The organism is Pseudomonas viridiflava, assembly GCF_900602065.1.
Lineage (GTDB): Bacteria > Pseudomonadota > Gammaproteobacteria > Pseudomonadales > Pseudomonadaceae > Aquipseudomonas.
The window spans coordinates 343,524-401,194 of sequence record NZ_UWFN01000095.1 but is presented as its reverse complement, the minus strand read 5'-3'; the positions used below and the strand labels follow the sequence as shown (position 1 = coordinate 401,194).

Annotated in this window: 45 protein-coding genes, 2 tRNA genes and 1 pseudogene (1 of these 48 only partly in view); 35 read left to right on the top strand and 13 right to left on the bottom strand. The window is 57.5% G+C overall.

Annotated features, from left to right (window positions below; translation table 11 throughout):
* The 4 genes from EE949_RS04455 to EE949_RS04440 form a co-directional block, all read right to left on the bottom strand.
* Nucleotides 1-382, bottom strand: partial view of a molecular chaperone gene (locus EE949_RS04455; protein ID WP_122663158.1) — the start only. 1,403 nt of this gene lie to the left of the window's left edge; 382 of the gene's 1,785 nt are visible here — the first part of the coding sequence; it begins with the start codon at nucleotides 380-382; its stop codon lies beyond the left edge, outside the window.
* 222 nt (nucleotides 383-604) lie between these two features.
* Nucleotides 605-1,474: an archaetidylserine decarboxylase gene (asd, locus tag EE949_RS04450; protein WP_162874471.1), complete on the bottom strand. Its 870-nt coding sequence runs from the start codon at nucleotides 1,472-1,474 to the stop codon at nucleotides 605-607.
* A 32-nt stretch (nucleotides 1,475-1,506) separates the two neighbouring features.
* Complete coding sequence (gene rhdA, locus EE949_RS04445) at nucleotides 1,507-2,322, bottom strand: thiosulfate sulfurtransferase (protein ID WP_122663156.1); 816 nt, start codon at nucleotides 2,320-2,322, stop codon at nucleotides 1,507-1,509.
* A 45-nt stretch (nucleotides 2,323-2,367) separates the two neighbouring features.
* A complete protein-coding gene (locus EE949_RS04440; RefSeq protein WP_122663155.1) occupies nucleotides 2,368-3,903 on the bottom strand; it encodes an HDOD domain-containing protein in 1,536 nt (511 codons plus the stop codon).
* A 209-nt stretch (nucleotides 3,904-4,112) separates the two neighbouring features.
* Here EE949_RS04440 and motA point away from each other — a divergent pair, with 209 nt between their 5' ends.
* Complete coding sequence (gene motA / locus EE949_RS04435) at nucleotides 4,113-4,964, top strand: flagellar motor stator protein MotA (RefSeq protein WP_122663154.1); 852 nt, start codon at nucleotides 4,113-4,115, stop codon at nucleotides 4,962-4,964.
* Nucleotides 4,965-4,967: 3 nt separating this feature from the next.
* On the top strand, nucleotides 4,968-5,996 hold the full coding sequence (gene motB, locus EE949_RS04430; protein ID WP_122663153.1) for a flagellar motor protein MotB: 1,029 nt from the start codon (nucleotides 4,968-4,970) through the stop codon (nucleotides 5,994-5,996).
* Nucleotides 5,997-6,423: 427 nt separating this feature from the next.
* Here the strand turns inward: motB and rsgA are convergent, their stop codons facing one another.
* Nucleotides 6,424-7,455, bottom strand: a complete 1,032-nt coding sequence (gene rsgA, locus EE949_RS04425; protein ID WP_122663152.1) for a small ribosomal subunit biogenesis GTPase RsgA — start codon at nucleotides 7,453-7,455, stop codon at nucleotides 6,424-6,426.
* Nucleotides 7,456-7,551: 96 nt separating this feature from the next.
* Between rsgA and orn the strand changes: the two genes are divergently transcribed.
* Both orn and EE949_RS04415 read left to right on the top strand, forming a co-directional pair.
* Complete coding sequence (gene orn / locus EE949_RS04420) at nucleotides 7,552-8,088, top strand: oligoribonuclease (RefSeq protein WP_122663151.1); 537 nt, start codon at nucleotides 7,552-7,554, stop codon at nucleotides 8,086-8,088.
* Nucleotides 8,089-8,284: 196 nt separating this feature from the next.
* Nucleotides 8,285-8,899 (top strand): trimeric intracellular cation channel family protein, encoded by a 615-nt coding sequence (locus tag EE949_RS04415; protein ID WP_122663150.1) that lies wholly within the window; start codon nucleotides 8,285-8,287, stop codon nucleotides 8,897-8,899.
* A gap of 81 nt (nucleotides 8,900-8,980) precedes the next feature.
* On the opposite strand, the gene queG is transcribed toward EE949_RS04415, so the two are convergent.
* Nucleotides 8,981-10,066 (bottom strand): tRNA epoxyqueuosine(34) reductase QueG, encoded by a 1,086-nt coding sequence (queG, locus tag EE949_RS04410; RefSeq protein WP_122663149.1) that lies wholly within the window; start codon nucleotides 10,064-10,066, stop codon nucleotides 8,981-8,983.
* Nucleotides 10,067-10,128: 62 nt separating this feature from the next.
* Here queG and EE949_RS04405 point away from each other — a divergent pair, with 62 nt between their 5' ends.
* The 13 genes and pseudogenes from EE949_RS04405 to EE949_RS30095 all read left to right on the top strand — a co-directional run bounded on the left by EE949_RS04405 (nucleotide 10,129) and on the right by EE949_RS30095 (nucleotide 25,141).
* Nucleotides 10,129-11,625 carry an NAD(P)H-hydrate dehydratase gene (locus EE949_RS04405; RefSeq protein ID WP_122663204.1) on the top strand — a complete coding sequence of 499 codons (1,497 nt, stop codon included), beginning with the start codon at nucleotides 10,129-10,131 and terminating at the stop codon, nucleotides 11,623-11,625.
* Nucleotides 11,613-12,083, top strand: coding sequence for a tRNA (adenosine(37)-N6)-threonylcarbamoyltransferase complex ATPase subunit type 1 TsaE (gene tsaE / locus EE949_RS04400; protein WP_162874426.1), 471 nt, complete (start codon nucleotides 11,613-11,615; stop codon nucleotides 12,081-12,083). The genes EE949_RS04405 and tsaE overlap by 13 nt, the downstream gene beginning before the upstream one ends.
* A 14-nt stretch (nucleotides 12,084-12,097) precedes the next feature.
* Nucleotides 12,098-13,516, top strand: coding sequence for an N-acetylmuramoyl-L-alanine amidase (locus EE949_RS04395; RefSeq protein WP_122663203.1), 1,419 nt, complete (start codon nucleotides 12,098-12,100; stop codon nucleotides 13,514-13,516).
* Nucleotides 13,513-15,468: a DNA mismatch repair endonuclease MutL gene (gene mutL / locus EE949_RS04390; protein ID WP_122663148.1), complete on the top strand. Its 1,956-nt coding sequence runs from the start codon at nucleotides 13,513-13,515 to the stop codon at nucleotides 15,466-15,468. Before EE949_RS04395 ends, mutL begins: the two co-directional genes overlap by 4 nt.
* Nucleotides 15,469-16,440, top strand: coding sequence for a tRNA (adenosine(37)-N6)-dimethylallyltransferase MiaA (gene miaA, locus EE949_RS04385; protein ID WP_122663147.1), 972 nt, complete (start codon nucleotides 15,469-15,471; stop codon nucleotides 16,438-16,440).
* An 87-nt stretch (nucleotides 16,441-16,527) separates the two neighbouring features.
* Nucleotides 16,528-16,788, top strand: coding sequence for an RNA chaperone Hfq (gene hfq / locus EE949_RS04380; RefSeq protein ID WP_032631228.1), 261 nt, complete (start codon nucleotides 16,528-16,530; stop codon nucleotides 16,786-16,788).
* Between the two features lie 12 nt (nucleotides 16,789-16,800).
* Nucleotides 16,801-18,102 carry a ribosome rescue GTPase HflX gene (hflX, locus tag EE949_RS04375; protein WP_027900443.1) on the top strand — a complete coding sequence of 434 codons (1,302 nt, stop codon included), beginning with the start codon at nucleotides 16,801-16,803 and terminating at the stop codon, nucleotides 18,100-18,102.
* Nucleotides 18,103-18,198: 96 nt separating this feature from the next.
* Entirely contained in the window at nucleotides 18,199-19,371 is a 1,173-nt protein-coding gene (gene hflK / locus EE949_RS04370) for an FtsH protease activity modulator HflK (RefSeq protein WP_122663146.1), read from the top strand.
* Nucleotides 19,371-20,240 carry a protease modulator HflC gene (hflC, locus tag EE949_RS04365; protein ID WP_087269871.1) on the top strand — a complete coding sequence of 290 codons (870 nt, stop codon included), beginning with the start codon at nucleotides 19,371-19,373 and terminating at the stop codon, nucleotides 20,238-20,240. The genes hflK and hflC overlap by 1 nt, the downstream gene beginning before the upstream one ends.
* A 281-nt stretch (nucleotides 20,241-20,521) precedes the next feature.
* Nucleotides 20,522-21,709, top strand: a complete 1,188-nt coding sequence (locus EE949_RS04360; RefSeq protein ID WP_122663145.1) for an ATP phosphoribosyltransferase regulatory subunit — start codon at nucleotides 20,522-20,524, stop codon at nucleotides 21,707-21,709.
* Between the two features lie 54 nt (nucleotides 21,710-21,763).
* A complete protein-coding gene (locus EE949_RS04355) occupies nucleotides 21,764-23,056 on the top strand; it encodes an adenylosuccinate synthase (protein WP_122663144.1) in 1,293 nt (430 codons plus the stop codon).
* Nucleotides 23,057-23,179: 123 nt separating this feature from the next.
* A pseudogene (locus tag EE949_RS30100) lies at nucleotides 23,180-24,235 on the top strand (methyl-accepting chemotaxis protein); the annotation flags it as partial.
* Nucleotides 24,236-24,256: 21 nt separating this feature from the next.
* Entirely contained in the window at nucleotides 24,257-25,141 is an 885-nt protein-coding gene (locus EE949_RS30095; protein ID WP_431194210.1) for a methyl-accepting chemotaxis protein, read from the top strand.
* A gap of 192 nt (nucleotides 25,142-25,333) precedes the next feature.
* Here the strand turns inward: EE949_RS30095 and EE949_RS04345 are convergent.
* Together EE949_RS04345 and EE949_RS04340 are read right to left on the bottom strand one after the other, a co-directional pair.
* Nucleotides 25,334-25,420 (bottom strand) — tRNA-Leu (locus EE949_RS04345).
* A gap of 209 nt (nucleotides 25,421-25,629) precedes the next feature.
* Nucleotides 25,630-25,716 (bottom strand) — tRNA-Leu (locus EE949_RS04340).
* Between the two features lie 225 nt (nucleotides 25,717-25,941).
* Here EE949_RS04340 and rnr point away from each other — a divergent pair.
* The 11 genes from rnr to EE949_RS04285 all read left to right on the top strand — a co-directional run bounded on the left by rnr (nucleotide 25,942) and on the right by EE949_RS04285 (nucleotide 42,828).
* On the top strand, nucleotides 25,942-28,572 hold the full coding sequence (rnr, locus tag EE949_RS04335; protein WP_122663143.1) for a ribonuclease R: 2,631 nt from the start codon (nucleotides 25,942-25,944) through the stop codon (nucleotides 28,570-28,572).
* On the top strand, nucleotides 28,569-29,330 hold the full coding sequence (rlmB, locus tag EE949_RS04330) for a 23S rRNA (guanosine(2251)-2'-O)-methyltransferase RlmB (protein ID WP_122663142.1): 762 nt from the start codon (nucleotides 28,569-28,571) through the stop codon (nucleotides 29,328-29,330). The genes rnr and rlmB overlap by 4 nt, the downstream gene beginning before the upstream one ends.
* A 276-nt stretch (nucleotides 29,331-29,606) precedes the next feature.
* Entirely contained in the window at nucleotides 29,607-30,032 is a 426-nt protein-coding gene (rpsF, locus tag EE949_RS04325; protein ID WP_027900435.1) for a 30S ribosomal protein S6, read from the top strand.
* 28 nt (nucleotides 30,033-30,060) lie between these two features.
* Nucleotides 30,061-30,291 (top strand): 30S ribosomal protein S18, encoded by a 231-nt coding sequence (gene rpsR, locus EE949_RS04320; RefSeq protein WP_002551829.1) that lies wholly within the window; start codon nucleotides 30,061-30,063, stop codon nucleotides 30,289-30,291.
* A 37-nt stretch (nucleotides 30,292-30,328) separates the two neighbouring features.
* The gene (locus tag EE949_RS04315; RefSeq protein ID WP_122663141.1) at nucleotides 30,329-31,219 is read left to right on the top strand and encodes a hypothetical protein; all 891 of its coding nucleotides are present in this window, start codon (nucleotides 30,329-30,331) and stop codon (nucleotides 31,217-31,219) included.
* Between the two features lie 19 nt (nucleotides 31,220-31,238).
* Complete coding sequence (gene rplI, locus EE949_RS04310) at nucleotides 31,239-31,685, top strand: 50S ribosomal protein L9 (RefSeq protein WP_020293665.1); 447 nt, start codon at nucleotides 31,239-31,241, stop codon at nucleotides 31,683-31,685.
* Between the two features lie 124 nt (nucleotides 31,686-31,809).
* The gene (gene dnaB, locus EE949_RS04305; RefSeq protein WP_122663140.1) at nucleotides 31,810-33,204 is read left to right on the top strand and encodes a replicative DNA helicase; all 1,395 of its coding nucleotides are present in this window, start codon (nucleotides 31,810-31,812) and stop codon (nucleotides 33,202-33,204) included.
* A gap of 156 nt (nucleotides 33,205-33,360) precedes the next feature.
* On the top strand, nucleotides 33,361-35,661 hold the full coding sequence (locus EE949_RS04300) for a YgiQ family radical SAM protein (RefSeq protein ID WP_122663139.1): 2,301 nt from the start codon (nucleotides 33,361-33,363) through the stop codon (nucleotides 35,659-35,661).
* 273 nt (nucleotides 35,662-35,934) lie between these two features.
* Nucleotides 35,935-39,228 (top strand): DUF2126 domain-containing protein, encoded by a 3,294-nt coding sequence (locus EE949_RS04295; protein ID WP_122663138.1) that lies wholly within the window; start codon nucleotides 35,935-35,937, stop codon nucleotides 39,226-39,228.
* Between the two features lie 211 nt (nucleotides 39,229-39,439).
* On the top strand, nucleotides 39,440-41,935 hold the full coding sequence (locus EE949_RS04290) for a circularly permuted type 2 ATP-grasp protein (RefSeq protein WP_122663137.1): 2,496 nt from the start codon (nucleotides 39,440-39,442) through the stop codon (nucleotides 41,933-41,935).
* Nucleotides 41,935-42,828, top strand: a complete 894-nt coding sequence (locus tag EE949_RS04285; protein ID WP_122663136.1) for a transglutaminase family protein — start codon at nucleotides 41,935-41,937, stop codon at nucleotides 42,826-42,828. The genes EE949_RS04290 and EE949_RS04285 overlap by 1 nt, the downstream gene beginning before the upstream one ends.
* A 182-nt stretch (nucleotides 42,829-43,010) precedes the next feature.
* Here EE949_RS04285 and EE949_RS04280 read toward each other — a convergent pair whose 3' ends face one another.
* Nucleotides 43,011-43,205 carry a hypothetical protein gene (locus tag EE949_RS04280; protein WP_122663135.1) on the bottom strand — a complete coding sequence of 65 codons (195 nt, stop codon included), beginning with the start codon at nucleotides 43,203-43,205 and terminating at the stop codon, nucleotides 43,011-43,013.
* A 406-nt stretch (nucleotides 43,206-43,611) separates the two neighbouring features.
* Between EE949_RS04280 and azu the strand changes: the two genes are divergently transcribed.
* Nucleotides 43,612-44,058 (top strand): azurin, encoded by a 447-nt coding sequence (gene azu, locus EE949_RS04275; protein ID WP_122663134.1) that lies wholly within the window; start codon nucleotides 43,612-43,614, stop codon nucleotides 44,056-44,058.
* A gap of 253 nt (nucleotides 44,059-44,311) precedes the next feature.
* On the opposite strand, the gene nadE is transcribed toward azu, so the two are convergent.
* The 4 genes from nadE to EE949_RS04255 all read right to left on the bottom strand — a co-directional run bounded on the left by nadE (nucleotide 44,312) and on the right by EE949_RS04255 (nucleotide 49,572).
* The gene (gene nadE / locus EE949_RS04270; protein WP_122663133.1) at nucleotides 44,312-45,139 is read right to left on the bottom strand and encodes an ammonia-dependent NAD(+) synthetase; all 828 of its coding nucleotides are present in this window, start codon (nucleotides 45,137-45,139) and stop codon (nucleotides 44,312-44,314) included.
* Nucleotides 45,140-45,185: 46 nt separating this feature from the next.
* Nucleotides 45,186-46,385, bottom strand: coding sequence for a nicotinate phosphoribosyltransferase (pncB, locus tag EE949_RS04265; protein ID WP_122663132.1), 1,200 nt, complete (start codon nucleotides 46,383-46,385; stop codon nucleotides 45,186-45,188).
* A gap of 383 nt (nucleotides 46,386-46,768) precedes the next feature.
* A complete protein-coding gene (locus tag EE949_RS04260; RefSeq protein ID WP_122663131.1) occupies nucleotides 46,769-48,286 on the bottom strand; it encodes a hypothetical protein in 1,518 nt (505 codons plus the stop codon).
* A gap of 389 nt (nucleotides 48,287-48,675) precedes the next feature.
* Entirely contained in the window at nucleotides 48,676-49,572 is an 897-nt protein-coding gene (locus tag EE949_RS04255; RefSeq protein WP_122663130.1) for a LysR family transcriptional regulator, read from the bottom strand.
* A gap of 162 nt (nucleotides 49,573-49,734) precedes the next feature.
* Between EE949_RS04255 and amaB the strand changes: the two genes are divergently transcribed.
* The 6 genes from amaB (at nucleotide 49,735) to EE949_RS04225 (ending at nucleotide 56,953) form a co-directional block, all read left to right on the top strand.
* Complete coding sequence (gene amaB, locus EE949_RS04250; RefSeq protein ID WP_122663129.1) at nucleotides 49,735-51,225, top strand: L-piperidine-6-carboxylate dehydrogenase; 1,491 nt, start codon at nucleotides 49,735-49,737, stop codon at nucleotides 51,223-51,225.
* Nucleotides 51,226-51,865: 640 nt separating this feature from the next.
* Nucleotides 51,866-52,999: a branched-chain amino acid ABC transporter substrate-binding protein gene (locus tag EE949_RS04245; RefSeq protein ID WP_122663128.1), complete on the top strand. Its 1,134-nt coding sequence runs from the start codon at nucleotides 51,866-51,868 to the stop codon at nucleotides 52,997-52,999.
* A 170-nt stretch (nucleotides 53,000-53,169) separates the two neighbouring features.
* On the top strand, nucleotides 53,170-54,084 hold the full coding sequence (locus EE949_RS04240; RefSeq protein WP_122663127.1) for an ABC transporter permease subunit: 915 nt from the start codon (nucleotides 53,170-53,172) through the stop codon (nucleotides 54,082-54,084).
* A 3-nt stretch (nucleotides 54,085-54,087) separates the two neighbouring features.
* Nucleotides 54,088-55,368, top strand: coding sequence for a high-affinity branched-chain amino acid ABC transporter permease LivM (livM, locus tag EE949_RS04235; RefSeq protein WP_122663126.1), 1,281 nt, complete (start codon nucleotides 54,088-54,090; stop codon nucleotides 55,366-55,368).
* Nucleotides 55,365-56,240, top strand: a complete 876-nt coding sequence (locus EE949_RS04230; RefSeq protein ID WP_122663125.1) for an ABC transporter ATP-binding protein — start codon at nucleotides 55,365-55,367, stop codon at nucleotides 56,238-56,240. Before livM ends, EE949_RS04230 begins: the two co-directional genes overlap by 4 nt.
* Nucleotides 56,237-56,953 (top strand): ABC transporter ATP-binding protein, encoded by a 717-nt coding sequence (locus EE949_RS04225; protein ID WP_122663124.1) that lies wholly within the window; start codon nucleotides 56,237-56,239, stop codon nucleotides 56,951-56,953. The genes EE949_RS04230 and EE949_RS04225 overlap by 4 nt, the downstream gene beginning before the upstream one ends.
* The last annotated feature ends 718 nt before the right edge of the window (nucleotides 56,954-57,671 follow it).

The following is a 57,671-nucleotide window of genomic DNA, read 5'->3' as shown; positions in this document are numbered from 1 at the left end:
GTCGTGAGCTGACACGCTCGATGATCAGTTTATAGCCGACCGCTAAATGGTTTTGCAGTGCCTGGCAAAGGTTGGCAACCTTGCGTGGACGTTCGTCGAGCACAACAGCTTGATTGAGAAAGTGGCGTTCCAGGTGCTTGCAGACGAAATGCACTTCGGGGCGCAGCAGCTCAAGCAGTTGCAGGCGATTGTCGCTGGGCGTGAGCAGTTGATTGAGCTCGGCAAGCGCCTGGTAGAGCTGACGGGCGGTTTCACCGAGGTTTGCTTTAGGCAGCGTGGAGATCCAACGCTTGAGATCCTTGGGCGTCGCTTCACAGAATGTCAGGCTCGACTGCGTTGGCGCAGGCACGCGCAACAACACAGGAAGGCTCAAATTACTCATGTGACAGGCTAACTCCAACTACCCACTCTGGCCCGAACGGCGGCTTTTGATCAATGCATCAATACCAGCTAACCCACAGGGAGCCGAAATCTACATCAATAAAATGCGAAGTTTCCTACAGCGCCGGTGCTAGAACTCTAGCAGCATCGGCCTACCGTCGCAGCACCGAAATCCTCCGGTACTGACAGCAATAGTGGCACATAGTGCCACTATTTGCTTTTTTCAGGCCTCGACAGGGGCTGCCAAAGCCTGACCCATGCGCACCGGCGTCATGGCAGTGAGTTGCTCGGCCCACTTCACCTGGTCCGGGCCAAACAGCACAATGGCGGTAGAGCCCAGTTTGAAGCGACCCATTTCTGCACCTTTCTCCAGATGGATCGGTGCACGTGCGGCTTCGTCGTAGCGGAAAGTCTTCAGTTCGCGCTTAGGTGGTGTTACCAACCCGGCCCAGACCGTTTCGACGGAAGCAACGATCATCGCGCCAACCAGCACCACGGCCATCGGGCCGCGCTCGGTATCGAAAATGCAGACGACTCGCTCGTTACGGGCGAACAGCTCAGGAACGTTTTCGGCTGTGGTCTGGTTCACGGAGAAGATCCGGCCAGGCACGTACACCATTTCACGCAACGTACCGGCGAGCGGCATGTGCACGCGGTGGTAGTCCTTGGGCGACAGGTAAACGGTCGCAAACTCGCCACCCATGAACGGGGCCGACAGGGCAGGGTCACCGCCAAGCAATTCCAGTACGCTGAAGCTATGGCCTTTGGCCTGGAAAATACGGCCCTGTTCGATGCGGCCAAGCTGGCTGATTGCGCCGTCTGCCGGGCTCAATATGGCGCCGGGTGTTTCATCAAGCGGGCGTGCGCCGGGTTTCAGGGCGCGGGTGAAGAAGGCGTTGAAGTGTTCATAGGCGCTCAAGTCCTCGACCTGCGCTTCCGCCATGTTCACCTGATAGCGACGGGCGAACCATGCCGTGAAGGCATTCTTGAACCAGCGTACGCGGCACTCGGCAACGCAGCCAGCCAGACGCGACAGCAAGTGGTGCGGAAGCAGATACTGGCTGAGGATAAACAGACGCTCTTTCATCAAAATTCCTGAATGTAATGCTTAAAGTGGGCAGGTTTTTAGCGTTCAACCGGCGTCTCGGGATGGTTGCCCCATTCGCCCCAAGAACCGGCATAGCCTTTTACACGAGGGTAACCCAGTGCTTTGGCCACCAGATACGTGAAGCCTGAGCGGTGGTGTGTCTGGCAGTGGGTAATGATCTCTTTGTCTGCGGTAATCCCCAGGCTGTCGAGGATTTCTGCGATGTCTTCACGGATGCGCAGGTCGCGTGACTTGTCCATGCCTGCGGTCCATTCGAAATTGATCGCGCCGGGGATGTGTCCACCTTTGGCCGCAACAACCTTTTCGCCGGAATATTCAAGCGGTCCGCGAGCGTCCCAGATTGCCAGATCAGCAGAGCCCAGGCGACTTTGCAGATACTCGCGGGTGGCGGTGGGCTCATCGTGCAGCTGCAACTCAACAGGCGCACCGGCCGAAGCTGGAATATCCGTGGATAAAGGCAGCCCTTCGGCTTGCCAGGCCAGCAGGCCACCGTCGACGTAGTGGTATTGGCTGTGACCAATCACATCCAGTAACCAAATAAACCGGCCGGCCCAGCCGCCGCCTTCGTCATCGTAGACCACATACACCGCATTGGCGTTGTGCCCCAACTCGCCAAACAACGCTTGCAGATCGGTTTTGGCGGGGAGCAGACCGGGTGCTGGAGGCTGGCCCAACTGAGTGCGTTTCGGGTCAACGAAGCGCGCGCCGGGTATATGCCCTGCGTCATAGCGGGCACTGCTGGTCAGGTCCACCAGGATCAGTTCCGGGGCATCCAGACGATCCTTCAGATCGCTTGGCTCAATGACCAGCGGCAAGTCAGAGAAGACGGACATGTGCAGCCTCCAATTCGAAAAAAGAGGCGAATTGTAGCCCAGCTGTCAGGCTTTGCGACCACTAAAGCTCGTCAGCGCCCGTTCAATGCACTGGCAGGTTTTGCCGAAAGCCTGCACCGAGGTTTCCGAAAACTGCCCACCTCCCTGATCGGCTACGACCAGCATCAACACCTTGTTGTTACTGCTCAGGGATCGAATCAGCCAGTGTTTACCGGGGAACAGAGCCCGCAGGTTGCCCGGCAATAGCGCCGAGAACTGCTCGATGTTGGCGGGGGTCATGCGTAATTGGGTCGGTTGTGCGAGCAAACGCTGCAACACGGTGCTTTCCTTTATAGAGAGCGCGAGAGACGCCGCCTCATTTCGCAGCCCTGCAATCTGGTGAACTCGCAGCAAGGTGCCGGTCTTGTCTGCCATCAGCAGCATCACTCGCTCCATCCCGCAGGAAACCAGCGCGTCCCTTGCCGTTGTGGTCAAGTGCATGGCGTTGCTGAAGGGGCTCGGTGTGGCAAGCAGCTCGGCACATTGCTTGCGCCAGTTTTGCAGGGCATCGGGGGAGGGTGGTGGGGCCGCCTGCAGTTTGCTGTGAATCCGGCGGGTCGCCCACGGCCAGATAAGGGCTTCGGCCGGGTGCCACAGGGCAGGGTCGTTATGGTGGCGGGCGCTGCTGGCGGCATTCTGGTGTGCTTGCTGCTGCACACTGTCCATATTCTGTTGCAGATACAGGCTGCACAGTAACTCCCAGCGCAGGCAGTGCGGGCTGTCCCATGCCTGTTGAGCCGAGAGTGCCAGGCCATTGCCCAGCAGAACCGTATTGGCTGGCTGGTTGAACCAGCGGCGCAGGTTCGGATCGGCGTCCATCAATTGCTGCTGTTGCAACGGGTCGTCATTCGCCCGTGCCACATGCAGCGCTTTGACCAGTTGGCGTCGTTCGCTGATCAGTAATTTGTAACCTTGAGTGACCCACAAAGGCAGGCGCCACGAGGTTGCCAGCTCCATGCACAGTTCCAGCAGGCTGACTCCAAACAGCGCTTTCTCCACTGTGCGTGATGATTCGCCTTTGTGGATAACTCGCAGCTCCCATTCATCGAGTAGTTTGGGATGAGCCAGGGCCATTGGCCACAGAGGTGCCAGAAACAAAAGGCTACCCAGGTGAATGTCCTGCCACAGGCGAGCGAGACGGCTGGCAAACAGGCCGTTGGCTTGCTGCGTGGCGTGCTGGCTGATCAGCAGCAATTGCCGAAAGGTCGCCGGGATTTTTTCGTTCTCAAGCGCGGGCAGTCGATTAAGCAATACTTCGGTGCGCGCCAGGCCCAGGCGGGTGATTGCCACTTCCAGGCTTTCAGCCGGTTCGGTCAGGCCGGTGCCATGGTTATTGGCTTCGCGCATCACGCTCAAGACCAGCGCCGGGCTGTCCTGCATCATGTCGGCGATGTCGCGCAACGAGCGGCGACTATCGTTCAGTGCGCTACGGACCTTGCTGTGGCTGGCAAGAGGGACCGGCAACGCAATGCTGTCCAACTGTTTGAGCCACGCATCAAGCGTGTTCGGAACGGGAAGCTGTGACGACGTTTCTGGAGGCATGCATCAAGGCCCGTGCGACTGAAAATTTAGGCAGTGGACACTGCGAAATCAATGGGTAAGACCCTTGTGCCTGGGCCCCCGTTCACCGGTCAACTGGCTTTTCGATTTATCTGGCTATAGTCTGGCTCACATATGCCGATAAGTAGAAGAAGAGTTTCAAGAACTTCCGCACATGTCCCTGAACCCGACTCAGTAAGTACTTTCTACCTATGGCTAAAATTATCGGCATCATCGTCGTTTTCGCGAGCGTGCTTGCGGGTTACGTCCTTTCACACGGCAAAATTGCCGCGCTGATCCAGCCTTTCGAGGTGTTGATCATCGGTGGTGCGGCATTTGGCGCGTTTTTGCAGGCCAACCCTGGCTACATGACCATGCACGTGATGAAGAAGTCGCTGAAGATGTTCGGCACTCGCTTCACTCACGCGTTCTATCTTGAGGTGCTGGGTCTGGTGTACGAAATCCTCAACAAGAGCCGTCGTGAAGGCATGATGGCGATTGAAGGGGATATCGAAGATGCGGCGGCCAGCCCGATTTTTGCCAAGTACCCCGGCGTGCTCAAAGACGAGCGCATGACGGCTTACATCTGTGACTACCTGCGCATCATGTCGTCGGGCAACATGGCTCCGCACGAGCTGGAAGGCCTGTTCGACATGGAGCTGCAAAGCATCAAGGAAGAACTGGGTCATCCTTCCCACGCCATTACCGGTATTGCTGACGGTATGCCCGGTTTCGGTATCGTGGCGGCGGTACTGGGTATCGTTGTGACCATGGCTTCGTTGGGCGATGGCGACAAGGCTGCGATCGGTAACCACGTAGGTGCGGCACTGGTGGGTACCTTCTTCGGTATTCTGGCGGCTTATGGCTTCTTCGGCCCGCTGGCGACTTCCCTGGCTCACGACGCCAAGGAAGAGCTGAACGTTTACGAGTCCATCAAGGCTTCGTTGGTCGCTTCGGCTTCCGGCATGCCGCCTTCGCTGGCCGTCGAGTTCGGCCGCAAGGTTCTCTATCCAGCGCATCGGCCCAGCTTCAGTGAGCTGGAACAAGCGGTTCGCGGTCGCTGAGTCATGGAAAATAATCAGCCGATAATCATCAAGCGCGTCAAGCGCTATGAGGGCGGGCACCACGGCGGCGCATGGAAAATTGCGTTCGCCGACTTTGCCACGGCCATGATGGCTTTCTTTCTGGTGTTGTGGCTGATGTCTTCGGCGACCCCGGAGCAGTTGGTCGCTATTGCCGGTTACTTCAAGGACCCGGTCGGGTTCTCGGAAAGTGGTTCGCCCTATGTAATTGATCTGGGCGGCTCGCCGGAAATGTCCCCGGACCAGACCCTGAACCCGGAAATCAAGAACACGCCGACGCCGGACACTGTGCCAATCGAAGCCGAAACAGCTGAAGCCAAAGCTGAAGAGGTAGAGCAAGAGCGCCTGGAACTGCTGCTCCAAGAGCTGCAGAACAAGGTTAATGAGAACCCCGAGCTGCAGAAATTCAAGGATCAGATCCATTTCGAGATTACTCAGGATGGTTTGCGGATCCAGATCACCGACGCGGATAACCGTCCGATGTTCGATCTGGGCAGTGCGCGACTGAAGCCGTATTTCGAAGACATCCTGCTGGCCATGGCTGACACCATCAAAGCGGTGCCGAACAAGATCAGTGTGAGCGGTCACACCGACGCCAAGCCGTATGCAGGCAATGGCGAGTTCGGTAACTGGGAGCTTTCGGCCAACCGCGCCAACGCCGCACGCCGTGCTCTGGTGGCGGGTACTTACCCTGAAGGTCAGGTGGCTCGTGTGGTGGGGTATGCGTCATCGCTGCTGTACGACCGCAACCTGCCGCTCAATCCGGTCAACCGCCGCATCGACATCGTGGTCATGACCAAGAAAGCGTTGCAGCGGATGGAAGGCAGCCAGAATAGCGGGGCGGGTGATTCAACACCTAAAGCGCCGGCACCGGCACCTGCTCCGGGCACAGCGCCTGGGGCGTCGAACGGACAGCCAGCTGACCCGCAGGCATATGCGCAGCCACGGGAGTTGCGTCAGAAGCTGAACCTGTTCGAAGACGGCACGTTGAAGCTGGATGAGACGAAGAACTAAGGTTCTAGCGGCAAGCTGCAAGCCTCAAGCTGTAAGTAAAAAGCCCGGATCTCGAAAGAGAATCCGGGCTTTTTTGTACGCCGCAAAACCTGTGGGACCGAATTCATTCGGGAAGACGGCATTCCTGACGATGAAGATGCCGTGAATGTACCAGCCTCTTCGCGAATGAATTCGCTCCCACCAGGTTTAAGGTAACGCGGGACCGGATTCATCCGGGAAGACGGCATTCCTGGCGAAAAGATACCGTGAATGTACCGGCCTCTTCGCGAATGAATTCGCCCCCACCAGGTTTAAGGTAACGCTGACCTTGTGGGACCGAATTCATTCGGGAAGACGGCATTCCCTGACGATGAAGATGCCGTGAATGTACCAGCCTCTTCGCGAATGAATTCGCACAGGGTGTGCGCCCTGTTAAAGGGCGAGGAACTTAATAACTGCTTTCCGGCAAACTGGCGATGATTGACCGGTAGCTGTTCATGCGTTGTTGCTGCACGCGGCCTTCTTCCAGGGCGATCAGCAGCGCGCAGCCAGGTTCACGGTCGTGCTTGCAGTCGCGGAAACGGCAGGTGCCGATTAGCTCGTTGAACTCGATGAAACCAGCCTCAACATCCGCACGACTGACATGGCCCAGACCGAATTCACGGATACCCGGTGAGTCGATCAGGTCGCCACCACGAGGGAAGTGAAACAGACGAGCGGTGGTCGTAGTGTGCGTACCTTGCCCGGACAACTCGGACAGCGGACCCACACGGGTTTCGACCTCAGGCAGCAAGCTGTTGACCAGCGATGACTTGCCCACGCCGGACTGACCGACGAATACGCTGATATGCCCGTCCAACTGAGCCTGCAATTGCTGCATGCCGTCGCCGTGGTGCGCAGAAACTTCCAGCACCGGATAACCCAGCGTCCGATACACCTCAAGCAGCGCGTTGAGCGCCGGGGCGTTCTGTTCGTTGATCAGGTCGAATTTGTTCAACAGCAACAGCGGACGAATACCGGCGTGCTCGGCGGCGACCAGATAACGGTCAATCAGGTTGGCATGAGGCTCGGGCATCGGCGCGAACACGATCACGATCAGATCGACGTTGGCAGCCACCGGCTTGAGTTGCCCACGGCTGTCAGGACGGCACAGCTCAGTGGTGCGCGGCAGTTGCGCGACGATAACGCCGATACCCTGATTACCCGCGCGCCAGACGACGCGATCGCCGGTCACCAGTGCAGGAAGGTTGGCGCGCAGGTGGCAGCGGAAAACCTCACCCGCCTGGTCACCTTCCTTCGCTTCGACTTCGACTTGTACGCCGAAGTGGGCGATCACCAAACCGGTCTGCTCGGGGCCAAGATCGCCACCCTCCAGCGTTTCCAGGGTCTGTGACTCGCGTTTGGCTGCGCGGGCAGCGCGCTCGCCTTGAATTTTTTCGATGCGCCAGTTCTGACGACGATTGAGTTGGCGTTTGGCCATGGGTGTTCCGATTGATAAAGCAGCTGATAAGTAAACGCGGGGGAGTCTAGCACGCCGGGGTGAGCTAAACTGCGCGCCTACGCTGAGGAGCCAAATATGCAGAACAAGCAGAACCTGATCTGGATCGACCTGGAAATGACCGGCCTGGACCCGGACACTGACGTCATCATTGAAATGGCAACGATCATTACTGACAGCCAACTCAATACTCTGGCTGAAGGTCCGGTCATCGCCATTCACCAGAGTGATGAAACCCTGGCCAAAATGGACGAGTGGAACACTCGTCAGCACGGCGGCTCGGGCCTGACCCAGCGGGTTCGCGAGAGCACTATCAGCATGGCTGAAGCAGAAGCTCAGACCCTTGAGTTCATCAAGCAATGGGTGCCGGAGCGCAGTTCGCCGATCTGCGGCAACAGCATTTGCCAGGACCGTCGCTTCCTTTATCGGCACATGCCGACGCTGGAGCACTACTTCCACTACCGCAACCTCGACGTCTCCACCCTCAAGGAACTGGCTGCCCGTTGGTCGCCTGAGCTGAAATTCCAGAAGGGCAGCACCCACCTGGCATTGGATGACATCCGTGAATCGATCGCCGAGTTGCGGTTCTATCGCGAGCATTTCATCAAGGCTTGAGTCTTCGGTTGAAGACCTGTGGGAGCGAATTCATTCGCGAAAGCGGTGTGTCAGGCGCAGATATTTTTCCAGTCTGGCCCCTTCGCGAATGAATTCGCTCCCACGGGGGACACTGGTACTGGACGACGTCATTACCGCTTTGCCCTCTTTTGGTGCTTGCCCTACACTGCGCGGCTTCGTCGCAGGGACTGCCGCCATGTTGTTGATGCTTTATCTGATTGCTATTACCGCTGAAGCCATGACGGGTGCATTGTCAGCGGGGCGGCGTGGCATGGACTGGTTCGGCGTGGTGCTGATCGCGTGCGTGACGGCCCTTGGCGGCGGTTCGGTGCGGGATGTTCTACTGGGGCATTACCCGCTGACGTGGGTCAAACACCCCGAATACTTGATCCTGACCAGTGTCGCGGCCCTGTTGACCATCTTCATCGCACCGTTGATGCGTCATCTTCGCTCGCTGTTTCTGGTCCTCGATGCGCTGGGTCTGGTGGCCTTTACCCTGATCGGCACGATGACCGCGCTGGAAGTCGGGACCGGCTTGCTGGTGGCCTCTGTCTGCGGCGTGATCACGGGCGTATTTGGCGGCATTTTGCGGGATATCTTCTGCAACGACATTCCCTTGGTGTTCCGCCGCGAGTTGTACGCCAGCGTGTCATTTCTGGCTGCGTGGTGCTTCCTGCTGTGTCAGCACCTGCAATTGCCAGAGGAGCAGAGCATCCTGATTACCCTGTTTGGCGGTCTGCTCCTGCGGCTGCTGGCTATCCGCTTCAACTGGAACATGCCGAAGTTTGTTTATAAAGGTGATGAACACTGATGTTTTTTTGTAGGAGCTGCCGAAGCTGCGAGGGGGTTGTATCTGACACCACCATTCGCAGCCTTCGGCAGCTCCTACGGATCAGCGTTTCTGCTCATGCTGCCGCAACGCCCACTCCACATGTTCCCTCACCAATTCCGACGGATAATCCCGTCTTGCCTCAAGCGCCTCCAGCACGGGGATCGTCGATGGCGCATTCCCCAGCCCTACTGCCAGATTGCGCAGCCAGCGCTCATAGCCCGCACGGCGCAGGGGGGAGCCTTCGGTACTGCTGAGGAATCTATCCTCATCCCACATGAACAGCTCAGCCAGCCCTGCATTATCCAGATTGTGCCGTGGCTGAAAGTCGCTCTGATCGGTCGGCCGGGCGAAGCGATTCCACGGGCAGACAATCTGGCAGTCATCACAACCAAATACCCGATTGCCGATCAGCGGACGTAGCTCTTCGGGGATAGCAGTTTTCAGTTCAATGGTCAGGTAAGAAATACAACGTCGGGCGTCCAGTACATATGGCCCGACGAAGGCGGCCGTAGGGCAAATGTCCAGACACGCGGTGCAGCGGCCGCAGTGTTCGGTGGCGTGAGGTGGATCCACGGGCAATGGCAGGTCGACGAACAGCTCGCTCAGGAAAAAGAAACTGCCCGCCTTGCGATTGAGCACCAGTGTGTTCTTGCCGATCCAGCCCAACCCGGCCTGTTCCGCAATGGCCTTTTCCAGCACCGGTGCACTATCAACGAAGGCTCGATAGCCAAACGGTCCAATGGCCTGTTGAATGCGCTCGGCCAGTTGCTGCACACGCTTGCGGATCAGCTTGTGATAGTCGCGTCCCAATGCGTAGCGGGAAACATAGGCTTTTTCGGGTTGTGTCAGGCGCTGAGCCATTTCGGTATCGCCGGGCAGGTAATCCATGCGCAACGAGACTATCCGCAAGGTACCGGGCACCAGTTCTTCGGGGTGCGAACGTTTGCTGCCATGCGCTGCCATATAGTCCATCTCGCCGTGATAGCCCGCTTCGAGCCAACGCTCAAGGTGCTGCTCGTGTTCGGCGAGATCGAGCCCGGCAATCCCGACTTGCTGAAAGCCCAGCTCGCGGCCCCACTCCTTGATCGACTGAGCAAGGGTGGCGAGGTCAACAGTATTGGGCGAATCAACAGTAATAACGGGCATGCGCAAGGAGAAACCGGGTGGAGGTGCGTATAATTCTGCCAGACATCGGAGCCAAGAGACGCATGGTCGACACGAATCCCCAATTACCCGACGCACTGTACAGCGCCGCGCAGGTCCGCGAACTGGACGCACAGCTCATTGCTGCGGGAACGTGCGGCAGTGAATTGATGCAACGGGCCGCCCATGCAACGTGGCGCGCGCTGCGTCGACGCTGGCCCGAGGCGCGGGAATTGAGCGTACTGGCCGGGCGCGGAAACAACGCTGGCGACGGGTATCTGATTGCGACGCTGGCGCAAAAGGCCGGCTGGAATGTTTATGTGTTCAGCGTGGCCGATCCCGCCACACTGGCTGGCGATGCTGCTGACGCTTATGGCGCGGCAATCGCTGCGGGTCTCGATGTTCAACCGCGGGCCGATCAACCTTTGCGCGGCATCGTGCTGGATGCGCTGCTGGGAACTGGCTTGAGCGGTGACGTTCGCCAGCCCTACGCGGCGGCAATCGAGTCGATTAATGCCAGTGGCTTGCCAGTCGTGGCGGTGGATATTCCCTCCGGACTAAGCGCCGATACCGGACGTATCCTTGGCGTCGCGGTGCGAGCCGATCTGACGGTGACTTATATAGGCTTGAAGCTCGGCCTCCTGACCGGTGATGCGGCAGACCTGGTCGGCGAGTTGGTGTTTGACGACTTGCAGGCTGATCCGGCCGTTGTCGCCAAGACCACTCGCAGCGCGACTCGTCTTGATACATTTAATCTGCCGCGTCTGGCTGCACGCCCTCGCACTGCTCATAAAGGCCTGTATGGCCGAGTGCTAGTCATTGGCGGCGATCATGGTTTCGGCGGAGCCTGTCTGCTGAGCGCTGAAAGTGTCTTGCGCAGTGGCGCAGGCATGGTCACGTTGGCGACACGTCCTGAACACATTCCTGCTGCGCTGGCTCGCATGCCCGAAGTGATGAGCGCGGCGATCCGTTCTGCCAACCAGTTAATGGCATTGATTGAGCCCGCCAGTGTTCTGGTGGTAGGCCCCGGGCTGGGGCAAGGCTCCTGGGGGCGCAGCTTGCTGTCAGCCGCCGCTAACGCCAAGCGTCCACAGGTGTGGGACGCCGATGCTCTTAACCAGTTGGCACAGGGTTTTGTCTCGCTTCCCGAGGGCAGCGTCATTACCCCGCATCCCGGCGAAGCTGCGCGCTTGCTGGGGATGACGACTAAACAAATCCAGGCTGACCGCCCTGCTGCTGCGCGAGCGCTGGCCGATAAGTACCAGGCGGTTTGTGTATTGAAGGGCAGCGGTAGCCTGATCGCTGGCGTCGACGGCCAGTTGATGCTCTGTGATCGCGGCCATCCGGCCATGGCGACCGCTGGTTTGGGCGACGTGCTCGCCGGGCTGATCGGCGCATTGATGGCGCAAAAAATGAAGCCGTTCGACGCGGCGTGTCTGGCGGTGTGGCTGCATGCCTGCGCCGGGCAGCAAGTCGGCGAGTCGGGCCGTGGGCTGGCGGCCAGTGATTTGATTCCAGCCATTCGTCAGTTATTGGAGGAGCAGCAACCGTGTCTGAGTTAACGCTGCATTTGGCCGGTGAAGAGGCCATGACCCGCTTTGGTGAGCGCATTGCCCAAGTGACTCAAGGGGTTGGCGTGATTTTTCTCGAAGGCGATCTGGGTGCGGGTAAAACCACGCTTTCGCGGGGCATCATCCGAGGGCTCGGGCATGAGGGCGCGGTCAAGAGCCCGACGTTTACCCTGGTGGAGCCCTATGAAATAGGCTCCATCCGCGTATTTCACTTTGACCTCTATCGGTTGGTTGACCCCGAAGAACTGGAGTACATGGGCATCCGTGATTATCTGGAAGGCGATGCCCTTTGTTTGATCGAGTGGCCCCAGCTCGGTGCAGGCTTTTTGCCAAAGCCTGACCTGACCATTACCATTAGCCCGCATGCGCAAGGTCGAGCACTGACTTTGAGCCCATTGGGCTCGCGTGGCGAAACCTGGTGTGCCGCTTTGGCGCAGGAATTCAAATAGATATGGGGTTAGGTATGCGCATGCGCGCGCTGGTTACTGTAGTGGGTCTGCTTTTGACAGCCCTGGCTGTTGATGCGCTGGCCGCAACACAGGTAAAAAGTGTCCGCTTATGGCGTGCACCGGATAACACACGACTGGTTTTTGACCTCTCCGGACCCGTCCAGCACAGCGTGTTCACCCTGACTTCTCCTGATCGACTGGTGATCGACATCAACGGTGCCACCTTGGGCGGCCCGTTGAATGTCCCTATGGCCAATACGCCGATTACCAGCATGCGCTCGGCACAGCGCACGGCGACGGATTTGCGTGTGGTGATCGACCTGAAAAAATCCGTGACGCCTAAAAGCTTCACCCTGGCTCCGAATCAGCAATACGGTAACCGCCTTGTTGTTGACCTTTTCGACGAGCCGGGTGATGCCAATCCAAGCCCGACGATTCCGGATACGGCCGCTAATACAGCACCTGCTGTACCGGTCAGCCCTGCCAAGCCCGAGATAAAGCTCACGCCTGTGCCTAACGGCAAGCGCGACATTGTGATTGTGATCGACGCAGGTCACGGTGGTGAAGACCCGGGTGCTTCGGGCAGCAGCGGGCAGAAAGAGAAAAATCTCGTTCTGGCTATCGCCAAAGAGCTGCAGCGGCAGATCAATGCCGAGAAAGGCTATCGCGCCGAGTTGACCCGTACCGGCGACTACTTCATCCCATTGCGTAAACGCACGGAGATCGCCAGGGCCAAGGGCGCTGACCTGTTTGTGTCGATTCACGCGGATGCCGCGCCTTCAAGGGCGGCTTTCGGCGCCTCGGTGTTTGCGTTGTCCGAGCGTGGTGCAACATCGGAAACCGCACGCTGGCTGGCGGACAGTGAGAACCGGTCTGACTTGATTGGTGGTGCTGGCGCCGTGAGCCTGGATGACAAGGACCGGATGCTGGCTGGCGTGTTGCTGGACTTGTCCATGACTGCCTCGCTGTCTTCAAGCCTCAATGTCGGTCAGAAAGTCCTCACTAACATCGGTCGCGTGACGTCGCTGCACAAGTCACGGGTCGAGCAGGCGGGCTTCATGGTGCTCAAGTCGCCTGATATTCCGTCGATCCTGGTTGAAACCGGGTTCATCTCCAACAATGCCGAAGCCGCGAAGCTCAGCGCGGCCTCGCACCAGCAGGCATTGGCGCGCTCGATCAATTCCGGCGTGAAGCAGTTCTTCCAGCAGAATCCGCCACAAGGCACCTACATTGCCTGGCTGCGTGATAACGGCAAGCTCGCTCAGGGGCCGCGCAACCACGTAGTCCGCTCGGGCGAAAGCCTTTCGATGCTGGCTGCTCGCTATGATATGAGCCCTGCCGCGTTGCGCAGCGCCAATAACCTGAAGACGGATGAACTGCGTATCGGGCAGGACCTGAAAATCCCTAGTTCCGAGGTGGCAGCTCAACCATGACCGATCTACTACTCGACAGTGTTGAGCCTGACGTACAGGCGCACACCGGCAGTGAAGCCCTCAATGCTGCGCGCATTGAATTGCTCAGCCCACGACTGGCCAACCAGATCGCGGCGGGTGAGGTGGTTGAGCGGCCAGCGTCCGTCATCAAAGAGCTCTTGGAAAACAGCCTCGACTCTGGCGCCAAGCGCATTGATGTCGACGTCGAGCAGGCCGGGATCAAGTTACTGCGCGTCCGTGACGACGGCAGCGGCATCTCTTCAGATGACCTGCCATTGGCCCTGGCCCGGCACGCCACCAGCAAGATTCGCGAGCTTGAAGACCTCGAACGTGTCATGAGCCTTGGGTTTCGTGGTGAGGCGCTGGCGTCGATCAGCTCCGTAGCGCGGCTGACCCTGACCTCCAGAACGCGGGATGCCGATCAGGCCTGGCAGGTGGAAACCGAAGGCCGCGACATGGCCTCCCGTGTTCAGCCTGCAGCGCATCCGGTGGGGACATCGGTAGAAGTCCGCGACCTGTTTTTCAACACGCCAGCGCGGCGCAAGTTTCTCAAAGCGGAAAAAACCGAATTCGATCACTTGCAGGAAGTGATCAAGCGCATGGCGCTCGCACGTTTCGACGTGGCGTTCCACCTGCGGCACAACGGTAAAACGATTCTGAGCCTGCACGAAGCCAATGACGACACGGCTCGCGCCCGGCGCGTTTCAGCGATTTGCGGTCCCGGCTTTCTGGAGCAGGCGCTGCCCATCGAGATTGAACGCAATGGCTTGCACCTGTGGGGTTGGGTTGGGTTGCCGACCTTTTCCCGCAGTCAGGCCGACCTGCAATATTTCTTCGTGAACGGTCGGGCAGTGCGCGACAAGCTTGTGGCCCATGCCGTACGTCAGGCCTATCGCGATGTGTTGTTCAATGGGCGTCACCCGACTTTCGTGCTGTTCTTCGAGGTTGACCCTGCGGTCGTCGACGTCAACGTCCACCCGACCAAGCACGAAGTACGCTTCCGTGACGGGCGCATGGTGCATGACTTCCTGTACGGCACGCTGCACCGAGCGCTGGGCGATGTCCGTCCAGAAGATCAGCTGGCAGGCGCTGCGCCGGTTACCGCCATCGAGCGACCGACTGGCCCGCAAGCCGGTGAATTCGGGCCGCAGGGTGAAATGCGTCTGGCCAATAATCTGCTGGAGCAACCCCAGGCTCAGCCTTATGCGCCGCCAGCCGGTTCAGGTGCTGGCGCCGGATATCAATATCAGTACACGCCGCGTCCTGTGGCAACCTTGCCCGCCGCCGAAGCGCAAAGTGCCTATCGCGAGTTTTATGCGCCGTTGCCGGGTACGCCTGCTGTTTCGTTGCCAGAGACTCAGGGCGACATTCCTCCGTTGGGCTACGCCTTGGCGCAGCTCAAGGGCATTTATATCCTTGCGGAAAATGCTCACGGTCTGGTGCTGGTAGACATGCATGCTGCACACGAGCGGATCATGTACGAGCGCCTGAAGATTGCGATGGCCAGTGAGGGCTTGAGCGGCCAGCCTTTGCTTGTTCCTGAGTCTATTGCCGTCAGTCAGCGCGAAGCCGATTGCGCTGAAGAACACATCGAGACATTCCAGCGTCTGGGCTTTGAGCTGCAGCGCCTTGGTCCGGAAAGCCTGGCGATCCGGCAAATTCCTGCCCTGTTGAAACAGGCAGAGGCCAATCGGCTAGTCAGTGATGTACTGGCCGACCTGATGGAGTACGGCACCAGCGACCGCGTTCAGGCACACATGAACGAATTGTTGGGCACTATGGCTTGCCATGGCGCGATCCGGGCCAACCGCCGTCTGGCGATCCCGGAAATGAACGGTCTGTTGCGCGATATGGAAAATACCGAGCGCAGCGGTCAATGCAACCATGGCCGACCTACCTGGACCCAAATGGGCCTGGATGATCTGGACAAACTCTTCCTGCGCGGTCGTTGAATGAGCGCTCTACCTCCGGCCATCTTTCTGATGGGGCCGACGGCTTCGGGTAAAACCGATCTGGCCATGGAACTGTGTAAGGTTCTTCCTTGCGAGCTGATCAGTGTCGATTCGGCGCTGGTCTATCGCGGCATGGACATCGGTACTGCCAAGCCTTCCAAGGCTCAATTGGCCGAATTTCCTCACCGTCTGGTGGATATTCTTGATCCGTCCGAAAGCTACTCGGCGGCTGATTTTCGCGCGGATGCACTGTCTGCGATGGCTGAAATAACCGCTCGCGGCAAAATTCCGCTGCTGGTTGGCGGCACTATGTTGTATTTCAAGGCTCTATTGGACGGGCTGGCAGATATGCCAGCTGCTGATGCAGGTGTTCGTGCGGAGCTGGAGGCGCAGGCTGCCGCCGATGGTTGGCAGGCTTTGCATGACCAGTTGGCCATAGTGGATCCGGTATCTGCGGCTAGAATCCACCCCAATGATCCGCAGCGATTGATACGTGCGCTGGAGGTTTATCGGGTCAGCGGGTTGAACATGACAGCACATAGAGAACAACAAAGTGCGCAAACTACTGATGCTGCGGCTTCTGGTAGACCGCAATTGCCCTATACTGTCGCCAGCCTGGCCATTGCTCCGGCAGATCGCAAGGTGTTGCACGGCCGTATAGCATCAAGATTTTCAACAATGCTGGACCAGGGATTTCTGGACGAAGTTCTGGCGTTACGCTCAAGAGGCGACCTGCATGCGGGTTTGCCGTCTATAAGAGCTGTCGGTTATCGCCAGGTCTGGGATCATCTGGATGGAAAGCTGACATGGGCCGAGATGCAGGAGCGTGGGATCATTGCCACGCGCCAACTCGCCAAACGACAGTTTACCTGGCTACGCAGTTGGGACGATTTACACTGGCTAGACAGTCTGGCCAGCGACAATTTGCCACGCACCTTGAAATACCTGGGGTCGGTCTCCATATTGAGCTGAGTCCTTGCAATAGCCGTCTATCCTGGGGGGTGGCGGTTCAAGCCAATTGAATTCGAATTATTATTGATCCTTAAAGGAGTGCGGCACATGTCAAAAGGGCATTCGCTACAAGACCCTTACCTGAACACCCTACGTAAAGAGAAGGTTGGGGTTTCGATCTATCTCGTCAACGGTATCAAGCTGCAAGGCACCATCGAGTCCTTTGACCAGTTCGTTATTTTGCTGAAGAACACTGTCAGCCAAATGGTCTACAAGCACGCCATCTCTACCGTTGTACCGGTTCGTCCAATTCGTCTGCCAAGTGCAAACGAAGGTGAGCAGGGCGACGCCGAGCCAGGTAACGCCTGATAGGAGTCTGCTTTGTTCTTTGAGCGCCACAGTGGTGGTGAACGCGCGATACTCGTTCATCTGGATGGTCAGGACCCTGAGGCGCGCGAAGATCCGCAGGAGTTTCGGGAGCTGGCCATATCGGCTGGCGCTGATACCGTCGCGTTCGTCAACGTGCCGCGTCATCGGCCATCGGCCAAATATCTGATTGGCAGCGGCAAGGTCGAGGAGCTTCGCGACCAGGTCAAAGCCGAAAAAATCGATATCGTCATCTTCAATCACGTGCTGACACCCAGTCAGGAACGCAACCTCGAACGTGTATTCGAGTGTCGCGTACTTGATCGCACGGGATTGATCCTGGACATCTTTGCGCAACGTGCGCGTACTCATGAAGGCAAATTGCAGGTCGAGCTGGCTCAGCTCGAACATATGAGTACGCGGCTGGTTCGCGGCTGGACTCACCTTGAACGCCAGGGCGGTGGTATTGGCCTGCGGGGTCCCGGTGAAACCCAGCTCGAAACGGACCGGCGCTTGTTGCGAGTCCGTCTTCGGCAGATCAAGGGTCGCCTTGAAAAGGTTCGTAGCCAGCGTGAGCAGGCTCGTCGCGGGCGCAAGCGCGCCGACATCCCTTCGGTTTCACTGGTGGGCTACACCAACGCCGGCAAATCGACGCTGTTCAATGCTGTGACCGATTCCGACGTGTTTGCTGCGGACCAGCTATTCGCCACGCTCGACCCGACCCTGCGCCGTCTGCAACTCGACGACCTGGGTCCTATCGTGCTGGCCGACACCGTAGGCTTCATTCGTCATCTGCCACACAAGCTGGTTGAGGCCTTTCGGGCTACGCTCGAAGAGTCCAGCAACTCTGACCTGCTGCTTCACGTCATCGACTCTCACGAGCCTGATCGCATGGAGCAGATCGAACAGGTCATGGCCGTACTTGGCGAGATCGGTGCCGAGGGCTTGCCGATACTTGAGGTCTATAACAAACTCGACCTGCTTGAAGGGGTAGAGCCGCAGATACAGCGTGATGCCGATGGCAAACCGCAGCGTGTCTGGGTGTCTGCCCGTGATGGTCGAGGGCTGGACCTGCTCAAGCAGGCCGTTGCTGAATTACTGGGTGATGACCTGTTTGTCGGCACCCTGCATCTGTCTCAGGATTTTGCCCGGCTGCGTGCCCAGTTCTTTGAGCTGGGTGCGGTGCAGAGCGAAGAATATGACGAGCAAGGCAGCAGCCTGTTGGCAGTACGTTTACCGCGCGTTGAGTTCAATCGTCTGGTGAGTCGCGAAGGACTGCAGCCGCTGGAATTCATCGAGCAACACACTTTGCAATAAAAGCGTGAGAAAGCCGTTGTACGGCTCTCTTGGGCATTCTGTAGCATTGGTCGGCGCGCCGCGGGCGCGTCTTTGCTTTATCAGATGGAGAGCGCTATGGCTTGGAATGAGCCGGGTGGCAACTCGAATAATCAGGATCCTTGGGGTGGTAAGCGCAAGGGCGGCGACCGCAAGGGGCCACCGGATCTCGACGAGGCCTTCCGAAAGCTGCAGGAAAGCCTGAATGGGTTGTTCGGTGGTGGTAAGAAACGCAGTGGTGGTGACGGTGGTGGTGACAGCAACCCTGGCAAGGGTGGCGGTTTCGGCTTGCTCGGCATTGGTCTGGTCGTGCTGGTCGCGATCTGGCTGTACAGCGCCATTTACGTTGTGGACGAGCAGGAGCAGGCCGTCGTGCTGCGCTTCGGTCAGTACCACGAGACAGTAGGCTCGGGTCTTAATATCTATTTCCCGCCGTTCGATCGCAAGTACATGGAAAACGTGACTCGCGAACGTGCCTACAGCAAGCAAGGCCAGATGCTGACTGAAGACGAAAACATCGTCGAAGTGCCGCTGACCGTGCAGTACAAGATTTCCAACCTGCGTGATTTCGTGCTGAACGTTGATCAGCCGGAAGTCAGTCTGCAGCACGCCACTGAAAGTGCCCTGCGCCATGTCGTGGGTTCCACTGCCATGGACCAGGTGCTGACTGAAGGTCGTGAGCTGATGGCGAGCGAAATCAAGGAGCGTCTGCAACGCTTCCTCGATACCTATCGCACCGGTATCACCGTGACTCAGGTGAACGTACAAAGCGCTGCTGCGCCACGTGAAGTTCAGGAAGCATTCGATGACGTGATTCGTGCCCGTGAAGACGAGCAGCGTTCGCGTAACCAGGCTGAAACCTACGCTAACGGTGTAATCCCGGAAGCGCGTGGTCAGGCTCAGCGCATTATCGAAGATGCTAACGGCTATCGTGACGAAGTGATCTCGCGCGCCAAAGGTGAAGCTGATCGCTTTACCAAACTGGTTGCCGAGTATCGCAAGGCTCCGGAAGTGACGCGTGAGCGTCTGTATCTGGACACCATGCAAGAGCTGTTCACCAATACCAGCAAGGTGCTGGTGACCGGTGATAAAGGGCAGAACAACCTGCTTTATCTGCCGCTCGACAAGATGATCGAAAATGGCCGTAGTGGTAACAGCACTGCCCCGACTACCGGTGCAAACACTGCTGGAGCTGATGTTGGTGCCCGCGCCGCAGAGATTCAGCAGCCGCGTACAAGGGAGACTCGCTGATGAGCAATAAATCGCTGATCGCCCTGATTGTTGCTGTGGTGCTGGCAGTGGTTGCCTGGAACAGCTTGTTTATCGTGTCCCAGACCGAACGTGCCGTAATGCTGCAATTTGGCCGCGTGGTTGAGCCCAATATTCAACCGGGTCTGCACGTGAAGATTCCTTACGTTAACCAGGTGCGCAAGTTTGACGGTCGCCTGCTGACGCTGGACGCACCGACTCAACGCTTCCTGACGCTGGAAAAGAAAGCGGTCATGGTTGATGCCTACGCGAAGTGGCGTGTGAAGGACGCAGAAGTGTTCTACACCGCGACCTCCGGCCTCAAGCAAATCGCTGATGAGCGTCTGTCGCGTCGTCTCGAATCCGGTCTGCGTGACCAGTTCGGTAAGCGCACCCTGCACGAAGCCGTGTCGGGCGAGCGTGACGCGTTGATGGCTGACATCACTGCTTCGCTGAATGCAATGGCGAGCAAGGAACTGGGCATCGAGGTTATCGACGTTCGGGTCAAGGCTATCGACCTGCCGAAGGAAGTGAACCGCAGCGTTTTCGAGCGGATGAGTACCGAACGTGAGCGTGAAGCGCGTGAGCATCGCGCCAAGGGTAACGAGCTGGCTGAAGGTATTCGTGCCGACGCCGATCGTCAGCGTCGTGTGTTGCTGGCTGAAGCCTATCGCGAGTCTGAAGAGGCCCGCGGTGATGGTGATGCACAAGCTTCCGCGATCTACTCCAAGGCGTACGGTCAGGATCAGGAGTTCTATGCGTTCTACCGCAGCCTGCGTGCCTACCGTGAAAGCTTCGCGAACAAGAGTGACGTGATGGTTCTGGATCCGAGCAGTGATTTCTTCCGCTACCTGGAAAAATCCAAGCCGTGATCTAAAAGCTGCAACTCACCCGCCGGGCGGCAAAACCGTCTGGCGGGGTGATCATGCGGTAAAACGTGTGTATGATGCGGCAGCCGGGAAATTCCCGGCTTTTTTGCGTCTGCACGATTGATTGGCCACGGCAGTGGCATGATTTTCGAGGACAGTGGTCTGAAAGAGCCATTCTCGGGCGCTCGCCGTGCCCGCAAGAATGCGCGCAGCACCTGACCACTCTCTGCTTTACTCAAGGCCCGCCTCGGCGCGGGTCGCCCGGATCATAGGGGAAAGGCGTAATGGCAACGGTTGACCGCTGGCTGCTACCAGATGGCATCGAAGAAGTACTGCCACCTGAAGCGGCGCGCATTGAAGTAGCGCGCCGTCAGGTGTTGGATCTGTTCCAGAGCTGGGGCTATGAATTCGTAGTCACCCCTCATATCGAATACCTTGAATCCTTGCTCACTGGCGCGGGCTCGGACCTGGACCTGCGTACCTTCAAAGTGATCGACCCGCAGTCCGGTCGGCAAATGGGCTTTCGTGCCGACATCACGCCACAAGTGGCGCGCATCGATGCGCATACCCTGCGCCGTGAAGGCCCGAGCCGTCTGTGCTACGCCGGTAGCGTGCTGCATGCGCAGCCGCGTGCCCTGTCTTCTTCTCGCAGCCCGATTCAGCTGGGCGCGGAGTTGTACGGTGATGCGAGCCCAAGCAGCGACGTTGAAGTCATCAGCTTGATGCTGGCCATGCTGCAACTGGCTGATGTGCCGGATGTGCACATGGACCTTGGTCACGTGGGTATCTACCGTGGACTGGCACGCGCCGCTGGCTTGTCTGGCGAGGTCGAGCAATTGCTGTTCGATGCCCTGCAGCGCAAGGCCATCGATGAAGTGATCGAGCTGACTGCCAATCTGCCTGCTGACCTGGCTTCGATGCTGCGTGCGCTGGTCGATCTGTGCGGCGGCCGTGAAGTGCTGGCTGCGGCCCGCGATCGTCTGGCCAATGCGCCAGCGCCGGTGCTGGCAGCGCTTGATGACCTGCTGACTGTGGCTGAGCGTCTTGCAACCCGCTTCCCTGAGCTACCGTTGTACTTCGACCTGGGTGAACTGCGCGGTTATCACTATCACACGGGGGTTGTTTTCGCGGTGTTCGTTCCGGGCGTGGGTCAATCCATTGCTCAGGGCGGTCGCTATGACGACATCGGTGCGGATTTCGGTCGGGCTCGCCCGGCCACCGGTTTCTCTACGGACCTGAAAACCCTGGTGACATTGGGGCGTGCAGAAATCGAATTGCCTTCCGGCGGTATCTGGATGCCGGACAGTACGGATGCAGCACTCTGGCAGCAGGTTTGTCAGTTGCGCAGTGAAGGTCAGCGTGTTGTGCAGGCATTGCCTGGGCAACTGGTGGCCGCAGCGCGTGAGGCCGATTGCGATCGGCAATTGATTCAGCATGGCGAGCGTTGGCAAGTCGTGCCGCTGGCTTCTTGAGTTTTCCTGTCGGCGGCCGCCGACACCAAGTTTGCGTGAATGAGGACAAGTGTTATGGGTAAGAATGTCGTAGTCCTGGGCACCCAATGGGGTGATGAGGGCAAAGGCAAGATCGTTGATCTGCTGACCGAACATGCTACCGCTGTAGTGCGTTACCAGGGTGGCCACAACGCGGGCCACACTCTGGTGATCGACGGCGAAAAAACCGTATTGCACCTGATTCCGTCCGGTGTACTGCGTGAAGGCGTGCAGTGCCTCATCGGTAACGGTGTAGTGGTTGCGCCGGACGCACTGATGCGCGAAATCATCAAGCTGGAAGAGAAAGGCATCCCGGTGCGTGAGCGTCTGCGCATCAGCCCGTCCTGCCCGCTGATCCTGTCGTATCACGTTGCGCTGGATCAGGCGCGTGAGAAAGCACGTGGCGAGTTCAAGATCGGTACCACCGGTCGTGGCATCGGCCCGGCTTACGAAGACAAGGTTGCACGTCGCGGTCTGCGCATTGGCGACCTGTTCCACCGTGAGCGTTTCGCCGCTAAACTGGGCGAGCTGCTCGACTATCACAACTTTGTGCTGGTCAATTACTACAAAGAACCTGCCATCGACTTCCAGAAAACTCTCGACGAGTGCATGGAATACGCCGAGCTGCTCAAGCCACTGATGCTCGACGTTACTGCCGCGCTGCATGAAATGCGTCGTGACGGCAAAGACATCATGTTCGAAGGCGCTCAGGGTTCGCTGCTGGACATCGACCACGGCACCTATCCGTACGTCACCAGTTCCAACACCACCGCTGGCGGCATCGCCACCGGTTCGGGTTTTGGTCCGATGTACCTGGATTACATCCTGGGTATCACCAAGGCTTACACCACTCGCGTAGGCTCGGGTCCATTCCCGACTGAGCTGTTCGATGACGTGGGTGCATTCCTGGCCAAGCGTGGGCACGAATTTGGTGCAACTACGGGCCGTGCTCGTCGTTGCGGCTGGTTCGATGCCGTGATCCTGCGTCGCGCTATCGAAATCAACAGCATCTCCGGCATCTGCCTGACCAAGCTCGACGTACTGGATGGCCTCGAAACCATCAATATCTGCGTGGGTTACGAGAACGAGCAGGGCGCAGTCATCGAAGCGCCTACCGATGCTGACAGCTACCTGGGCCTCAAGCCTGTGTACGAGCAAGTGCCGGGCTGGTCTGAGTCGACGCTGGGCGCCAAGACGCTTGAAGAGCTGCCAGCCAATGCTCGCGCTTACATCAAGCGTCTGGAAGAGCTGGTCGGTGCGCCAATCGACATTATCTCGACAGGTCCTGATCGCAACGAAACCATCGTGTTGCGTCACCCGTTTGGTTGATAAGTCGTTGAAATAAAAACAAAGGGTCGCTTATGCGGCCCTTTGTTTTTTCTGTTTTACCGTGACCACCGGAACGGCACGGCGATTGCTGTAATAAGCGTCAGAAAAGGTGCCATCATTTTAATGGCGCCGATGGTGGAGGGATTCCCCGTGTCAGCTGTCCTTTCTCTTTTGCGCAGCCGCTTGCTGCGTCCTGTGTTTATTGCCTTGGGTGTCGCTCTTTTGGTGCAGGTGCTCGTTGCTGTCGCTCTTACCCGGAGCACTGTGACCGCGCTTGAAGCCGACCTTGCGAGTCGTCTTGGGGTAGATTCGCAACACTTGTCTACCGAGCTGGAGCAAGCCAGTCGCGAAGTCACCTCCAGTCTCGATAGTCTCGCGAGCAGTACCAGTCAGCGCCTGAGTGTCGGCCTGGCTGATCGCTTGAAAGGCGAGCAAGGACAACTGCGTGCCACTCTTGAAAAAGACCTGAAAGAGTCCGCCACTGATATGGCGGAGCTTCTCGCTGCAGTAGCGCCTCGCGCCATGTGGGACAACGATACGCCGACGCTCTCCGAGTTTGCTCGTCGCGCGCAGCGCAATCCCAATGTGTTGTTTGTGGTTTATGACGATGCGGCAGGAGAGCATCTGACGCGCTACCTGAATCGCGAAAACCCTCTTATCCAGGCGTTACTTGCGAAGGGGGAGGGTGAGCGGGCCATGGATAAGGTGCTTAACGCGGCCAAAAACGACGCATCGGTTTACTACGTTGAGGCTTCGATAAGCCCGAACGGGGTCGAAATCGGCAAGGTGCGCATGGGCGTTTCCACTGCCGCAGTCGAAGAAAATCTTGCGGCTCTGGATAAGCGTTTTGCAGCGCTTATCACCAGTGGCGGGCAGTTGGTCTCTGAAAGTCTGGGTGGTGCCTCGAAAGAGAGCTCGACGGCACTGCGAGCGCGTCTGGATTCAGCTCAGACGGCGGCTTCGGCAATGGCGAGCAATACGGCGTCAGCGGTGAAGGAAGCGTCTGAAACGCTACGCTGGCGGATCGGCATGGGGCTGGCGCTGGTAGGGCTGGGCGTGCTGCTGGTGTTGGCGGTGGTGCTGGGTCGTAGAGTCGTCAACAAGCTGCTGTTGTTGATTGCAGCGCTTGATGATCTGGCTGCTGGCGAGGGGGATCTGACCAAGCGGGTCAAGCTCGACAGCAATGACGAAATTGGCGACATGGCCGCCGCGGTCAATCGGTTTGTCGCCAAGCTTCAACCGATTGTCCGTGAGGCAGGAGATGTGGCGCAGCGCACGGGTGTTGAAATCAATGCGATGAGCCAGCGTAACGCCGGTGCGGGAGCCGCTGCAGCATTGCAGCGCGATGAAGTTGCTGCGAGTCTGCAAGCCCTTGAACATATGGCTGAAGAGGCTCAGTCCGAGAGTCACGCAATGCAGGCGGCTTTGCAGCAGGTGGTGGATATTCGTCAGGCAACCGATGAAAACACGCGTACCTCAAATCAGGTTGGTGGGTTGATTGAGGCGCTGGCGGGTCAGGTTGAAACCGGTTCGAAAGTCATTGAGCGGCTGGCTCAGCAAAGCGAGCAGATCGAAGTGGTGCTGGAAGTGATTCATGGCATTGCCGAACAGACCAATTTGCTGGCGTTAAACGCAGCTATTGAGGCTGCGCGGGCAGGGGAGACAGGCCGAGGCTTTGCTGTGGTGGCGGACGAGGTCCGTGCGCTGGCGAGCAAGACGCAAAGCTCCACTGGCGATATTCAGGCGCATATCGGTGCTTTGCAGTCAGGCGCGAAAGAAGCGGTGGCCGCCATTGGTCTGGCCGGGCGGCAGGCTAACGAGGGGCTGACCGTGCTGCGCAACAGCGCCAGATTGCAACAGACGGTTCAAGAGTCTGTGGAGCAGGTGCACGCGGCAATTGGTTTGGCAACCAAGGCGGCAGTGCATCAGGCCGAAGGTGCTCACGCGGTGAGAGGGCGTGTCGAGGTGATTCACGCCCAGGCTCAGCGTGCGGCGCAGGTCGTTGAAGAGACTACGGCGAGCGGCAAGGTGCTCGATGGCCTGGCAGCGCAGTTGAAGGCGAGTCTGGGGCAGTTCCGGGCGTAGCGAGTGGGGCGGCTATGATGGGCTTTTGTGGGAGCGGTGCTTGCCCGCGATAAGGCTGGATGCGATTCACTTGAGATCGCGTCGCCCTTATCGCGGGCAAGCACCGCTCCCACAGGTTTTGCGTCAATCCGGTATCATTTTCCAAACCCCAGAAAGCACAAAACCGAGCACATGGCTCGGTTTTGTTTGAATTGGTGCCCAGAAGAAGACTCGAACTTCCACGACCTTGCGGTCACCAGCACCTGAAGCTGGCGTGTCTACCAATTTCACCATCTGGGCAGCATCAGCAGCGTTGCACGCCGTTGATGGAGCGCACTATACGGAGCAGGTTTTGATCTGTAAACCCCTGTTTTGGTTTTAATAAATGCTTTTCTGCTTCTGAAAACAAAAAAGCATAAAACCTAAACGAACTAAAACCCTGAAATGCAAAAACCCGCTTTCGCGGGTTTTTGGTGAGCCACCAGATTTTGAAATCTGATGCTCTGAATTGGTGCCCAGAAGAAGACTCGAACTTCCACGACCTTGCGGTCACCAGCACCTGAAGCTGGCGTGTCTACCAATTTCACCATCTGGGCAATATCGACAAGCGTCTACCTGTCGATGGCGCGCACTATACGGAGCGCGTTTTGCACTGTAAACCCCCAGTGGTTAAAATATTTGAAAAAATTCGCAGGCGGTGTATTCAAAGGCTTTTTTGCATCCCGTCACTGGTTTTTCAGCTGCTGTTCGAGTGTGAAATTTCCCGTTTCAATAGGTGTATGCCAAACTAGCCCCCATATAGACAAGGTGAAAACTATCTAATGGCCGATTGGCAGTCCCTCGATCCCGAGGCCGCTCGTGAAGCGGAAAAATACGAAAACCCTATCCCCAGCCGTGAACTGATTCTGGCTCACCTCTCCGATCGCGGTTCGCCTGCGAGTCGTGAGCAGTTGGTGGAAGAATTTGGCCTGACAACTGAAGATCAGTTCGAAGCCCTGCGCCGCCGTTTGCGAGCCATGGAGCGCGACGCTCAGTTGATCTACACCCGTCGTGGCACCTATGCCCCGGTGGACAAGCTGGATCTGATCCTGGGGCGTATCTCCGGGCATCGTGATGGTTTCGGCTTCCTGGTACCCGATGACGGCAGTGACGACCTGTTCATGAGTCCGGCCCAGATGCGTCTGGTGTTCGACGGCGACCGTGCTCTGGCGCGCGTTTCCGGCCTGGACCGTCGTGGTCGCCGCGAAGGTGTGATCGTCGAAGTGATTTCCCGCGCCCATGAAACCGTGGTCGGCCGATACTTCGAAGAGGCCGGCATTGGTTTTGTCATTCCTGACAATCCAAAAATTCAGCAGGAAGTGCTGGTCACACCGGGTCGCAACAACAACGCGAAGATCGGTCAGTTCGTCGAGGTGAAAATCACCCACTGGCCAACACCGCGCTTCCAGCCTCAGGGCGATATCGTCGAAGTCGTGGGCAACTACATGGCGCCTGGCATGGAAATCGATGTCGCGCTGCGCACCTACGATATTCCTCACGTCTGGCCAGAGGCCGTGCTCAAAGAAGCCGCCAAGCTGAAGCCGGAAGTTGAAGAAAAAGACAAAGAGAATCGCGTCGACCTGCGTCATCTGCCGTTCGTCACTATTGACGGTGAAGACGCTCGCGATTTCGATGATGCGGTTTATTGCGAAGCCAAACCGGGCAAGCTGCGTCTCTTCTCGGGTGGCTGGAAGCTGTACGTCGCCATCGCTGATGTGTCGAGCTACGTGAAGATCGGCTCTGCTCTGGATGCTGAATCGCAGGTGCGTGGCACCTCGGTATACTTCCCCGAGCGGGTTGTGCCGATGCTGCCTGAGCAGCTTTCCAATGGCTTGTGCTCGCTGAATCCGCACGTTGATCGCCTGGCCATGGTTTGTGAGATGACCATCTCCAAAACCGGCGAGATGACTGATTACGTGTTCTATGAAGCTGTCATCCACTCCCATGCCCGCCTGACTTACAACAAAGTCAGCACCATGCTGGAGCAGCCGAAAAGCAGCGACGCTCGCCAGTTGCGTGGCGAATATCCGGACGTGCTGCCGCACCTGAAGCAGCTTTATGCGCTGTACAAGGTGTTGCTGGGTGCTCGTCATACGCGCGGCGCGATTGATTTTGAAACGCAGGAAACCCGGATTATTTTCGGTACCGAGCGCAAGATCGCTGAAATCCGCCCGACCACTCGTAACGACGCTCACAAGCTGATCGAGGAGTGCATGCTGGCTGCGAACGTAGCCACTGCCGAGTTCCTCAAGAAGCACGAGATTCCTGCGTTGTACCGCGTGCACGATGGTCCGCCACCCGAGCGTCTGGAAAAACTCCGCGCGTTCCTCGGTGAGTTGGGTCTGTCTCTGCACAAAGGCAAGGACGGTCCGACTCCTAAGGATTATCAGGCACTGCTTGAGACTGTTCGGGATCGTCCGGACTATCACCTGATCCAGACGGTGATGCTTCGCTCTCTGAGTCAGGCAGTCTACAGCTCCGATAACAATGGCCACTTCGGTCTGAATTACGAGGCGTATACCCACTTTACCTCGCCGATTCGCCGTTATCCGGACCTGCTGACCCACCGCGCAATCCGCAGTGTGATCCGCTCGAAGCAGGACACGCCGCACGTGCGCCGAGCGGGTGCTGCCGTAATCCCGAAAGCTCGTATCTATCCGTACGACGATGCCATCCTTGAGCAGTTGGGTGAGCAATGTTCGATGAACGAGCGACGCGCCGATGAAGCTACGCGTGACGTGGTCAACTGGCTCAAGTGTGAGTTCATGAAAGACCGCGTTGGCGAGTCTTTCCCGGGTGTGATCACGGCTGTCACCGGTTTTGGTTTGTTCGTTGAGCTGACTGATATCTATGTTGAAGGTCTGGTGCACGTCACCGCCTTGCCGGGTGACTACTATCACTTTGATCCGCTGCATCACCGCCTGGCGGGCGAGCGCACCGGTCGCAGCTTCCGCTTGGGCGATACCGTTGAAGTGCGCGTCATGCGCGTGGATCTGGATGAGCGCAAGATCGACTTCGAGATGGCCGAAAAAACCATTAGCGCACCGATCGGCCGCAAGCGTCGCGGCGCCGAGCCGCAGGCTGTTGAAAAAGCCGCTGCTCCGGAGCGTGCGCCGAGCAAGCGTCCGGCCAAGGCTAAAGTCAAGGCCAGCGCCGAGCCAGAGGCCTACCGGCCTAGCGATGCAGCCGCGAAAAACGCTGAAGTGCGTAAAAGCCGCGAACTGAAACAGGCTCTGCTGGCTGAAGCGAAGGGTGGTAGCAAGGCATCGTCGGGAAAGTCCGGTAAGGCTGGTTCTGCTCCATCATCGGACAGACCTGCCAAGCCCAGTAAACACCGTAAAGGCCCGCCTAAAGCGGGCTCTGCACCTGCTGCGAAGAGCGGCGGGGTGCGCAAGCCTAAGGCCAAGTCATGAGTTCGTTGGAAAAAATCTACGGCGTGCATGCTGTAGAAGCGCTGCTGCGTCACCACCCAAAGCGGGTCAAGCAAATCTGGCTGGCCGAGGGTCGTAACGATCCTCGCGTTCAGGTGCTGGTTGCGCTGGCCGGTGAAAATCGTGTGTCGATCGGTCAGGCTGAGCGTCGCGAAATGGACGCCTGGGTTGAGGGTGTTCATCAGGGGGTAGTCGCTGAAGTCAGTCCGAGCCAGGTCTGGGGCGAGGCGATGCTCGATGAATTGCTGGATCGTACCGAAGGTGCGCCGCTGATTCTGGTGCTTGACGGCGTAACTGACCCGCATAACCTTGGCGCGTGCCTGCGTACGGCAGATGCTGCTGGTGCGTTGGCGGTCGTGGTCCCGAAAGACAAGTCTGCAACGCTGACTCCGGCTGTGCGTAAAGTTGCTTGCGGCGCTGCCGAAGTCATTCCTCTGGTCGCTGTCACTAACCTGGCGCGCACCCTGGAAAAGCTTCAGCAGCGCGGTCTTTGGGTTGTCGGTACGGCAGGCGAAGCTGAGCAGGAGTTGTATCAGCAGGACCTGACCGGCCCGACCATCCTGATTATGGGTGCCGAAGGCAAAGGAATGCGTCGTCTGACCCGTGAGCACTGCGATTATCTGGTTCGCCTGCCGATGGCTGGCAGTGTCAGCAGCCTCAACGTATCGGTTGCGACAGGTGTTTGCCTGTTCGAGGCCATGCGTCAGCGCAACGTGAAAGCGGCTGGAACCAAGAAGTAATATCCCTGTAGGAACTGCCGCTGGCTGCGATTGGCCTTCAATCGCGACGAGGGTCCTTCGGACCTTCGCAGCCTTCGGCAGCTCCTACAGAGGCTTTGTGGTAATTGCTCAAATAATCACCAATTACCTTGCGCCTCTGCATCCCCTTCTCTACAATTGCGCCCCTTGCTGTCACGGCAGGCGCTCATGTGCCTGTCCCTGAGCAAGACTAACAGTGTCATTCACTCCTTGTCTGACCGCTTATTGGCGGCAGGCTACAACCCGTAAGGAGCATTCATGCGTCATTACGAAATCATCTTTTTGGTCCACCCGGATCAAAGCGAGCAAGTCGGCGGCATGGTTGAGCGTTACACCAAGCTGATCGAAGAAGACGGCGGCAAAATCCACCGTCTGGAAGATTGGGGCCGTCGTCAACTGGCTTACGCAATCAACAATGTTCACAAGGCTCACTACGTGATGCTGAACGTTGAGTGCACTGGCAAGGCTCTGGCCGAGCTGGAAGACAACTTCCGCTACAACGATGCAGTGATCCGTAACCTGGTCATCCGTCGTGACGAAGCCGTAACTGGCCAGTCCGAGATGCTCAAGGCTGAAGAAAACCGCAGTGAGCGCCGTGAGCGTCGCGACCGTCCTGAGCACTCCGACAGCGCCGATGGCGTTGATGGTGATGACAGCGACAACAGCGATAACGCTGACGAGTAATCCACGGACCTTTTAAGGAGCCAATCACATGGCACGTTTCTTCCGTCGTCGTAAATTCTGCCGCTTCACCGCTGAAGACGTGAAAGAGATCGACTACAAAGATCTCAACACTCTGAAAGCATACGTATCCGAGACCGGCAAAATCGTTCCAAGCCGTATCACTGGTACCAAAGCACGTTATCAGCGTCAGCTGGCCACCGCTATCAAGCGTGCCCGCTTCCTGGCCCTGCTGGCCTACACCGACAGCCACGGCCGCTGAGACCGGGCAGTCGACAAAGTAGTAAGGGATAGATCGCATGCGTGCCATCGCTGAATACATCATGCGCGGCCGTATGCAGGCCACTCTTGTAGTGGTCGGATGTGCAGCATTGCCGCTGTTGTTCTGGTTGAGTGCTGCTGCAGGTTGCCTTGTGCTCCTGCGGCGCGGATTCAATGATGCTTTTGGCATTGTTTCCTGGGCTCTGCTACCGGCTTTGGTCTGGTGGTATTTCGGTGACCCACGCATCTTTATGGTGTTGGCAGGGTCGCTGGGGTTGGCGATGGTCTTACGCGCCAGCGAATCCTGGGTCCGCGTGCTGCTGGTCAGCATAGCGTTGGGTGTGGTGTATGCAGTGGTTCTGGGTGCGGTTTTCCGCGAGCCTATCGAGGCGATGTCGCAAGAGTTGCAGAAACTCTTGCCGACAATGCTCTCTGGCCTCTACGAGCAAATGTCCGTAGAAGAGCGAGCGCGTCTTGGAGCACTGATTCCACCTGTCCTGAATGGCCTGATAGCGGCTTTGTTGCAGGCAGTCAGTGTATTGACCCTGATTATGGGGCGTTACTGGCAGGCGTTGTTGTACAACCCCGGTGGTTTCGGGCGTGAATTTCGCGCCGTGAGACTCCCGCTGGTACCGGCGTTACTTCTGCTGGTGTGCATGCTTGTAGGTCCGAACTTCGGTCCTCAAATGGCCATGTTGACACCTTTGTGCAGCGTACCGCTGGTATTCGCCGGGCTGGCCTTGATACATGGTTTGGTGGCTGAAAAGCGACTGGCCAGATTCTGGCTGGTGGGGATGTACATAACGCTGCTGGTATTCATGCAGCTGACCTATCCGTTACTCGTGGTTATTGCCATTGTCGACAGCCTGATTGATTTTCGCGGTCGTCTGGGATCGAAAGACTCCGATAGCGCGAACGGTGAAGGTTAAAAGTTAAGAGGATTTTCACATGCAACTGATCCTTCTGGAAAAAGTCGCGAACCTGGGCAACCTGGGCGACAAAGTAAATGTTAAGGCCGGTTACGGTCGTAACTACCTGCTGCCATACGGCAAGGCTACCGCTGCGACCGCTGCTAACATTGCTGCGTTCGAAGAGCGTCGTGCCGAGCTGGAAAAACTGGCTGCAGACAAAAAAGCTTCTGCCGAAACTCGCGCTGCCCAACTGGCTGAGCTGGAAGTGACTATCACTGCCACTGCTGGTGACGAAGGCAAGCTGTTCGGTTCGATCGGCACCCACGACATCGCTGATGCACTGACCGCCTCTGGCGTTGAAGTTGCAAAAAGCGAAGTTCGTCTGCCGAACGGCACCATCCGTAACGTTGGCGAATTCGACGTAGCCGTGCACCTGCACAGCGACGTAGAAGCAACCGTTCGCGTTGTTGTGGTGGCTGCTTAAGCAGTACGTAATCGTCTGGCGACTTGCTCGTCAGAGGATTAACATCGGGCACGATCCTGTTTACAGGTCGTGCCCTTTGTCTTTCTGTACCGATGGTTTTTACCATCCCTGATTTCGAGTCGACATGAACGATATCTCCGCCCCTGAGCAATATGATCTGCAAACCGCTGCCCTGAAGGTGCCGCCGCATTCCATCGAGGCCGAACAGGCAGTGCTCGGCGGTCTGATGCTGGACAACAACGCCTGGGAACGTGTGCTTGATCAGGTCTCGGACGGTGATTTCTATCGACATGACCACCGCTTGATCTTCCGTGCAATCGCACGTCTGGCTGACCAGAACCAGCCAATCGACGTGGTTACCCTGGCTGAGCAGCTGGAAAAGGAAGGGCAGACTTCGCAGGTTGGCGGTCTGGGCTACCTCAGTGAACTGGCGAAAAACATTCCGTCGGTGGCCAACATCAAGGCCTATGCGCAAATCGTCCGTGAACGGGCGACGTTGCGACAGTTGATCAGCATCAGCACCGAAATTGCCGACAGCGCGTTCAACCCGGAAGGACGTAACGCCGAAGAGATTCTGGATGAAGCTGAACGGCAGATCTTCCAGATCGCTGAAGCGCGCCCTAAAACGGGTGGTCCGGTTGCCGTGACCGACCTGTTGACGATGGCCATCGATCGTATCGATACGCTGTTCAACACTGATAATGCGATTACTGGCCTGTCCACCGGTTACACGGACCTTGATGAAAAAACCAGTGGCCTGCAACCGGCTGACTTGATCATCGTCGCCGGTCGTCCGTCCATGGGTAAAACCACCTTCGCCATGAACCTGGTGGAGAACGCTGTGTTACGCAGCGACAAGGCAGTACTGGTTTACTCGTTGGAGATGCCAGGTGAATCGCTGATCATGCGTATGCTTTCCTCGCTGGGCCGTATCGACCAGACCAAGGTCCGTGCCGGTCGGCTGGAAGATGACGATTGGCCGCGCCTGACTTCGGCGGTCAACCTGCTGAACGAGCGCAAGCTGTTCATTGACGATACCGCGGGCATCAGCCCGTCGGAGATGCGCGCCCGGACCCGGCGTCTGGTGCGTGAGCATGGCGACATTGCCTTGATCATGATCGACTACCTGCAGTTGATGCAGATCCCCGGCTCTGGCGGTGATAACCGGACTAACGAGATTTCCGAGATTTCCCGCTCGTTGAAAGCCCTCGCAAAGGAATTCAACTGCCCGGTCGTTGCGTTGTCTCAGCTCAACCGCTCCCTGGAGCAGCGTCCGAACAAACGCCCGATCAACTCCGACTTGCGGGAATCCGGAGCGATCGAGCAGGATGCTGACGTGATCATGTTCGTTTACCGGGACGAGGTATACCACCCGGAAACCGAGCATAAAGGCATCGCTGAAATCATTATCGGTAAACAGCGTAACGGGCCGATCGGTACCACGCGGTTGGCGTTTATCGGTAAGTACACCCGTTTCGAAAATCTCGCGCCGGGCAGTTACAACTTCGACGACGATTGATGTGCTGGGAGTGTTTATGTGGGAGCACCGCTCCCACAGGTAATGGGCAGTCCCGCCACCCGTCACTCAAATCCGACCATTACCGTCGGACTTGATCAAAATTTGTGCTATATTCCGCGCCCGCGATTTTTCCAACGTGCAAACGTAGGTTCCGACATGCAAGCAGCCAAGCCGTTATTTGACTATCCGAAGTACTGGGCCGAATGTTTTGGGCCAGCGCCTTTCCTGCCAATGAGCCGGGAAGAAATGGATCAGCTTGGCTGGGATTCCTGCGACATCATTATCGTGACCGGTGATGCCTACGTGGATCACCCGTCGTTCGGTATGGCGATCATTGGCCGGCTGCTGGAGTCTCAGGGCTTCCGCGTCGGGATCATTGCCCAGCCGAACTGGCAGTCCAAAGACGACTTCATGAAGCTCGGCGAGCCGAATCTGTTCTTCGGTGTTGCGGCTGGCAACATGGACTCGATGATCAACCGCTATACCGCGGACAAGAAAATCCGCTCCGACGACGCCTATACCCCAGGTGGCATGGCAGGCAAGCGCCCTGACCGCGCCAGCCTCGTCTACAGCCAGCGTTGCAAGGAAGCCTACAAGAACGTGCCCATCGTGCTTGGCGGCATCGAAGCATCGTTGCGTCGTATCGCGCACTACGACTATTGGCAGGACAAAGTCCGCAACTCGATCCTGATCGACGCCTGCGCCGATATCCTGTTGTACGGCAACGCCGAGCGAGCGATCGTCGAAGTGGCTCAGCGTCTGTCCTATGGTCACAAGATCGAAGACATCACCGATGTGCGCGGCACCGCGTTCATTCGCCGTGACACGCCTAAAGACTGGTACGAAGTGGACTCCACCCGTATCGATCGTCCGGGCAAGATCGACAAAATCATCAACCCGTACGTCAATACCCAAGACACCCAGGCCTGCGCTATCGAGCAGGAAAAGGGGCCGGTCGAGGATCCGAACGAAGCCAAAGTCGTGCAGATTCTTGCCAGCCCGCGCATGACCCGTGACAAAACGGTTATCCGTTTGCCGTCCGTGGAAAAAGTGCGTGGCGATGCGGTTCTCTATGCTCACGCCAACCGCGTATTGCACCTGGAAACCAATCCCGGCAACGCTCGCGCATTGGTGCAGAAGCATGGCGAAGTAGACGTCTGGTTCAATCCGCCACCGATTCCGATGACCACTGAAGAAATGGACTACGTGTTCGGCATGCCGTACGCACGTGTCCCGCATCCTGCCTACGGTAAGGAAAAAATTCCTGCCTACGACATGATCCGTTTCTCGGTGAACATCATGCGTGGCTGCTTCGGTGGCTGCACCTTCTGCTCGATCACCGAGCACGAAGGTCGCATCATCCAGAACCGCTCTGAAGAGTCGATCATTCGCGAGATCGAAGAGATCCGTGACAAGGTTCCGGGTTTCACCGGCGTCATTTCCGACCTCGGCGGGCCTACCGCGAACATGTACCGTATCGCCTGTAAAAGCCCGGAAATCGAATCCGCCTGCCGCAAGCCGTCCTGCGTGTTCCCGGGCATCTGCCCGAACCTGAATACCGATCACTCTTCGTTGATTCAGTTGTACCGCAGCGCCCGTGCCTTGCCGGGTGTGAAGAAAATCCTGATTGCTTCCGGTTTGCGCTATGACCTCGCGGTCGAGTCGCCGGAGTACGTCAAAGAGCTGGTCACCCACCACGTCGGTGGTTACCTGAAGATCGCCCCGGAACACACCGAGGAAGGTCCGCTCAACCAGATGATGAAACCGGGCATTGGCAGCTATGAAAAATTCAAGCGCATGTTCGAGAAGTACTCGAAGGAAGCAGGCAAGGAGCAGTACCTGATTCCTTACTTCATTGCGGCCCACCCGGGCACCACTGATGAAGACATGATGAATCTGGCGCTGTGGCTTAAGGGCAATGGTTTCCGTGCGGATCAGGTACAGGCTTTCTATCCGTCGCCAATGGCTTCGGCGACTGCTATGTATCACTCCGGCAAGAACCCGCTGCGCAAAGTGACGTACAAGAGTGATGCGGTCACCATCGTCAAGAGCGAAGAGCAGCGTCGTCTGCACAAGGCATTCTTGCGCTATCACGATCCGAAAGGCTGGCCAATGCTGCGCGAAGCGCTGATCCGCATGGGCCGAGCCGACCTGATCGGCTCCGGCAAGGATCAGTTGATCCCGCAACACCAGCCTGCCACCGATAGCTACCAGAGCGCCCGACGTAAAAACTCGACGCCTGCTGGCAGTCATAAAGTAGGTAAAACCACGCTTATCCAGACCCAGCACACCGGCCTGCCACCACGCGGCAGTGACGGCAGCAAGCCATGGGACAAGCGCGAAGAAGCCAAGGCTGCGGCCATGGCCCGTAACAAGCAGGCTGCCAAAGAGCGTATGGACGCTGCAAAGGGTAAAGGCCCCAAGCCGCCCAAGCGTAAGCCAGTAGTCCCGCGCTAAACCCGCTTACCTGCTTTTCTGTAGGAGCTGCCGAAGGTTGCGAAAGGTTTGTTTCTGACACACCGCTATCGCAGCCGTCGACAGCTTCTACAAGATTGCCTCCGCAAATTTCCATCCTCCTGCCTTATTTCTGTGCAACGCTTGCACCGCGGGGCACGGTGGGCGCTTTAATAGTGCCTGGTTCTGCCTCGCCGTCGAGGAACCGCCGTATTTGCCCGGATGGCATAAGTCTTGCGCGGTTCCATTACCGTCCAGGCTCGCAGGAGGCACGCCGTGTCGATTCATATTGCCTTGCACCACGTTACGCACTACCGCTACGAACGAGCGGTTGAACTTGGTCCGCAGATTGTTCGCCTGCGTCCGGCGGCCCATAGCCGTACCCGGGTTTTGTCGTACTCACTGAAAGTCCTGCCTGAAAATCACTTCATAAACTGGCAGCAGGACCCTCAAGGCAATTATCTGGCGCGTCTGGTCTTTCCGGAAAAGACCAATGAGTTGCGTGTTGAAGTCGATCTGGTCGCCGAAATGGCTGTCTTCAACCCATTCGACTTCTTCCTCGAACCTTACGCCGAGAAAATCCCATTTTTCTATGCCAGCGAAGAACAGCGCGAACTGGCGCCGTATCTTGAAAAGCTGCCGCTGACCCCTCGCTTTGCTGCCTATCTGGCCAGCATCGATCGTACGCCGTTGCCCGCCATCGACTTTCTGGTCGGGCTCAATCAGCGTCTGAGTCAGGATATTGATTACCTGATCCGCATGGAGCCAGGTGTACAGACGCCAGAATTCACTCTGGAAAACGCCTCTGGCTCCTGCCGTGACTCGGCCTGGTTGCTGGTGCAGTTGCTACGTCACCTGGGCATGGCTGCGCGCTTCGTGTCCGGCTACCTGATTCAGCTCAAAGCTGACGTTGAAGCCCTTGATGGCCCCTCCGGAACTGACGTCGACTTCACCGATCTGCACGCCTGGTGCGAGGTTTATCTACCCGGCGCAGGCTGGGTCGGCCTCGACGCGACTTCCGGTTTGTTCGCAGGCGAAGGGCATATTCCCCTGGCCTGCAGCCCCGAGCCCTCATCGGCGGCACCGATCAGCGGGCTGGTCGAACCGTGTGAAACCGAGTTCAGCCACGAGATGTCCGTTGAACGGATCTGGGAGGCACCTCGCGTCACCAAGCCTTACACCGAGCAGCAGTGGGCTGATATTCAAACGCTGGGCCATCAGATAGACCGTGATCTGGCTGACAACGATGTTCGTCTGACCATGGGCGGCGAGCCGACCTTTGTTTCGATCGACGACCGCGATGGCGCGGAGTGGAACACGGCTGCACTGGGGCCGAAAAAGCGTGCCTTGTCGGCTGAACTGTTCCAGCGCATGCGCAAGCACTACGCCCCACTGGGGATCGTGCATTTTGGTCAGGGCAAATGGTACCCGGGCGAGCAGTTGCCGCGCTGGTCACTCAATTGCTTCTGGCGTAAAGACGGGCAACCGGTCTGGCACAACAATGCGTTGATTGCCGAAGAAACCGAGAATTACGGTGCAACCGGTGAGCTGGCCGGGAAGTTCCTGGCCAGCGTGGCCGAACGGCTGAAGCTGCCGACGCGCTTTGTGTTCCCGGCCTACGAAGACAACTTCTACTACTTGTGGCGTGAAGGCGCGCTGCCTGCCAACGTCAGCGCGGAAGATTCGCGGCTGGGTGACGAGCTTGAGCGTGCGCGACTGCGCAAGGTTTTTGCTCAGGGGCTGGACAAGGTGATCGGCCAGGTTTTGCCTTTGGCTCGCTCCGTTGACGGTGATCGCTGGCAGAGCGGCCGTTGGTATCTGCGCGACAACCACTGCCGTCTGGTGCCTGGCGATTCGGCGCTCGGTTATCGTTTGCCCTTAGCATCGCAGCCCTGGGTCAAGGCGGCGGAATATCCTTTTATCCACCCCACCGACTTCAACCAGGACTTCCCCGAGTTGCCAGACGACGGACAGGTTCAGGCGCAACTGACCGGGCTTACAGAACATCCGGACGCCAACGCCGAGCGGATGCCGAAAATCGACGAGTCTGCCGATTGGCTTACCCGTACGGCGTTGTGTGCTGAAGCGCGGGAAGGGCGGTTGTACCTGTTCATGCCGCCGCTGGAAAAGCTCGAACATTACCTGGAACTGGTCGCTGCCATAGAGGCCAGTGCCGAAGAGCTCAATTGCCCGATCCTGCTGGAAGGCTATGAGCCGCCAAGCGATCCTCGCCTGGCTAACTTCCGTATCACGCCTGATCCGGGCGTCATTGAAGTTAACGTACAGCCGTCCGCATCATGGGACGAGTTGGTGGAGCGCACCGAGTTTCTATACGAGCAGGCGCGGCTGACGCGTCTGACCACCGAGAAGTTCATGATTGACGGTCGCCACACCGGCACCGGTGGCGGCAACCACTTTGTGCTGGGTGGCGCTACGCCAGGTGATTCGCCATTCCTGCGGCGTCCCGACGTGCTGCGCAGTCTGCTCAGCTACTGGCACAACCACCCATCGCTGTCGTACCTGTTTTCCGGGCTGTTCATCGGTCCGACTTCCCAGGCACCACGGGTCGATGAGGCGCGTAACGACTCGTTGTATGAGCTGGAAATCGCCTTTGCACAAATGCCCGCGCCCGGCGAAGAAGTTGCTCCGTGGGTGGTTGACCGGCTGCTGCGTAACTTGCTGATCGACGTCACCGGCAATACGCATCGGGCCGAATTCTGTATCGACAAGTTGTACTCCCCTGACGGCGCTACTGGTCGCTTGGGCTTACTGGAGTTGCGCGCCTTCGAAATGCCGCCTCATGCGCGGATGAGTCTTGCGCAGCAACTGCTGCTGCGTGCGCTGGTGGCGCGTTTCTGGCGCGAGCCGTATGCGCCGGCCAAGCTGGCTCGTTGGGGTACTGAGCTGCATGACCGGTTCATGTTGCCGCACTTCATCGAGCAGGATTTTGCGGACGTTATCGAGGAGTTGAACAACGCCGGGTACCCGCTGCGTGCCGAGTGGTTTGCGGCGCACCTGGAATTCCGCTTTCCCAAGGTCGGCGATTACGCGGTCAGTGGCATCGAGCTGGAATTGCGTCAGGCGCTTGAGCCTTGGCACGTGCTGGGTGAAGAAGGTTCGGCGGGTGGCGCGGTGCGCTACGTGGATTCTTCCCTTGAACGTCTGCAGGTCAAGATTAACGGCATGCCGCCGAAACGTTATGTATTGACCTGTAATGGCATTGCGATACCGTTGCAGCCCACTGGGCGAGTCGGTGAGTTTGTCGCGGGTGTGCGTTATCGCGCCTGGCAACCTGCCAACTGTCTGCAACCTACCATCCCGGTGCATGCACCGCTGGTATTCGACCTTGTCGATACCTGGATGCAGCGTTCGCTGGGCGGCTGCGAGTATCATGTCGCGCATCCTGGCGGCCGCAATTACGAGACCCTGCCGGTCAACGCTAACGAAGCGGAAAGCCGTCGTCTGGCGCGGTTCTTCAGGATTGGTCATACCCCCGGCAAACTGGAAGTGCCACTGCTTAGCGTTAATGATGAACTGCCGATGACGCTGGATATGCGTTTGCATAAATAAAAGGGCGTCAGTCACAGCCGGCTCGGACTGGTAGGAGCGAACTTGTTCGCGAGGTTGCGTATCAGGTATGACGTCTCGCGAACACGTTCGCTCCTGCCGGGCACGTTGATTCATTCGTTTTTATAAAAATGGTTCCGTCAGCCGGAGCAGCCATCCAACGGCTGACATCCGACTGCGCTACTCTGAATTTTTAGTCTCTGCCGAGCCTTCCATGCACGACTTGCTTGACCATTACCCTGTGTTTGCGGGTACTTATCATGAAATGCTTGATGCCGATGGTGCCGTTCGCCCCCATTGGCAGCGCATGTATGAGCAATTGCAGCGCAGTACCCCCGCACAACTGATCCAGCGTCAGGCCCTGCTGGCCAGGCAGATTCAGGAAAATGGCGTGACGTACAATGTCTACGCCGACCCCAAGGGGGCTGACCGGCCGTGGGAGCTGGATCTGCTGCCGCACCTGATTCCCGCCGAAGAATGGCAACAAGTGGCTGCGGGCATCGCGCAGCGGGCGAAGTTGCTCAATGCCGTGCTGGCAGACCTGTATGGACCGCAGACCCTGATCTCCAAAGGGCTATTGCCCGCTGAGCTGGTGTTCGGTCACAACAATTTTCTGTGGCCGTGCCAGGGCATTGCGCCTCCGGAAGATGCATTTCTGCATATGTACGCGGTCGATCTTGCGCGCACGCCCGATGGGCGCTGGTGGGTGACAGCCGATCGTACCCAGGCGCCATCGGGCGCTGGCTATGCGTTGGAAAACCGCCAGATTGTGTCCCGTGCATTCCCCGAAACCTACCGTGATCTGCAGGTTCAGCACCTGTCCGGTTTTTTCCGCGCCTTGCAGGAAACCCTTGCCCGCCAAGCACCCGCCAGCAATGAAACACCGCTGATTGTTTTGCTGACGCCGGGACGTTTCAACGAAAGTTACTTCGAACATCTGTATCTGGCGCGCCAGTTGGGTTATCCGCTGGTCGAAGGCGGCGACCTCACCGTGCGCGACGCAACGGTGTATCTGAAAACCCTCAGTGGCCTGCGCCGGGTACACGCGATCATGCGTCGCCTGGATGATGATTTCTGCGATCCTCTGGAGCTGCGTACTGATTCGGCGCTCGGGGTACCGGGTTTGCTGGAGGCTGTGCGTCAGGGCAAGGTGCTGGTCGCAAATGCGTTGGGCAGCGGCGTTCTCGAATCGCCGGGCCTGCTGGGCTTTTTGCCGAAAATATCCCAGCACCTGTTCGGCGAAGACCTGATCTTGCCTTCAGTGGCGACCTGGTGGTGTGGCGAGCCGCCTGTTCTCGCTCAAGCGCTGGAGAAGCTGCCAGAGTTGTTGATCAAACCGGCGTTTCCATCCCAGAGTTTCGCACCGGTATTTGGCCGGGACTTGAACAAGGCCCAGCGTGAAGCCCTTGCGCTGCGCATGCAGGCCAGACCTTACGCTTACGTGGCTCAGGAGCTGGCACAGTTGTCCCATGCGCCTGTCTGGCAGGCCGATGGCGAGCAACTGCAGCCACGCGCGATTGGCATGCGTGTATACGCCGTGGCCAGTTCCGAGGGCTATCGCGTTCTGCCGGGAGGCTTGACCCGGGTCGCCGCTGAAGCGGATGCCGAGGTGGTATCGATGCAGCGCGGTGGTGCCAGCAAGGATACCTGGGTACTGGGCGAGCTTTCGCAAGCCGGCGAGCCCTGGAAAAGTCAGCGCACTCTGGGTGTGCATGATCTGATCCGCCGCGACCCTTACTTGCCGTCGCGTGTGGTGGAGAACCTGTTCTGGTTCGGTCGCTACTGCGAACGCTGTGATAACAGTGCGCGCTTGCTGCGCATCATGCTTGCGCGGTATGTGGACGGCGATGATCCTGTGGCTCTTGAGGCTGCCGTGGCGCTGGGCGAGCGTCTGAACCTGCTGCCTGATGAAGAAGAAGGCGGTTCGTTGCCTGATCGACTTCTGGCGGGGCTTCTCGGCGAAGACTGGCCGTTCAGCCTGCGCGCCAACCTGCAACGCTTGCAATGGGCTGCGTCTCAGGTGCGCGGCAAACTTTCCCGTGAGAACTGGCAGGCACTGGTTGAATTGCAGCGTGAAGCCATCAGCCTGGAGAGCAAGGATCCGGATTTCGGCCAACTGCTGGATTTCCTCAATCGACTGGTCATGTCCCTTGCAGCATTGTCCGGGTTCGCGTTGGACGACATGACCCGCGACGAAGGCTGGCGCTTTCTGATGATAGGTAGGCGTATCGAGCGTCTGAAGTTTCTCAGCAACAGCCTGGCGGCTTTCCTGCGCAGTGCGGCGGTAACAGACCAAGAGGGACTGGAGTGGCTGCTGGAGTTGGGCAACAGCAGCATCACCTATCGCTCGCGTTACCTGGCGGTGCCGCAACTGATTCCGGTGCTTGACCTGTTACTGCTCGATGATCAGAACCCTCACGCGGTGCTGTTCCAGCTCAAACTGGTATCCAAGTCTCTGAATCGTTTGAACGAAGAGTTTTGTGCGCCGCGAGATGCGAGCCTCGGCACGCTGGTTCGACGACTGTCGAGTTTCGACCTGGGTTGTCTGGAGAATCCGTTGTTTGGTGACAGCAGCATTCAGGCAGTGCTGGAGGGGCTTGCGGACATGCTACAAAGCATTGGTGATGCCGCCGGGCAAATCTCTGACCGGCTGGCCTTGCGTCACTTTGCCCATGTCGACGATATCAGCCAGCGTACGGTGTCCGTCTGATGAGTGCCCATTACCAGATTTTTCATGACACACATTACAAATACGACAGCCCGGTTTCTCTGGCGCAGCAGTTGGCGCACCTGTGGCCAAGGGCTAATCCGTGGCAGCGCTGTTCCGAGCAGCAGTTACTGGTCAGCCCGATTCCGACTATTCGCCGTGATGAGTTCGATGTGTTTGGCAACCCGCTGACGCGACTGGCGTTCGAGCGGCCTCATGATGAGCTCCAGGTAAATGCTCGCCTGCGGGTTGAGGTTCTGGAGCGTGCACCGCTTAACTTCAATCATTCGCCCGCGTGGGAGATGACTCGCAGCATCATGACGTACAACGCCAGGCCGATGTCTGCGGATATCCTCGAAGCTTGTCGCTATCGTTTCGAGTCGCCTTATGTGCACTTGAAACAGTCGTTCATCGAGTTTTCGGCGGATTGTTTTGCGCCAAGCCAGCCGCTGATGCTGTGCGTGCAGGCGCTGATGGAAAAAATCTTCACTGAATTCACTTTCGATGGTGAAGCGACGCAAGTGGCGACGCCACTGGTGGAAGTGCTGGAATCCCGACGTGGTGTCTGCCAGGACTTTGCTCACCTGATGCTCGCGTGTTTGCGTTCGCGTGGCTTGTCGGCGCGCTATATCAGTGGTTATTTACTGACCCAGCCACCACCGGGGCAGCCGCGGCTGATTGGAGCAGATGCTTCCCATGCCTGGGTTTCGGTGTTTTGTCCGGTGCTGGGCTGGGTAGATTTTGACCCCACCAACAATGTGCAGCCTGCGCTGGAGCACATCAGCCTGGCCTGGGGGCGGGATTTTTCAGACGTTTCGCCATTGCGCGGGGTGATTCTGGGCGGTGGTAATCACGACCCGGAAGTGCGGGTGACGGTGATGCCGGTTGAGGGGTGAAGAACATCCACACCTGTGGGAGCGAATTCATTCGCGAAAGCGGTGTTTCAGGCATTGATATGTTTCTGGTCGACGCCCTTCGCGAATGAATTCGCTCCCACAGGAAAATATCGGGTTGTCAGGGATAAAGCGTTCGCAACGCTTACGGTCCGTCGGATGACCAACGGACGCGCTGTGTTGCTTCAGCTAGCTGGCTTGTCGTCAGTAGTCGTTTGCTCTACGGACGCAGCTTCATCGGTAGCTTCAGTTGTCTCGGCATCGCCTTCGGCTGTGGTTTCGGCCAGGGCAGCATTTTTGCGCTGAAGCTTTTCCTCTTTCTTCTGCTCTTTAGCCAGATCTCGCTGACGCTTCGCGAAGGAATAGTTAGGTTTAGCCATGGGCGATCCTCTGTTTAGGCGGTTAATGGCGCCATTCTGCCTGAGAACGGCGTCGGGCACACGGCGTTGTATGTCCTCCGGTCCAAAGCCCTAATTCTCGAGCCCCGCTTTTCATCATTTAAATCGTCACTAAACCTGGTTTGATTCTTCAGCGCTGCTGCCGGTGGCACCACAGGCATAAGCCGCGAGCAAGCTACGGAAAAAGCTGTTGAGCTGCATGATGGTCTTCCTGAAATATGGCGATGAGGCATCTTGCGCGGTTGGATGACAGACGGCCCGTTGATTGTCTCGATGGCCTCGATAGCTAACTGCCACTGAGCCTTGTTGACGCAGGTCATTGGAACCTGGCGTTATATCAGGCAGTCTTTGCCGGAATAAACAAAATACCCAGCCTTGGAGATTCCCCATGATTCGCAAGCTTGTTGCTGTATCCCTGCTGACATTGGCCAGCGGGCAGTTGCTGGCGGCAGAGTGCAGTACGACTGTCGACTCCACCGATCAGATGTCCTTCAACACCAAGGCCGTTGAAATCGATAAAAGCTGCAAGACGTTCACGGTAAACCTGACCCACTCCGGTAGCCTGCCAAAGAATGTCATGGGCCATAACTGGGTGCTGAGCAAAGAGTCGGACATGCAGCCTATCGCCACTGATGGCTTGGGCGCTGGTATCGACAAGGATTACCTGAAGGAGGGCGACGCACGCATCATCGCCCACACCAAAATCATTGGTGCCGGTGAGAAGGATTCGGTGACGTTTGATGTGTCGAAGCTGGATCCGGCCGAGAAGTACGGTTTCTTCTGCTCGTTCCCTGGCCACATCAGCATGATGAAAGGCACTGTGACGCTGAAGTAAGCGTTACCTTCGCACCCCGGTGTCCATGGCCCCGCGCTGTCTCGCGGCAAACATGGGATCTGTAGGAGCTGCCGAAGGCTGCGATCGCGGTGTATCAGGAGAAACGCTTCGCAGCCTTCGGCAGCTCCTACAGAAAATGCATTTCAATCCAGTAGATTGCATGCTGTTTGATAGGAGCTAACTTGTTGGCGAGGCGATGTGTCAGGTGAAACGCTTCGCGAACAAGTTCACTCCTACAGGAACCTAATCTACATCAAGGCGCATACGGCAGTTCCCGCTTGTGCTGGGTCTTGGCGTAGGTGTCACAGATGATCTTGAACGCTTCCTCTCGGACTGGCTCGCCATGCAGGAAGGCGTCGATTTCGGCGTAGGTCACGCCATGTGACGCTTCGTCCGGTTTACCGGGCATCAAGTCTTCCAGGTCCGCAGTCGGCACTTTCTCGACCAGCGATTCCGGCGCACCGAAGTGCCGGGCAATGGCCCGAACCTGATTCTTGACGAGCCCGCTCAGCGGCGCGAGATCGCAGGCACCGTCACCGAATTTGGTGAAGAAACCCATTACCGCTTCCGCTGCATGGTCGGTACCAATCACCAAGCCTTGATGTGCGCCCGCGATGGTGTACTGCGCAACCATGCGCATGCGCGCCTTGGTGTTGCCCAGTACGAAGTCCACGGCGCTTGCATGTTGCCCCTCGAACGCCTTGATCTCGCTTGCCATTGCCTTGACCGCGCCGCCGATGTTGACCGTGTGGCGAATGTCCGGGTTGATGAAGTCAACCGAAGCCTGAGCTTCATGCTCGTCATGTTGCACGAGATAAGGCAGACGCACGGCAATGAAGCGGTAGCTGTCGTCGCCGGTGCTGCTGCGCAGCTCTTCAACGGCGCGCTGAGCGAGCAGCCCGGCGGTCAGTGAATCCACACCGCCGCTGATACCCAAAACCAGCGTCTTGAGGCGGGCGTTGGTCAGGCAGTCCTGAATGAAAACGATACGTCGGGCGACCTCGGCCTGAAGTGCGTTTTCGTCGGCGAAAGGCGGTTGCACCTTGAGCTGCTCAGCGATCTGGAGCTGTACGGCTTGCATGATTCACTCCTTGTTAAGGATGGTGGCGACGGATTCTGTTTGCGGATTAATCCGCCACTTTGAACACATGTCGCAGGTACGAGACAAAATTGGGGTCCTTGCATTGCGTCTTGCCGGGCTCGTCGGAGATTTTCGCAACGGGCTGTCCGGCACAGGCGGTCATTTTCAGGACGATACTCATGGGTTCGACGCCCGGTATATCTGCGGTCAGGTTAGTGCCGATGCCGAAGCTGACATTGATACGACCGCGCAGCGCACGAAATATTTCCAGCGCCTTGGGCAGCGTCAGGCCGTCGGAGAACACCAGCGTCTTGCTCATCGGATCAATGCCGAGCTTCTGGTAATGCGTGATGCATTTTTCGGCCCACTTCACCGGATCACCGGAGTCATGGCGCAGGCCATCAAACAGTTTGGCGAAATACAGATCGAAATCCCGCAGGAAAGCATCGGTGGTGATGCAGTCAGTCAGGGCAATACCCAGCAGACCCCGGTATTCATGCACCCAGCAATCAAGCGCGGCGCTTTGACTGTCGATCAGGCGTGGACCGAGTTGCTGATGGGCCATGATCCATTCATGGGCCATGGTGCCTAGCGGTTTCAGGTCGAATTTGCGTGCCAGTTGCACATTGCTGGTGCCGACGAACTGCCCTGGGAAGTCACGCTTGAGGACATCAACGACCTCTTCCTGAACGCGGTAAGAGAAGCGTCGGCGGGTGCCGAAGTCTGCGACTTTGAGTTGTGCCAGTTCGTCAGCGTCGGCATTGGCGGACAGCCAGTCGAACTTGCGATACAGCTGATCGCGAGCCTGGCTGAGCAAAATTTCAGGATGACGATGGCGGTTGCGTACTTCACTGACAATCGCCAGTACCGGGACTTCAAACAGGATCACGTGCAGCCATGGACCCTGCAGGCGAATGCGCAGCTCATCATTTTCGATGGTGGTTTTCACGTATCGCGTATTGAAACGGAACAGCCCGAGAAACCGCAGGAAATCCGGCTTCATGAAGTTGATCCGCTCCAGAAAACTCAGCTCTTGGGCGCTCAGTGATAAATCACAGAGCTGCTTGATCTGGTGCTGGATTTCACCGAGATAGGGACGCAGGTCCTCACCGTTGCGGCAGCGAAACTCCCACTCAACGTCGACGTTGGGGTAGTTGTGCAACACCGCCTGCATCATGCTCAATTTGTACAGGTCGGTGTCGAGCAGGTTTTGCACGATGCGATTGGAAAAAGCGCTCTCGCTCATTGGGTCGCTCCAGCAGGACCGGCCGCCAGACGCGGCCAAACGAAATGAATCAGATAGTCACGGGCGTCCCGTGGCAGAGCCATCGAGCGTCCATTGAGCTTTATGACCGACATAATGCCAGCCGAGGCGGGATAGGGGCAGTTTTCTTTGGTAGGGGGAGTTGGCGGCTGAAGGCTGAGGGGCGTCGATTCATCCAAATCGCAACGTCGCCGTCGTAAACACCGTCAACGGCTGCAGAAACACGAAAACCTGCAGGAGCTGCCGAAGGCTGCGAAGCATTTATCCTGACACACCGCGATCGCAGCCTTCGACAGCTCCTACAGTTCCTATGTTCGCCGCGAGACAACACCGGGGCAGTTCCTACAACTCATGGGTAACGTATGTCAGTGCACCGCCGCAACCACCGGAAAATTCAGGGTGAATTTGCCATTGGGCGTCTGATCGCGAAACCGCTCCATGACCGTCTTGAGCTTTTTGGCTGATTCGTCGTCCGTCGCATAATAGAAAACGCTTTTCGAAGCCGTGGAGGATTTGGGAATGGTCAGCCTCATTTCCGCCACTTCAATCCAGTTCTTGGGGATTTCGGGAAACCATTCTGCGTAGACAAACGCGTAATGAACGCCTTTCTCTTTCATCAGCGCGGTCATCCAGTCCACGCCGGTTTCAGTCTTGCGGTAGTTCAGTGCCTGGATGCTGCCCAGCCCCCACAGATCGAGTATGTACTGATCGCCGTGCAGCGCCACTAGCCCTAGGTCGTTTACAGCAACCGGCTCATGCAGGTCATGGACGATCATTGAGGTGGAATATTGCTGGTTGTAGATGGCGGCAGAGGCCAGCGGCACGCTTAGCGTGGAGTTGACCAGCGTCGCAAAAGCTACCGGTAGCATGGCGAACAGTGCTGCCATGTGGCGTTCGCGCATGCACGAGCGGCAAGCGTGCAATACGAACACCCCGACGAAGACCAGCCAATACACTTCGTAGCGCCCGAACCAGCCCCATCGACCGAACATCGTGTGCAGCACTGTCACGCTGATCAGCATCAGAATCAGCGGCTTTCTGTCGAAGTACAGCACGCAGATAAACAGCTGGGCGAGGATGACCCAGCCATATTTGTCGCTCTGGCTGATGATGTTGAAAATCAGCGCAGGCAGCCCGGCCATATTGGTCTTGGCAATCACGGAGGAGGGAATGTAGCCAAGGCCAAGATGATTGAGAAACAGTGAAAACCCGATCACCAGAGCCAGCATGATTGCCGTGCTGATCACCGCTGTCCGGCGCTCGCCTAGATAAAACAGATACGCCAGGACTGGGATCGATACCGCGAGCCCTTCATAACGGGTCAGTGGCAGCAGTATCAACGCAAGGTAAACCGTTTTGGGGGGAGCGGCGATGGCACCGAACTCTTTGTTCAACACGCCGCACGCAATCAGGCTCACGAGGTAGATCTGCAGCGAGTGCTCCATCCCGGTAAAAATCAGCCCGTAGAAGTTGGTCGCCAAGCAGAAACCGCCCAGGATAATCAGCTTGCTGAGCGGACTGATGTCCACCAGCACTTTGCTGAACAGTGAAAGCGTCAGGTACGCGAAGATCAGGTTCAAGGCGAACGGCGCATAGGCCATTGCATCGCCGAACATCGCAAACGGGGCAAGGATGAACGGCCATAAGATGCTGGAGGAAGGTGCCGAAAACTCTGAGGCGTTAATGCCGTAATGACCGCTGAATATCTGCTTGGCCAGAGCAATGTGGATGTACGGGTCATCCAGCGTGTAAATAAACATGCCGTGGTTGTTGATCATGATGATCAGCGTGAGCAGTGCCACGGGCAGTAGCAGCAGTGCCGTCAACTGTTGGTCGGTCAGCCAGGACCATGCTCTCGCGCTTGCAATGTTAGCTGTCGCCATAGCGTCATAACCTGTCAGGGGACCAAGTCAGGGAAACGACGTAGCGATCGACACGCAGGCGCGAAGGCTTCTACCCAGGGTTGCTGGAATATAGGTTTAACGCGGGTTGGCACACAGCTATAAAAAACTATTTGGCTGGTGGAAGCAGCCGTAATGCTGGCGTCAGGATTTGGTGGGGATTGCAGAGGTTCAGGCGAGATCGCTCACTTCGATCAAACAAAATGCAAATCACTGAATTGAAATGTGCTTTCTGTGGAGCTGCCGCAGGCTGCGAAGCATTTCTTATGACATACCGCCATCGCAGCCTTCGGCAGCTCCTACAGATAAAAATTTTGCCGCAAGAAAGCGCTGTGTCAGGAGCGCTGGGCGATCTTCTAGCGAAACCGCGTTTATTCCGCCTCTAGCTGCTCCAGCATCCACTGGGCAAAATCCCTGATTTTCGGCACTTCTGCGGCGTGTTCCGGGTAGGCCATGTAATACGCGTCGCTGCTTGGCAAGGCGTGTTGCCATGGGATGACCAGCTTGCCGTCGGCCAGTTCTTCTTCCACCAGAAAGCGCGGCAGCAGGGCGACGCCGCAGCCAACCTGCGCTGCGCGAATGCACATGTAGAACGTTTCAAAGCGTGGGCCGTGGTAGCTGTGTTCGGTGTGATAACCCTGACTGTCGAACCAGTCATGCCAGCCTTGCGGGCGATTGGCGTTTTGCAGCAGGACCAGATCGGCCAATTGCGTCGGCTCGGTAAACGGTGTGGCGGGTAGTGCGCCCGGTGCGCAGACTGGCACCAATTCTTCACCAAACAACCGAATACTCTCTGCGCCCGGCCGTGCGCCCTGGCCGAAGTAAAACGTGAAATCGCAGCGGCTTTGAATCAGGTCATCAGTTTCCTGCTCGTTGACCACATCCAGGTGGATATGCGGATGACGCAGGCGCCAGCCTTTGAGGCGCGGCACCAGCCAACGGGCGCCGAAAGTCGAGGGGGTGGAAACCCGCAGCACCTCGGTCTCGCCGCCGTAGGAGCGCAGGAAGTGCGTGGACATCTCCATCTGGCTGAGAATCTTGCGCACTTCGCCCAGGTACAACGCGCCGGCCGGGGTCAGTTGCAAGCGGCGACGCACCCGGCGAAAGAGCAAGTGCTGGACCAATTCCTCTAGCTGCGCCACTTGCTTGCTGACCGCACTTTGCGTGAGGTTCAGCTCTTCAGCGGCACGGGTAAAGCTCAAATGCCGGGTGACCGCTTCGAAGCATTGCAGCGCTGTAATCGATGGCAGGTGACGTCTGTTGAGCATTGTTCGGGCCTTTTTCGATCCAGAGGCGGCTCCATCTCTGGGAGCATGAATAAAAGGAATGATATCTCGCCTAATGGTCGTTTGTTGATGGCGTTAAGGCCAGTTATTACTAGAGCCTGAAGATTTACCGTTATTTCAGCATTCCCGAATTCAGGAGAGAACATGCTTACCGACCTGCTAAACCGCCTCGGTGTCGACCCCGCGAAATATCAAAAGGGCGACCAGCCTGTTCATACCCCCATTGATGGCAGTCGCATCGGCGCAGTGAGCTGGGAAGGCGCTGCCGAGGTCGAGCAGCAGGTTACGCGCGCCGATGCAGCGTTCCAGGCCTGGCGCAAAGTGCCGGCTCCACGTCGCGGCGAGTTGATCCGCCTGTTCGGCGAAGCGCTGCGCAAGCACAAGGCTGATCTGGGCGAGCTGGTCTCCTGGGAGGCTGGCAAGATTACGCAGGAAGGTCTGGGTGAAGTGCAGGAGATGATCGACATCTGCGACTTCGCTGTCGGCTTGTCCCGCCAGTTGTACGGCTTGACCATCGCCTCTGAGCGTCCTGGTCACCACATGCGTGAAACCTGGCATCCGCTGGGTGTGGTCGGTGTGATCAGCGCATTCAACTTCCCGGTCGCAGTCTGGTCGTGGAACACCGCGCTGGCGCTGGTGTGCGGCAACTCGGTGATCTGGAAACCCTCGGAAAAAACACCGTTGACCGGCTTGGCCTGCCAGGCGCTGTTCGACAAGGTCGCGGCTGACTTTGCCGATGCGCCGGAGTATCTGGCTCAAGTGATCATCGGTGGTCGTGATGCGGGTGAAGCGCTGGTCGATGATCCGCGTGTGGCTCTGATCAGTGCAACCGGAAGCACCCGAATGGGGCGTGAAGTGGCTCCGAAAGTGGCCGCCCGTTTCGCTCGCAGCATCCTCGAACTGGGCGGTAACAACGCCATGATCCTCAGCCCGACAGCTGACCTGGATCTGGCCGTACGCGCCATCCTGTTCAGTGCCGTGGGTACTGCCGGACAGCGCTGCACGAGCCTGCGTCGCCTGATCGCTCATGAGTCGGTGAAGGCCGAGATCGTCTCGCGTCTGAAAACTGCCTACGAAAAAATCCGTATTGGCCACCCGCTGGAAGGCAATCTGATCGGTCCGTTGATCGACAAACATAGCTATCAGGCGATGCAGGATGCGCTGGCGCAGGCAACGAGCGAAGGCGGCAAGGTGTTTGGCGGCAAGCGCCAACTGGAAGATAAATTCCCGAACGGCTACTACGTTTCTCCGGCCATCGTTGAGATGCCAGAGCAGAGCGACGTGGTCTGCACCGAAACCTTCGCGCCGATTCTGTACGTCGTGGGTTATGAAGATTTCAACGAAGCACTGCGTTTGAACAACGCTGTGCCACAGGGCTTGTCGTCGTGCATTTTCACCACGGATGTGCGCGAAGCCGAGCAGTTCATGTCGGCGCTGGGCAGTGACTGCGGGATTGCCAACGTCAACATCGGCCCAAGCGGCGCGGAAATCGGTGGCGCGTTCGGTGGCGAAAAAGAGACCGGCGGCGGTCGCGAGTCCGGTTCCGATTCGTGGCGCGGCTACATGCGTCGCCAGACCGCGACCGTGAATTACTCGCTGGAACTGCCACTGGCGCAGGGCATTACGTTCGATTGATGTCTGTTCGGCTGGCGCGGGCGGGTGGCATCTATCTCGACTGCCCCGCCGGCTTCAACAGGTGAATGAGTACTCTGTGGGAGCGAATTTATTCGCGAAGGGGCCTGTATATTCGATAGAAATTTTTCGTCTGTCAGGCAGTCTTCGCGAATAAATTCGCTCCCACGGGGGCTGCGTAATCTCGTAGGACCGGCTTCAGCCGGGAGGGCGTCGGTACATTCGCTAAATTTTCGTCGGCGCAAATACCGCTCTCCCAGCTAAAACGGAGCGCTGCCCGCCGTTGTAAAGTGTTGTTGGCGAAACTACTCAAGTCGCAAAACCTCCACTAACCTCATATGGTGCGTCCCGTAGCGCCAACGCACCGGGTGTGTGCAGTTCGGTGACGCATGCTGTTACAGCAGGGTTGTACGTGGCTGGATGCGTAGGTTGCTACTTATTTTGCCAGTGGTTGCACCTTTTTGCTTAAAGGTTGCACATCGCTTGATGTAGAGGGTTGCATGCCCTTTGGGCAAAGGCTCTAGCTGGGCTGAACGCAACAAGTTCATGAGTTTCATCAGAATAAAAAACGAATGGCACGCCACTTGCTCAGAGCAACTCTGTAGTTGCAGTGCTAATCAAAAAAATCTCAGGAGCACCACTCATGTCGCAGACGTTTTACAGAAAAGGCTTTCTTGCAATTGCAGTCGCTACTGCATTCGGCGTGTCTTCGTTTGCTCAGGCTGATGTAAAAATCGGCGTCGCGGGGCCAATGACTGGCGCCAACGCATCGTTTGGTCAGCAATACATGAAAGGCGCTCAGGCAGCTGCCGACGCGATCAACAAGGCGGGCGGGGTTAACGGGGAAAAGATCGTACTGACCGCCTATGACGACGCTTGTGAGCCAAAGCAAGCCGTCGCGGTCGCTAACAAAGCGGCTTCTGACAAGGTAGCTGGTGTTGTCGGTCACTTCTGCTCGTCCTCGACCATTCCAGCGTCGGAAGTGTATGACGAGGCTGGCATCATCGCGATTACTCCGGGGTCGACCAACCCGACTGTTACCGAGCGCGGCTTGAGTGCGATGTTCCGTATGTGTGGTCGTGACGACCAGCAAGGCATTGTGGCTGGCGATTACATCGTTGATGTTTTGAAAGGCAAGAAAATCGCCGTCATCAACGACAAGGACACCTACGGTAAAGGCCTGGCTGATGCCACTGCCAAGCAACTGACTACTCGCGGCGTTAAACCAGTGCTTGAAGAAGGCCTGACCCGTGGCGAGAAAGACTTCAGTGCTCTGGTCACCAAAATCCGCTCGGTAGGCGCTGACGTTGTTTACTTCGGCGGCCTGCACCCGGAGGCTGGTCCTCTGGTTCGTCAGATGCGTGAGCAAGGCTTGAAAGACGTCAAGTTCATGTCCGATGACGGCATCGTAACGGATGAGCTGGTCACCACCGCTGGCGGCGCGCAATACGTCGATGGCGTTTACATGACCTTCGGTGCAGACCCACGTGTGCTGCCAGACAGCAAGGCTGTAGTGGACGAGTTCCGCAAGTCGGGTTACGAGCCTGAAGGCTACACCCTGTATGCCTACGCCTCGGTTCAGGCCCTGGCTGCCGGCTTCAACGGTGCCAAGTCCAACAAGGGTGAGGATGCCAGCAAGTGGCTCAAGGCTCACCCCGTTAAAACCGTAATGGGTGAGAAAGCCTGGGACACCAAAGGCGACCTGAAAGTCTCCGACTACGTGGTTTACCAGTGGGACAAAGACGGTAAATACCACCAGCTTGAAAAACAGAAGTAAGCAACGTGCATAGCCGCACGAGTGTTTCGAACGCTCGTGCTGCTTGGTAATGGGGGCGCAAGGTTGCGATCCCGAAGATCTTCTGTCAGCTATTGGATGAAGGCTCGTTGCATCTCACAAGGGTGCCGCGGGCCTGCATCACTAGCCTTTCAAGTTCGTGAGCGTGCGTGATGGATGGTATTTTCCTGCAGCAAATGATCAACGGTCTGACCCTCGGGTCGGTCTACGGTTTGATCGCCATCGGTTACACGATGGTTTACGGCATCATCGGCATGATCAACTTCGCCCACGGCGACGTGTACATGATCTCGGCTTACCTGGCCGCCATCGGCCTGGCCGTCTTGTCATTTTTCGGTCTGGAGTCTTTCCCTTTCCTTATTCTCGGCACGCTGATCTTCACCATCGTGGTGACCGGCGTGTATGGCTTTGTCATTGAGCGAGTGGCTTACAAACCACTGCGTAACTCGACACGCCTTGCTCCTCTTATCAGCGCCATTGGTATCTCGCTGATCCTGCAAAACTACGCACAAATCAGCCAGGGTGCCCGTCAGCAAGGCGTACCGACTTTGCTCGAAGGCGCGTGGCGCTTTGAAGTAGGCAGCGGTTTTGTACAAATCACTTTCACCAAGATATTTATCCTGATTGCCGCGTTCGTTGGCATGGGCGTACTGACTTACATCATCAAGTACACCAAGTTGGGCAGGATGTGCCGCGCGACCCAACAGGATCGCAAGATGGCATCGATCCTGGGGATCAATACCGATCGGGTGATTTCCTACGTGTTCATCATCGGTGCCGCCATGGCTGCGCTGGCCGGTGTGTTGATCACCATGAACTACGGCACGTTCGACTTCTATGCGGGCTTCATTATCGGCATCAAGGCGTTCACCGCTGCGGTGCTGGGCGGTATTGGCTCGCTGCCGGGTGCCATGCTCGGCGGGTTGATCCTGGGGGTTGCCGAGTCGCAGTTCTCCGGTCTTATCAACTCGGATTACAAAGACGTGTTCAGCTTCGGCCTGTTGGTACTGATCCTGATTTTCCGTCCTCAAGGCCTGCTGGGTCGCCCACTCGTGGCGAAGGTATAACGTATGTCCGAAACTATAAAACCCATCAACTTCAAACAAAGCCTGATTGATGCCGTGATCGCGGGACTGTTGGCGCTTATTGTCTTCGGTCCGATAGTAGGGGTGGTACTCGACGGTTATAGCTTCAACCTGGAGCCCACACGCGTAGCGGTCCTGGTTGCCGTCGTAATGGTCGGTCGTCTGTTGCTCAGCGTATTCATGCAGACGCCCAAGGGCGTCACTATTGCCCAGAGTTTCGAGAGTTCAGATTCTGGCGTTCATGTGCTGCCACCGGATTACAAATCACGCCTGCGCTTCATCATCCCAGCCATGATCGTTATCGCCATGGTCTTCCCGGTGTTTGCCGACAAGTACGTGCTGACGGTCGTCATTCTGGGGTTGATCTACGTGTTGCTGGGCCTTGGCCTGAACATCGTGGTCGGTCTGGCTGGCCTGCTTGACCTTGGTTACGTGGCGTTCTACGCCATTGGTGCTTATGGTCTCGCGTTGGGCTATCAGTATCTGGGGCTTGGGTTCTGGTCAGCACTGCCATTGGCGGCCATTGCCGCAGCATTGGCCGGCTGCATACTGGGCTTCCCTGTGTTGCGCATGCATGGCGATTATCTGGCCATCGTGACGCTGGGCTTTGGTGAAATCATCCGTCTGGTGTTGAACAACTGGCTGTCGTTTACCGGCGGACCAAACGGCGTAGCGGTTCCCTCACCGACCTTCTTCGGTCTGGAGTTCGGACGTCGCGCCAAAGACGGCGGAGTGCCCATCCATGAGTATTTCGGGTTTGAGTACAACTCGGACCTCAAATTTATCTTTATCTATGCGGTGCTCTTCCTGGTCGTCCTGGCAGTGCTGTACATCAAGCATCGTCTGACCCGCATGCCGATTGGCCGTGCCTGGGAGGCGCTACGCGAAGACGAAATCGCCTGCCGCTCGATGGGCTTGAACCACGTGCTGGTCAAACTTTCGGCGTTCACCATCGGCGCATCGACGGCGGGACTGGCCGGGGTGTTTTTCGCCAGCTATCAAGGCTTCATCAACCCGACCTCGTTCACGTTTTTTGAATCTGCATTGATCCTCGCCATCGTGGTGCTGGGCGGTATGGGGTCGACAATGGGCGTGGTCATTGCCGCGTTCGTGTTGACGGTCGCTCCTGAATTGCTGCGCAGCTTCGCGGAGTACCGTGTGTTGCTGTTCGGAATATTGATGGTGCTGATGATGATCTGGCGACCACGCGGCCTGATCCGCGTCTCTCGTACCGGGGTTACTCCACGCAAGGGGGTTGCGCCATGAGCAACGACATCATTCTTTCGGTCGAGCATCTGATGATGCACTTTGGCGGCATCAAGGCGCTCAGCGACGTCAGCATTCAAGTGCGGCGTAATTCGATTTTTGCCTTGATCGGCCCTAACGGCGCAGGCAAAACCACTGTGTTCAACTGCCTGACCGGCTTCTACAAAGCCACCGGTGGTCGTATTGAATTGCACACCCGTGGCCAGACCACCAACGTCATCAAACTGTTGGGCGAGCCGTTCAAAGGCACGGACTTTGTCTCGCCGAAAAGCTTCCTCAGCCGCGTCTACTACAAGATGTTCGGCGGCACCCATCTGGTGAACCGGGCAGGGCTGGCGCGGACTTTCCAGAACATTCGTCTTTTCAAGGAAATGTCGGTGCTGGAGAACCTGCTGGTCGCTCAGCACATGTGGGTCAACCGCAGCCTGTTGGCGGGCATTCTCAATACCAAGGGTTACCGCGAAGCTGAAGAGGTCGCCATCAACACGGCGTTCTACTGGCTCGAAGTGGTGGACCTGGTGGATTGTGCAAACCGTCTGGCGGGCGAGCTTTCCTATGGTCAGCAACGTCGTCTGGAAATTGCGCGTGCCATGTGCACACGGCCGCAGGTGATTTGCCTGGATGAACCGGCAGCGGGCCTCAACCCGCAAGAAACCGAAGCGCTGAGCGGCATGATCCGCCTGCTGCGTGACGAACATGACATGACCATTGTGCTGATCGAGCACGACATGGGCATGGTCATGGGCATTTCAGACGATATCGTGGTGCTCGATCATGGCAACGTCATTGCCACGGGTGGGCCTGAGCAGATCCGCAACGATCCGAAAGTGATCGCAGCCTATCTGGGCGCTGATGAAGAGGAGTTGGTATGAGTAAGCCGATCCTCGAAATGAAAGAGATCGATGTGTTTTACGGGCCGATTCAGGCCCTGAAGAAAGTCTCGTTGCACATCAACGAAGGTGAAACGGTCAGCCTGATCGGCTCCAACGGCGCGGGTAAATCCACGCTGCTGATGTCGATCTTCGGTCAGCCCCGTGCGGCCGGTGGGCAGATCATTTATCAGGGCACTGACATCACCCATAAGTCTTCGCACTACATCGCGTCCAACGGCATTGCGCAATCGCCGGAAGGGCGTCGGGTATTCCCCGACATGTCAGTCGAGGAAAACCTGATGATGGGCACCATCCCGATTGGCGACAAACACTCGGCCGAAGACATGCAGCGCATGTTCGAGTTGTTCCCGCGGCTCAAGGAACGTCGTAATCAGCGTGCGATGACCATGTCCGGTGGCGAGCAGCAAATGCTGGCTATCGCGCGGGCCTTGATGAGTCGTCCCAAGTTGCTGTTACTCGACGAGCCGAGTCTTGGCCTTGCACCGATCATCGTCAAACAGATCTTCGCGACGTTGCGCGAGCTGGCGCAGACAGGCATGACCATCTTCCTCGTTGAGCAGAACGCCAACCATGCCCTCAAGCTGTCGGACCGCGCTTATGTGATGGTCAACGGCGAGATCCGCCTGAGCGGCACGGGGCAGGAGTTGCTGGTTAACGAAGAGGTGCGTAACGCGTATCTGGGTGGGCATTGATTGAGGTGTAATGCTTATCTCGCGGTTTCTTTGACAACGCGCTGATGGGGGATCAACGTAAAACTTGTGGGAGCGAATTCATTCGCGAAAGCGGTGTGTCAGACGATGATTCTTTTCGGTTGGCCCCCTTCGCGAATGAATTCGCTCCCACAGGATGTGCGACAGCCTGAGTATTACGCTGAGTCAGTGGGGGAGGAAGACTGCCTCTTTGACACCGCGCCGGTGGGCGATTAACGGAAAATTTGTGGGAGCGAATTCATTCGCGAAAGCGGTGTGTCAGACGATGATTCCTTTCGGTTGGCCCCCTTCGCGAATGAATTCGCTCCCACAGGATGTGCGACAGCCTGAGTATTACGCTGAGTCATTGGGGGAGGAGGACTGCCTCTTTGACACCGCGCTGATGGGGGGGCAACGTAAAACTTGTGGGAGCGAATTCATTCGCGAAAGCGGTGTGACAGACGATGACTCTTTTCGGTTGGCCCCCTTCGCGAATGAATTTGCTCCCACAGGATGTGCGACAGCCTGAGTATTACGCTGAGTCATTGGGGGAGGAGGACTGCCTCTTTGACGCCGCGCCGGTGGGCGATTAACGGAAAACTCGTGGGAGCGAATTCATTCGCGAAAGCGGTGTGTCAGACGATGATTCTTTTCGGTTGGCCCCCTTCGCGAATGAATTCGCTCCCACAGGAGTGCGCATTTTAATCCCGTCGTACGGCTT

Coding starts and splice junctions, on each gene's coding strand:
- rhdA (WP_122663156.1), bottom strand. CDS start 2,322: ATGTCCGTCTTCTCTGACTTGCCGCTGGTCATTGAGCCAAGCGATCTG.
- EE949_RS04440 (WP_122663155.1), bottom strand. CDS start 3,903: ATGCCTCCAGAAACGTCGTCACAGCTTCCCGTTCCGAACACGCTTGAT.
- motA (WP_122663154.1), top strand. CDS start 4,113: ATGGCTAAAATTATCGGCATCATCGTCGTTTTCGCGAGCGTGCTTGCG.
- motB (WP_122663153.1), top strand. CDS start 4,968: ATGGAAAATAATCAGCCGATAATCATCAAGCGCGTCAAGCGCTATGAG.
- rsgA (WP_122663152.1), bottom strand. CDS start 7,455: ATGGCCAAACGCCAACTCAATCGTCGTCAGAACTGGCGCATCGAAAAA.
- orn (WP_122663151.1), top strand. CDS start 7,552: ATGCAGAACAAGCAGAACCTGATCTGGATCGACCTGGAAATGACCGGC.
- EE949_RS04415 (WP_122663150.1), top strand. CDS start 8,285: ATGTTGTTGATGCTTTATCTGATTGCTATTACCGCTGAAGCCATGACG.
- queG (WP_122663149.1), bottom strand. CDS start 10,066: ATGCCCGTTATTACTGTTGATTCGCCCAATACTGTTGACCTCGCCACC.
- EE949_RS04405 (WP_122663204.1), top strand. CDS start 10,129: ATGGTCGACACGAATCCCCAATTACCCGACGCACTGTACAGCGCCGCG.
- EE949_RS04395 (WP_122663203.1), top strand. CDS start 12,098: ATGCGCATGCGCGCGCTGGTTACTGTAGTGGGTCTGCTTTTGACAGCC.
- mutL (WP_122663148.1), top strand. CDS start 13,513: ATGACCGATCTACTACTCGACAGTGTTGAGCCTGACGTACAGGCGCAC.
- miaA (WP_122663147.1), top strand. CDS start 15,469: ATGAGCGCTCTACCTCCGGCCATCTTTCTGATGGGGCCGACGGCTTCG.
- hfq (WP_032631228.1), top strand. CDS start 16,528: ATGTCAAAAGGGCATTCGCTACAAGACCCTTACCTGAACACCCTACGT.
- hflK (WP_122663146.1), top strand. CDS start 18,199: ATGGCTTGGAATGAGCCGGGTGGCAACTCGAATAATCAGGATCCTTGG.
- hflC (WP_087269871.1), top strand. CDS start 19,371: ATGAGCAATAAATCGCTGATCGCCCTGATTGTTGCTGTGGTGCTGGCA.
- EE949_RS04360 (WP_122663145.1), top strand. CDS start 20,522: ATGGCAACGGTTGACCGCTGGCTGCTACCAGATGGCATCGAAGAAGTA.
- EE949_RS04355 (WP_122663144.1), top strand. CDS start 21,764: ATGGGTAAGAATGTCGTAGTCCTGGGCACCCAATGGGGTGATGAGGGC.
- EE949_RS30095 (WP_431194210.1), top strand. CDS start 24,257: ATGGCCGCCGCGGTCAATCGGTTTGTCGCCAAGCTTCAACCGATTGTC.
- rnr (WP_122663143.1), top strand. CDS start 25,942: ATGGCCGATTGGCAGTCCCTCGATCCCGAGGCCGCTCGTGAAGCGGAA.
- rlmB (WP_122663142.1), top strand. CDS start 28,569: ATGAGTTCGTTGGAAAAAATCTACGGCGTGCATGCTGTAGAAGCGCTG.
- rpsF (WP_027900435.1), top strand. CDS start 29,607: ATGCGTCATTACGAAATCATCTTTTTGGTCCACCCGGATCAAAGCGAG.
- rpsR (WP_002551829.1), top strand. CDS start 30,061: ATGGCACGTTTCTTCCGTCGTCGTAAATTCTGCCGCTTCACCGCTGAA.
- EE949_RS04315 (WP_122663141.1), top strand. CDS start 30,329: ATGCGTGCCATCGCTGAATACATCATGCGCGGCCGTATGCAGGCCACT.
- rplI (WP_020293665.1), top strand. CDS start 31,239: ATGCAACTGATCCTTCTGGAAAAAGTCGCGAACCTGGGCAACCTGGGC.
- dnaB (WP_122663140.1), top strand. CDS start 31,810: ATGAACGATATCTCCGCCCCTGAGCAATATGATCTGCAAACCGCTGCC.
- EE949_RS04300 (WP_122663139.1), top strand. CDS start 33,361: ATGCAAGCAGCCAAGCCGTTATTTGACTATCCGAAGTACTGGGCCGAA.
- EE949_RS04290 (WP_122663137.1), top strand. CDS start 39,440: ATGCACGACTTGCTTGACCATTACCCTGTGTTTGCGGGTACTTATCAT.
- EE949_RS04285 (WP_122663136.1), top strand. CDS start 41,935: ATGAGTGCCCATTACCAGATTTTTCATGACACACATTACAAATACGAC.
- EE949_RS04280 (WP_122663135.1), bottom strand. CDS start 43,205: ATGGCTAAACCTAACTATTCCTTCGCGAAGCGTCAGCGAGATCTGGCT.
- azu (WP_122663134.1), top strand. CDS start 43,612: ATGATTCGCAAGCTTGTTGCTGTATCCCTGCTGACATTGGCCAGCGGG.
- nadE (WP_122663133.1), bottom strand. CDS start 45,139: ATGCAAGCCGTACAGCTCCAGATCGCTGAGCAGCTCAAGGTGCAACCG.
- pncB (WP_122663132.1), bottom strand. CDS start 46,385: ATGAGCGAGAGCGCTTTTTCCAATCGCATCGTGCAAAACCTGCTCGAC.
- EE949_RS04260 (WP_122663131.1), bottom strand. CDS start 48,286: ATGGCGACAGCTAACATTGCAAGCGCGAGAGCATGGTCCTGGCTGACC.
- EE949_RS04255 (WP_122663130.1), bottom strand. CDS start 49,572: ATGCTCAACAGACGTCACCTGCCATCGATTACAGCGCTGCAATGCTTC.
- amaB (WP_122663129.1), top strand. CDS start 49,735: ATGCTTACCGACCTGCTAAACCGCCTCGGTGTCGACCCCGCGAAATAT.
- EE949_RS04245 (WP_122663128.1), top strand. CDS start 51,866: ATGTCGCAGACGTTTTACAGAAAAGGCTTTCTTGCAATTGCAGTCGCT.
- EE949_RS04240 (WP_122663127.1), top strand. CDS start 53,170: ATGGATGGTATTTTCCTGCAGCAAATGATCAACGGTCTGACCCTCGGG.
- livM (WP_122663126.1), top strand. CDS start 54,088: ATGTCCGAAACTATAAAACCCATCAACTTCAAACAAAGCCTGATTGAT.
- EE949_RS04230 (WP_122663125.1), top strand. CDS start 55,365: ATGAGCAACGACATCATTCTTTCGGTCGAGCATCTGATGATGCACTTT.
- EE949_RS04225 (WP_122663124.1), top strand. CDS start 56,237: ATGAGTAAGCCGATCCTCGAAATGAAAGAGATCGATGTGTTTTACGGG.